Source organism: Burkholderia sp. 9777_1386 (genome assembly GCF_015712265.1).
Lineage (GTDB): Bacteria > Pseudomonadota > Gammaproteobacteria > Burkholderiales > Burkholderiaceae > Burkholderia > Burkholderia cenocepacia.
The window spans coordinates 109815-167485 of the sequence record NZ_JACCQB010000006.1; the positions used below are offsets into that span (position 1 = coordinate 109815).

The 57671-nt window shown below is 68.5% G+C and carries 48 protein-coding genes and 1 pseudogene (2 of these 49 cut by a window edge); 19 read left to right on the forward strand and 30 right to left on the reverse strand.

Annotated elements, in window-relative coordinates:
* Both H0X91_RS07515 and H0X91_RS07520 read left to right on the forward strand, forming a co-directional pair.
* Window positions 1-39: the final stretch of a hypothetical protein gene (locus H0X91_RS07515; protein ID WP_006484075.1), read on the forward strand. The gene continues 171 nt to the left of window position 1, outside the view; 39 of the gene's 210 nt are visible here — the last part of the coding sequence; its start codon lies off the left edge, out of view; it ends in the stop codon at window positions 37-39.
* Window positions 39-418, forward strand: a pseudogene (locus tag H0X91_RS07520) (type II toxin-antitoxin system VapC family toxin). Before H0X91_RS07515 ends, H0X91_RS07520 begins: the two are co-directional and overlap by 1 nt.
* Window positions 419-474: 56 nt before the next feature.
* Here the strand turns inward: H0X91_RS07520 and dapA are convergent.
* Entirely contained in the window at window positions 475-1368 is an 894-nt protein-coding gene (dapA, locus tag H0X91_RS07525) for a 4-hydroxy-tetrahydrodipicolinate synthase (RefSeq protein ID WP_034201295.1), read from the reverse strand.
* Window positions 1369-1819: 451 nt separating this feature from the next.
* Here dapA and H0X91_RS07530 point away from each other — a divergent pair, with 451 nt between their 5' ends.
* The gene (locus tag H0X91_RS07530; RefSeq protein ID WP_006484066.1) at window positions 1820-2839 is read left to right on the forward strand and encodes a sulfate ABC transporter substrate-binding protein; all 1020 of its coding nucleotides are present in this window, start codon (window positions 1820-1822) and stop codon (window positions 2837-2839) included.
* A gap of 165 nt (window positions 2840-3004) precedes the next feature.
* Window positions 3005-3973 (forward strand): ion channel, encoded by a 969-nt coding sequence (locus H0X91_RS07535; protein ID WP_006484077.1) that lies wholly within the window; start codon window positions 3005-3007, stop codon window positions 3971-3973.
* A gap of 32 nt (window positions 3974-4005) precedes the next feature.
* Here the strand turns inward: H0X91_RS07535 and H0X91_RS07540 are convergent, their stop codons facing one another.
* On the reverse strand, window positions 4006-4620 hold the full coding sequence (locus H0X91_RS07540) for a glutathione S-transferase family protein (protein ID WP_006484065.1): 615 nt from the start codon (window positions 4618-4620) through the stop codon (window positions 4006-4008).
* Window positions 4621-4980: 360 nt separating this feature from the next.
* Between H0X91_RS07540 and H0X91_RS07545 the strand changes: the two genes are divergently transcribed.
* A complete protein-coding gene (locus H0X91_RS07545; RefSeq protein ID WP_048984858.1) occupies window positions 4981-5538 on the forward strand; it encodes a DapH/DapD/GlmU-related protein in 558 nt (185 codons plus the stop codon).
* 1725 nt (window positions 5539-7263) lie between these two features.
* Window positions 7264-10836 (forward strand): indolepyruvate ferredoxin oxidoreductase family protein, encoded by a 3573-nt coding sequence (locus H0X91_RS07550; protein ID WP_060263669.1) that lies wholly within the window; start codon window positions 7264-7266, stop codon window positions 10834-10836.
* 92 nt (window positions 10837-10928) lie between these two features.
* Here the strand turns inward: H0X91_RS07550 and H0X91_RS07555 are convergent, their stop codons facing one another.
* A complete protein-coding gene (locus tag H0X91_RS07555) occupies window positions 10929-12596 on the reverse strand; it encodes a Na+/H+ antiporter (protein WP_043204969.1) in 1668 nt (555 codons plus the stop codon).
* 308 nt (window positions 12597-12904) lie between these two features.
* Between H0X91_RS07555 and H0X91_RS07560 the strand changes: the two genes are divergently transcribed.
* The 5 genes from H0X91_RS07560 to H0X91_RS07580 all read left to right on the forward strand — a co-directional run bounded on the left by H0X91_RS07560 (window position 12905) and on the right by H0X91_RS07580 (window position 17120).
* Window positions 12905-14191: a sensor domain-containing phosphodiesterase gene (locus tag H0X91_RS07560; RefSeq protein ID WP_006484063.1), complete on the forward strand. Its 1287-nt coding sequence runs from the start codon at window positions 12905-12907 to the stop codon at window positions 14189-14191.
* 156 nt (window positions 14192-14347) lie between these two features.
* Window positions 14348-14734, forward strand: a complete 387-nt coding sequence (locus H0X91_RS07565) for a hypothetical protein (protein ID WP_062911148.1) — start codon at window positions 14348-14350, stop codon at window positions 14732-14734.
* Complete coding sequence (locus H0X91_RS07570) at window positions 14731-15135, forward strand: hypothetical protein (RefSeq protein WP_062911149.1); 405 nt, start codon at window positions 14731-14733, stop codon at window positions 15133-15135. Before H0X91_RS07565 ends, H0X91_RS07570 begins: the two co-directional genes overlap by 4 nt.
* Window positions 15136-15244: 109 nt before the next feature.
* A complete protein-coding gene (locus H0X91_RS07575) occupies window positions 15245-15970 on the forward strand; it encodes a copper homeostasis protein CutC (RefSeq protein WP_006495447.1) in 726 nt (241 codons plus the stop codon).
* A gap of 61 nt (window positions 15971-16031) precedes the next feature.
* Window positions 16032-17120 (forward strand): suppressor of fused domain protein, encoded by a 1089-nt coding sequence (locus tag H0X91_RS07580; RefSeq protein WP_062911150.1) that lies wholly within the window; start codon window positions 16032-16034, stop codon window positions 17118-17120.
* A 24-nt stretch (window positions 17121-17144) separates the two neighbouring features.
* On the opposite strand, the gene H0X91_RS07585 is transcribed toward H0X91_RS07580, so the two are convergent.
* The 6 genes from H0X91_RS07585 to H0X91_RS07610 form a co-directional block, all read right to left on the reverse strand.
* Window positions 17145-18500: a purine-cytosine permease family protein gene (locus H0X91_RS07585; protein ID WP_062911151.1), complete on the reverse strand. Its 1356-nt coding sequence runs from the start codon at window positions 18498-18500 to the stop codon at window positions 17145-17147.
* Window positions 18501-18721: 221 nt separating this feature from the next.
* Entirely contained in the window at window positions 18722-19717 is a 996-nt protein-coding gene (locus tag H0X91_RS07590; protein ID WP_006483468.1) for a biotin-dependent carboxyltransferase family protein, read from the reverse strand.
* Window positions 19707-20582 carry a 5-oxoprolinase subunit B family protein gene (locus tag H0X91_RS07595; protein WP_006495445.1) on the reverse strand — a complete coding sequence of 292 codons (876 nt, stop codon included), beginning with the start codon at window positions 20580-20582 and terminating at the stop codon, window positions 19707-19709. The genes H0X91_RS07590 and H0X91_RS07595 overlap by 11 nt, the downstream gene beginning before the upstream one ends.
* Entirely contained in the window at window positions 20579-22036 is a 1458-nt protein-coding gene (locus H0X91_RS07600; RefSeq protein ID WP_012329328.1) for an acetyl-CoA carboxylase biotin carboxylase subunit, read from the reverse strand. The genes H0X91_RS07595 and H0X91_RS07600 overlap by 4 nt, the downstream gene beginning before the upstream one ends.
* A gap of 4 nt (window positions 22037-22040) precedes the next feature.
* Window positions 22041-22283, reverse strand: a complete 243-nt coding sequence (locus H0X91_RS07605; RefSeq protein WP_027812637.1) for an acetyl-CoA carboxylase — start codon at window positions 22281-22283, stop codon at window positions 22041-22043.
* Between the two features lie 22 nt (window positions 22284-22305).
* Window positions 22306-23088, reverse strand: coding sequence for a 5-oxoprolinase subunit PxpA (locus H0X91_RS07610; RefSeq protein ID WP_006483471.1), 783 nt, complete (start codon window positions 23086-23088; stop codon window positions 22306-22308).
* A gap of 259 nt (window positions 23089-23347) precedes the next feature.
* Between H0X91_RS07610 and H0X91_RS07615 the strand changes: the two genes are divergently transcribed.
* The gene (locus tag H0X91_RS07615) at window positions 23348-24265 is read left to right on the forward strand and encodes a LysR family transcriptional regulator (RefSeq protein ID WP_006483476.1); all 918 of its coding nucleotides are present in this window, start codon (window positions 23348-23350) and stop codon (window positions 24263-24265) included.
* A gap of 79 nt (window positions 24266-24344) precedes the next feature.
* On the opposite strand, the gene bioB is transcribed toward H0X91_RS07615, so the two are convergent.
* From bioB to aceK, 9 genes are all read right to left on the reverse strand, one after another.
* On the reverse strand, window positions 24345-25364 hold the full coding sequence (gene bioB / locus H0X91_RS07620; protein WP_006483467.1) for a biotin synthase BioB: 1020 nt from the start codon (window positions 25362-25364) through the stop codon (window positions 24345-24347).
* A gap of 41 nt (window positions 25365-25405) precedes the next feature.
* A complete protein-coding gene (bioD, locus tag H0X91_RS07625; protein WP_006483466.1) occupies window positions 25406-26125 on the reverse strand; it encodes a dethiobiotin synthase in 720 nt (239 codons plus the stop codon).
* Window positions 26122-27306 (reverse strand): 8-amino-7-oxononanoate synthase, encoded by a 1185-nt coding sequence (gene bioF, locus H0X91_RS07630; RefSeq protein ID WP_034201305.1) that lies wholly within the window; start codon window positions 27304-27306, stop codon window positions 26122-26124. Before bioF ends, bioD begins: the two co-directional genes overlap by 4 nt.
* Complete coding sequence (gene bioA / locus H0X91_RS07635; RefSeq protein ID WP_012492369.1) at window positions 27303-28649, reverse strand: adenosylmethionine--8-amino-7-oxononanoate transaminase; 1347 nt, start codon at window positions 28647-28649, stop codon at window positions 27303-27305. The genes bioF and bioA overlap by 4 nt, the downstream gene beginning before the upstream one ends.
* Window positions 28650-29124: 475 nt before the next feature.
* A complete protein-coding gene (locus tag H0X91_RS07640; RefSeq protein ID WP_196432933.1) occupies window positions 29125-30396 on the reverse strand; it encodes a dienelactone hydrolase family protein in 1272 nt (423 codons plus the stop codon).
* Between the two features lie 106 nt (window positions 30397-30502).
* Window positions 30503-30937 carry a YchJ family protein gene (locus tag H0X91_RS07645; protein ID WP_006495438.1) on the reverse strand — a complete coding sequence of 145 codons (435 nt, stop codon included), beginning with the start codon at window positions 30935-30937 and terminating at the stop codon, window positions 30503-30505.
* Window positions 30938-30972: 35 nt separating this feature from the next.
* A complete protein-coding gene (locus tag H0X91_RS07650; protein ID WP_006495437.1) occupies window positions 30973-31650 on the reverse strand; it encodes an SDR family oxidoreductase in 678 nt (225 codons plus the stop codon).
* Window positions 31651-31761: 111 nt separating this feature from the next.
* Window positions 31762-32529 (reverse strand): carbonate dehydratase, encoded by a 768-nt coding sequence (gene can / locus H0X91_RS07655; RefSeq protein ID WP_034201307.1) that lies wholly within the window; start codon window positions 32527-32529, stop codon window positions 31762-31764.
* Window positions 32530-32585: 56 nt separating this feature from the next.
* Entirely contained in the window at window positions 32586-34403 is a 1818-nt protein-coding gene (aceK, locus tag H0X91_RS07660) for a bifunctional isocitrate dehydrogenase kinase/phosphatase (RefSeq protein ID WP_034201308.1), read from the reverse strand.
* A gap of 304 nt (window positions 34404-34707) precedes the next feature.
* Between aceK and H0X91_RS07665 the strand changes: the two genes are divergently transcribed.
* On the forward strand, window positions 34708-35787 hold the full coding sequence (locus tag H0X91_RS07665) for an MBL fold metallo-hydrolase (RefSeq protein WP_062911154.1): 1080 nt from the start codon (window positions 34708-34710) through the stop codon (window positions 35785-35787).
* 16 nt (window positions 35788-35803) lie between these two features.
* Here the strand turns inward: H0X91_RS07665 and H0X91_RS07670 are convergent, their stop codons facing one another.
* The 6 genes from H0X91_RS07670 to argS form a co-directional block, all read right to left on the reverse strand.
* On the reverse strand, window positions 35804-37447 hold the full coding sequence (locus H0X91_RS07670; protein WP_062911155.1) for an ABC-F family ATP-binding cassette domain-containing protein: 1644 nt from the start codon (window positions 37445-37447) through the stop codon (window positions 35804-35806).
* Window positions 37448-37639: 192 nt separating this feature from the next.
* Complete coding sequence (locus H0X91_RS07675; protein WP_060214896.1) at window positions 37640-39235, reverse strand: ABC transporter substrate-binding protein; 1596 nt, start codon at window positions 39233-39235, stop codon at window positions 37640-37642.
* A 314-nt stretch (window positions 39236-39549) separates the two neighbouring features.
* Entirely contained in the window at window positions 39550-40323 is a 774-nt protein-coding gene (locus H0X91_RS07680) for an SDR family oxidoreductase (protein ID WP_006489097.1), read from the reverse strand.
* Window positions 40324-40342: 19 nt separating this feature from the next.
* Window positions 40343-40981 (reverse strand): thiol:disulfide interchange protein DsbA/DsbL, encoded by a 639-nt coding sequence (locus H0X91_RS07685; protein ID WP_034201310.1) that lies wholly within the window; start codon window positions 40979-40981, stop codon window positions 40343-40345.
* A gap of 70 nt (window positions 40982-41051) precedes the next feature.
* Window positions 41052-41942, reverse strand: a complete 891-nt coding sequence (locus H0X91_RS07690; protein WP_034201311.1) for an SPOR domain-containing protein — start codon at window positions 41940-41942, stop codon at window positions 41052-41054.
* 107 nt (window positions 41943-42049) lie between these two features.
* Complete coding sequence (argS, locus tag H0X91_RS07695) at window positions 42050-43831, reverse strand: arginine--tRNA ligase (protein ID WP_006495432.1); 1782 nt, start codon at window positions 43829-43831, stop codon at window positions 42050-42052.
* Window positions 43832-44031: 200 nt separating this feature from the next.
* Here argS and H0X91_RS07700 point away from each other — a divergent pair, with 200 nt between their 5' ends.
* Window positions 44032-44355 carry a DUF1840 domain-containing protein gene (locus tag H0X91_RS07700; protein ID WP_006489103.1) on the forward strand — a complete coding sequence of 108 codons (324 nt, stop codon included), beginning with the start codon at window positions 44032-44034 and terminating at the stop codon, window positions 44353-44355.
* 307 nt (window positions 44356-44662) lie between these two features.
* Here H0X91_RS07700 and H0X91_RS07705 read toward each other — a convergent pair whose 3' ends face one another.
* From H0X91_RS07705 to H0X91_RS07730, 6 genes are all read right to left on the reverse strand, one after another.
* Complete coding sequence (locus H0X91_RS07705; protein WP_080331734.1) at window positions 44663-45250, reverse strand: hypothetical protein; 588 nt, start codon at window positions 45248-45250, stop codon at window positions 44663-44665.
* A gap of 179 nt (window positions 45251-45429) precedes the next feature.
* On the reverse strand, window positions 45430-48147 hold the full coding sequence (metH, locus tag H0X91_RS07710) for a methionine synthase (protein ID WP_006495430.1): 2718 nt from the start codon (window positions 48145-48147) through the stop codon (window positions 45430-45432).
* A 42-nt stretch (window positions 48148-48189) separates the two neighbouring features.
* Window positions 48190-49257: a homocysteine S-methyltransferase family protein gene (locus H0X91_RS07715; RefSeq protein ID WP_059721698.1), complete on the reverse strand. Its 1068-nt coding sequence runs from the start codon at window positions 49255-49257 to the stop codon at window positions 48190-48192.
* 202 nt (window positions 49258-49459) lie between these two features.
* Window positions 49460-49717: a BTH_I0359 family protein gene (locus H0X91_RS07720; protein WP_006477667.1), complete on the reverse strand. Its 258-nt coding sequence runs from the start codon at window positions 49715-49717 to the stop codon at window positions 49460-49462.
* Between the two features lie 258 nt (window positions 49718-49975).
* Window positions 49976-51235: a DUF3108 domain-containing protein gene (locus H0X91_RS07725; RefSeq protein WP_196432934.1), complete on the reverse strand. Its 1260-nt coding sequence runs from the start codon at window positions 51233-51235 to the stop codon at window positions 49976-49978.
* A gap of 114 nt (window positions 51236-51349) precedes the next feature.
* Window positions 51350-52216 (reverse strand): IclR family transcriptional regulator, encoded by an 867-nt coding sequence (locus H0X91_RS07730; RefSeq protein WP_006490900.1) that lies wholly within the window; start codon window positions 52214-52216, stop codon window positions 51350-51352.
* Window positions 52217-52344: 128 nt separating this feature from the next.
* Between H0X91_RS07730 and H0X91_RS07735 the strand changes: the two genes are divergently transcribed.
* From H0X91_RS07735 to H0X91_RS07755, 5 genes are all read left to right on the forward strand, one after another.
* On the forward strand, window positions 52345-53337 hold the full coding sequence (locus tag H0X91_RS07735) for a fumarylacetoacetate hydrolase family protein (protein ID WP_006490901.1): 993 nt from the start codon (window positions 52345-52347) through the stop codon (window positions 53335-53337).
* A gap of 132 nt (window positions 53338-53469) precedes the next feature.
* Window positions 53470-54297 (forward strand): enoyl-CoA hydratase/isomerase family protein, encoded by an 828-nt coding sequence (locus H0X91_RS07740; protein ID WP_034201315.1) that lies wholly within the window; start codon window positions 53470-53472, stop codon window positions 54295-54297.
* Between the two features lie 81 nt (window positions 54298-54378).
* Window positions 54379-55131: a PhaM family polyhydroxyalkanoate granule multifunctional regulatory protein gene (locus tag H0X91_RS07745; RefSeq protein ID WP_196432935.1), complete on the forward strand. Its 753-nt coding sequence runs from the start codon at window positions 54379-54381 to the stop codon at window positions 55129-55131.
* A 24-nt stretch (window positions 55132-55155) separates the two neighbouring features.
* Window positions 55156-56382: a patatin-like phospholipase family protein gene (locus tag H0X91_RS07750; protein WP_006482098.1), complete on the forward strand. Its 1227-nt coding sequence runs from the start codon at window positions 55156-55158 to the stop codon at window positions 56380-56382.
* A 465-nt stretch (window positions 56383-56847) separates the two neighbouring features.
* Window positions 56848-57671, forward strand: partial view of a diiron oxygenase gene (locus tag H0X91_RS07755; RefSeq protein WP_058901843.1) — the 5' portion only. Its footprint extends 55 nt past the window's final position; only the first 824 of its 879 coding nucleotides appear in the window; it begins with the start codon at window positions 56848-56850; its stop codon lies beyond the right edge, outside the window.

The window sequence follows — 57671 nt, forward strand, 5'->3', positions numbered from 1 at the left end:
CTGCCCGATTATCTGCTGGATGCTTTCGAAGGACGGTGATGCGCCTGTTGCTCGATACGCACATCTTCCTGTGGATCGCGACCAACGATCCGAGGCTCAGCACGCGTGCGCGCAGACTGATCTCGGCTGCTGACGAACGCTTCGTCAGCAGCGCGAGCATCTGGGAGGCCGCCATCAAGGCCGGCCTTGGGAAGCTCGACATCGACGTTGGCGAGCTGATCCGCGCAATCAGCGCAAGCGGGATTCGCGAGTTACCGGTTCGCGCGTACATGGAGCCGCGGTGCGCGATTTGCCTCATCACCATCGCGATCCTTTCGATTGATTGCTGGTCGCGCAGGCGCGACATGAACCCCTTCGGCTTGTGACGGCCGACGCGCATCTGGCTCGGTATGACCGGTCCCTGGTTTTGACAGTTTGAAATAATCCGTCGGGGCGGGATTCATCTGCCGCCAGCGCCATGCGTGGTTTAGCGGCCTATGCCGTGGCGACGTCCGGCTCGATTGCTTCGAGCGCCGCGCAAAGCGCGTCCAACCGCGCTCGCAACCCTTCGCTCGCCGGCACGAACGGCAGCCGCAATCCGTCCTCGCACCACCCTTGCGCGGCGAGCACGGCCTTCACCGGCGCCGGGTTCGGTTCCGCGAACAGCGCCGCGACGAGCGGCTGCAGCGCGACCGACAGGCGCCGCGCATCGGCGAGCCGCCCGTCGCGCAGCCATGCGTGAATCCGCACATGCCAGTCGGGCAGCACGTGCGCGCTGCTCGCGATCGCGCCGTGCGCGCCCGCGCACATCGCCGCGAAGTTCTGGTTGTCGTCGCCGGACAGGATCGCGAGCGGCGTGTCGTGCACCAGCCGGCTCATCCGGTCGAGCGTGCCGCCGCATTCCTTGATGCCCGCGACGCGCGGATCGCGGGCGAGCGCCTGCAGCGTGTCCAGTTCGACGTTCACGCCGGTGCGGTACGGGATGTTGTAGACGAGCACCGGCAGGTCGGCCGCGTCGACGATCGCCTCGACATGGCGGCGGATGCCGTCCTGGGTCGGCCGCACGTAGACGGGCGGCGTGACGAGCAGCCCGTCCGGGCGCAGCGCCGCGAGTTCCCGTGCGCGGGCGGCCGCGAAATGCGTCGCGCTCGCGGTCAGCCCGACGACGATCGGCAGCCCGGGTGCCGCGTCGCGCAGCGTCGCGAACACCGCGTCCTGTTCGCGCGCGTCGAGCAGCACGCCTTCGCCGGTCGTCGCACCCGCGACGAAACCCGCGATGCCCGTGGCCGCATAGTGGCGCGCAAGCCGCGCGAGCGCCGCATGGTCGACCTCGCCGTGGTGGAACGGCGTGATGATCGGCAGCCAGATACCTTCGAAACGTGTGTTCATGCAAAACCTCAGGGTGGAAACGGAGTGGGAAGGAACCGTTCCGCCGGCGGTGTGCCGGAGCGAGGCGTGCGTGCAAGGAGAATGAAACGACCTGCGGGCATCCCGTCCGGCATTCGCCTGACGGGACGCGACGCCCCCGTCAGTCGAGGAGTCGTTTTTTCAGTTTCAGCCCGGCCGCGCGCGCACCTGCCGCGACGGCGGCGAGGATCGAGGGCGAGCGCAGGGTAGCGGACATGGATGAACCGTGAATGGGCTGAGCGGCGATCTTAACACCGGAGCGGCGGCGCGCGCGAGCCCCGGCCGCCGCTTAGCAGGATTCGAGATTTGCTTTCCACGACTGATTGGAAAGCGCGCCGCGCCCGGCCGCTAGAATGCCCGCTTACGTTTCGATGACAGCGCGTACGCGTGCGGTCACGCACATTCACCACCACTGGAAACGGGGCATATCACGATGGCAAGCATCAAGGGGATCGGCCGCTGGCTGCACACGGGCGCGGCGGCGGCGCTGGTCGTGGCGGCGACGGCCGCGCACGCGGACACGTCGATCCTGAACGTGTCGTACGACGTGACGCGCGAGCTGTACAAGGACATCAACGCGAGCTTTGCCGCCGCCTACAAGCAGAAGACCGGCGAGACGGTCACGATCAAGCAGTCGCACGGCGCATCGAGCGCACAGGCGCTGTCGGTGCTGCAGGGGCTGCAGGCCGACGTCGTGACGATGAACCAGCCGAACGACATCGACCTGCTCGCCGAGCGCGGCCAGTTGCTGCCGAAGGACTGGCGCGCACGCTTCCCGGACAACAGCTCGCCGTACTCGACGACGATGGTGTTCCTCGTGCGCAAGGGCAACCCGAAGGCGATCAAGGACTGGAGCGATCTCGCGAAGCCGGGCGTCCAGGTGATCATCGCGAACCCGAAGACGTCGGGCAACGGCCGCTATGCGTATCTCGCCGCATGGGGCTTCCAGAAGCAGAAGGGCGCGACCGACCAGCAGGCGCTCGACTTCGAGAAGGCGATCTTCCGCAACGTGCCGGTGCTCGATTCGGGCGGCCGCGGCGCGACGACGACGTTCACGCAGCGCGGCATCGGCGACGTGCTCGTCACGTTCGAGAACGAGGTCGCGCTGATGGACACGGGCGCATCGGGCGCGCAATTCGACGCGGTGTATCCGTCGGCGAGCATCCTCGCGGAGCCGCCCGTCGCCGTCGTCGACAAGGTGGTCGACAAGAAAGGCACGCGCAAGGTCGCGCAGGCGTATCTGGATTACCTGTACACGCCGGAAGCGCAGGAGATCATCGCGCAGCACCATCTGCGCCCGCGCGACGCGGCCGTGCTGAAGAAGCATGCGGCCGAGTTCAAGGCGCTGAAGACGTTCAGCGTCGAGCAGGTCTTCGGCAGCTGGGCGAACGCGCAGAAGACCCATTTCGCCGACGGCGGCACGTTCGACCAGGTGATCGTCGACCGGAAGTGAGCGCGGCGCGCACGACGCGCGCGCTCGCATGACGACGCAGCCGGCCGCTCCCGCGGCCGGCTTTTTTTGTGCCTGCGCGGCGGATTTCCGTTCCGAGCCGGCCCGCATTCCCGGCCGCCGCCGCGCGTGCTACGCTCATCGCCTCCCTGCAACCGGCGCCGCGCGATGAACGTCGATTCGTCCTCCCCAGCCTCCCGCGGCCGTGGCCGCAAGATCTGGTCGGGCACCCGCCCGGTGATCGCGTACGGGATGCCGCCGCTCGGCTGGCGCGACTTCTACCATCGCGCGCTGACGGTGAGCTGGCCGGTGTTCTTCCTGTCGCTTGCGGTGCTGTTCCTGCTGCTCAACGGCGGCTTCGCGACGCTCTATCTGCTCGGCCATGCGCCGATCGCGAACCAGTCGCCGGCGGGCTTCGGCGGCGCGTTCTTCTTCAGCGTCGAGACGCTCGCGACCGTCGGCTACGGCGACATGCATCCGCAGACGGTCTATGCGCACCTCGTCGCGACGTTCGAGATCTTCGTCGGGATGTCGGGCATCGCGCTGGCCACCGGGCTCGTGTTCGCGCGGTTTTCGCGGCCGCAGGCGAAGATCCTGTTCGCGCGCTACGCGATCGTGCGGCCGCTGAACGGCCGGATGACGCTGATGGTGCGCGCCGCGAATGCCCGCCAGAACGTGATTGCCGAGGCGCAGGCGAAACTGCGGCTGATGCGCGTCGAAGGCACGCACGAGGGCTACTCGCTGCGCAAGATTCACGACCTGCCGCTCGTGCGCAGCGAGCATCCGATCTTCCTGCTCGGCTGGAACCTGATGCACGTGATCGACGAGTCGAGCGCGCTGTTCGGCGAGACGCCCGAATCGCTCGCCGCGCGCGACGCGCAATTGCTGATCACGATCGAGGGCTCGGACGAGACTACCGCGCAGGTCATGCAGGCGCGTCATGCGTGGGCGCATGGCGAGATCCGCTGGCGCCACCGCTATGTCGACCTGATGCACGACGAGGACGGCATCACGCACATCGATTACACGCATTTTCACGAAGTCGTGCCGATCGACGTCGACACGGACGAGCGTGGTTCGCCGGGCGTGGTGATCGACGCGGACGCGTCGTCGCCGGGGCCCGCGGCGCAGGCGTGATCGAGGGCGGCGGGGCGCCGCCCGTTCGGGCGTCACGCGTGCAGCAGACGCGCCGCTTCGCGCTGTTCGATCGCGACCGCGCGGCGGAACGCGTCGCGGTCCTCGGCGCGCGCGACGTAGTCGCCGAGCACGCCTTCGTGCGGCAGCAGATGTGCGTCGAACGCGATCTTCAGCGTGCTGGCCAGCAGCAGGTCGGCCGCGGTGAAGCGGTCGCCGACGAGCCAGCGGCTGTGGGCGAGCGCTTGCGCGAGCGCGCGCTGCACGCGCGCGATGTTGCCCCAGCCGAACGCGACCGGATTGCCGGACGCGCCGGTGAATTTCTCGGCCATCGCCGGTTCGAGACAGGTCGGTGTGAAGAACATCCACTGAAGGAAACGGCCGCGCAGCGGATCGTCGGGCGCGACGCCGAGCCCGGCGCCCGGGCAACGGTCGGCGAGATAGAGCAGCACGGCGCCCGATTCGGCGAACGGCGCGCTGCCGTCGTCGAGCGCGGGCAGCTTGGCCATCGGGTTGACTTGCACGAACGCATCGCTGCCCTGCTCGTGCGAGCGCAGGTCGATCGGCACGAGTTCGTACACCACACCGAGTTCCTCGAGCATCCACAGCGCCCGGAATGCCCGGGTCTTCGGCCAGTAGTAGAGCTTCATCGCGCCTCCGCGTTTGGGTGCTGCTGTCGATCCGGTGGATGCTCAAGCGTACCCGAGCGCGGGAGGTTCGGACAGAGGAACCCGGCCAGGGCGCCGGTCGGTTGCGTGTGCCTGATTCGGTGCGCGGGAGCACGGTTGAACCGGGCGAAATGCCTCGTGAAGCCTTAGGCGCCGGGAGTTCAATGAATGACTAGTTATTCATAAACTAGTTATAAAAATAGAGAGGTCTCAACGCAAATCCGCATCGTTACGATGCGCCCGGCCGCATTCCGCCGTACCCGCGCATACTGCAACGCGATCGTCCGGCTGCGACCGGAAATGCGCCACGTACCGCCGCAACAACGAGGAGACACATCACGCATGACAAACGACGATCGCACCACGTTCGTTCCGCGCAGAACGCCCGAATCGGCGGCCATGGTGGCCGAGGTCAGACGGGCGATGGCGATCACCGCGCGGCTCAACCGCCTGACGTTCGACGATGCGGCCGACGTGCGCGCATTGTTCGGTGAACTGATCGGCACGCAGGTCGACGACGGCTTCGTGCTGATCCCGCCGTTCCATGCGACCGGCGGCACCGGCATGAAGCTCGGGCGCAACGTGTTCGTCAACCAGAACTGCACGTTCTACGATCTGGGCGGACTCGAGATCGGCGACGACGTGATGATCGGCCCGAACGTCAGCCTGATCACGTCCGGTCATCCGGTCGAACCTTCGCGGCGGCGCGATGGCGTGGTCGCGAAGCCGATCGTGATCGAACGCAACGTGTGGATCGGCGCGGGCGCGACGATCATCGGCGGCGTGACGATCGGCGAGAACGCGGTCGTCGCGGCCGCGGCCGTCGTCACCCGGGACGTGCCGCCGAATACGCTGGTCGGCGGCAATCCGGCGAAGGTCATCCGGTCGATTGCCGAATAACGTCGTCCGGGCGCGCGTGCCGGTGCGGTGAGGCGTCGTCGAACGAATGTGGACAACCCGTCGCCCCAGCCACTCGAAACGCTGTGCATCTGAATGGTGAGCGTGCCGCCGAGGCCGCCCGGACAAGCCCTCCGGGCTTTCCGCTGCTTTCGTCCAACCACGCCTCCGCCGAACGGCGGATGAAAATCCGGTCGCGTACGGGTTGTGGATATCCGCGCCGCGAAACGACTCGGCGCGCTGTGGTTTTCACAGGTGAGGGTGACCGGATGCGGCGCGATAGATGACGCAGGTTGTGGACAACTCGCGGCAAGACGAAGCGAAATGCTGTGAAATTCGATGGTGAGTGTCGCGCCCGATCACGCGGGGCGCCTGCACCGGCGCGGGTTTCGCGCCGTTTGCCGCGGTTCGGCGCGCCGCGCATTCTAGCCGACTGTCGCGAGCGCGTGACTGCCGCATACGTGCCCGGGGACGTATGCATCCGGCTCCGGCCCCAATCGAAGGGCTGTGCATTCTAACGGTGAGCGCCGGCGCGTGGTTCGCAACATGCGGGTTTCGGTGCGCGTCTTCGCCTGTTCGCGGGACTCGACGCATCGTGTAACCCAACGGTGAATCTGGACCCTTGATCTGCGCGCAGCGCGCGAAGAAGCGGCAGCTCGACCGATGAAGCCACGCGAAGCACCGTCCGTGTCACCCTTGGACGCGAGGTTGCGAGCGAGGCGTCTACGCATTCCCGTGTGGATATCCGGCCGCCGAAACGACTCTCGCCACTGTGACTTTCGACGGTGAGCATCGGCGCTTCGTCGGGCGCGGTGCTGCTTCCGGTACGGATTGCCGGTCGCCGATGGGTTTCGACGCGTGCATCCTCCGTCGATCCAGGCACATTCGTCCATGTGGATATCCGGTTCCCGGGACCACTCGAAGCGCTGTGTTTTTCGACGGTGAGGGTGCGCGCCAGGCCGGCGCGCAACGCTGGTCCGGGCGTGGAAAACTGTCGCGGCAACCACTCGAAGTCCTGTGTATTTCAACGGTGAGGGTGAAGCGATAGTCCCTCGACCGGCGTATTCCGGCGCGACCGTCCGCCGGACGGACGTACTCGCGCGCCTGTGTATCCGACCGGTGAGGGCGAGCAGCCGAGCGACGAAATGCGCGGGCTCCAATGTGGATATCCGCCCACAAACCGACTCGCCGCGCTGTGAATTTCAACGGTGAGCGTCGGCCTCCGAGCGCCCTGCATGCCGATTCCGGAGGTGGACATCCCGCCCCCGACGCCACTCGAAACGCTGTGCAATCGAACGGTGAGCGCGCTTGCCCGACCGGCCGAAGGACGCGTCGTTGTGGACATCCGCCGCCACCGACCAATCGGAACGCTGTGCATTTCGACGGTGAGCGTGACGTCCCGATGCCGCCGAAACCCTTGCCGCTCGGGGTTCGAGCGCCCTCCACCCGGCTGGCGGCGAGCGTTGCGGCACGCACCGGCTTTTCTGCCGAACCACTCGACCGCCCTGACGCGCCGCCCGTCACGCTCCCGCCACCCGCGCGAAAACTCTCTCAAATCACGGCAAAAAGCTGCGCAGTTTTTCTCGCCACGGGCCGGTCCGCGCAAGATGAGAAAAAACATTCTCGCCGGCGCGCGAAAAAATAGAGCCATTCGCTGCCGGCACCCGCGCGTCATCCGACGCTCCGCCGCGCACGGCCCAGAACAGCACAATCCGGAGACATCCCCTCATGACCGCCCGCCTGCCCGTCGACGGCACGCCTGCCCTGTCCGACTACCGCCTGACCGACAACCTGACCGCGACGCGCGGCCGGATCTTCCTGACCGGCACGCAGGCGCTGATTCGCCTGCTGCTGATGCAGCGCACGGTCGACACCGAACAGGGGCTCAACACGGCCGGTTTCGTCAGCGGCTATCGCGGCTCGCCGCTCGGCATGGTCGACCAGCAGCTGTGGAAGGCGAAGAAACTGCTCGACACCAGCGGCGTGCGCTTCCTGCCGGCGATCAACGAGGAACTCGGCGGCACGGCCGTGCTCGGCACGCAGCGGGTCGAGGCCGACCCCGAGCGCACGGTCGAGGGCGTGTATGCGATGTGGTACGGCAAGGGCCCGGGCGTCGATCGCGCGGGCGACGCGCTGAAGCACGGCAACGCGTACGGTTCGTCGCCGCACGGCGGCGTGCTGGTCGTCGCGGGCGACGACCATGGCTGCGTGTCGTCGTCGATGCCGCACCAGAGCGACTTCGCGATGATGGCGTGGCACATGCCGGTCGTGAACCCGTCGAACATCGCCGACATGCTCGAATTCGGCCTGTACGGCTGGGCGCTGTCGCGCTACTCGGGCGCGTGGGTCGGCTTCAAGGCGATCTCGGAAACGGTCGAGTCGGGCTCCACCGTCGACCTCGATGCGTTGCAGACGCGCTGGCCGGCGCCGGCCGGCTTCACGCCGCCGGCGGGCGGCCTGCACAACCGCTGGCCCGACCTGCCGAGCCTCACGATCGAGGCGCGCCTCGCCGCGAAGCTCGACGCGGTCCGCCATTTCGCGCGCGCCAACAGCATCGACAAATGGATCGCGCCGAGCACCCACGCGAACGTCGGCATCGTCACCTGCGGCAAGGCGCACCTCGACCTGATGGAGGCGCTGCGCCGCCTCGACCTGACGGTCGCCGATCTCGACGCGGCCGGCGTGCGGATCTACAAGGTCGGCCTGTCGTATCCGCTCGAAATGACGCGGCTCGAGACCTTCGTCGACGGGCTGGCCGAAGTGCTGGTGATCGAGGAGAAGGGTCCGGTCATCGAGCAGCAGATCAAGGACTACCTGTACAACCGCACCGAAGGCGCGCGCCCGCGCGTGCTCGGCAAGCACGACGCGGCCGGCGGGTGCCTGCTGTCGGAGCTGGGCGAGCTGCGCCCGTCGCGCATCCTGCCGGTGTTCGCCGACTGGCTCGCGCGGCACAAGCCGGCGCTCGACCGCCGCGAGCGCGTCGTCGATCTCGTCGCGCCGCAGATCCTGTCGAACGAGGCCGACGCGGTGAAGCGCACGCCGTACTTCTGCTCGGGTTGCCCGCACAACACGTCGACGAAGGTGCCCGAAGGCTCGATCGCGCAGGCCGGCATCGGCTGCCACTTCATGGCGTCGTGGATGGAGCGCGACACGACGGGCCTGATCCAGATGGGCGGCGAGGGCGTCGACTGGGCCGCACACGCGATGTTCACGAACACGAAGCACGTGTTCCAGAACCTCGGCGACGGCACCTACTTCCACTCGGGCATCCTCGCGATCCGCCAGGCGGTCGCCGCGAAAGCGAACATCACGTACAAGATCCTCTACAACGACGCGGTCGCGATGACGGGCGGCCAGCCGGTCGACGGCAGCATCTCGGTGCCGCAGATCGCGCGGCAGGTCGAGGCGGAAGGCGTGTCGCGCTTCGTCGTGGTGTCCGACGAACCGGAGAAGTACGACGGCCATCACGGGCAGTTCCCGACGGGCACGACGTTCCATCACCGCAGCGAACTCGATGCGGTGCAGCGCGAATTGCGCGAGACGCCGGGCGTCACCGTGCTGATCTACGACCAGACCTGCGCGGCGGAGAAGCGCCGCCGCCGCAAGAAAGGCGAATTCCCCGACCCGGACAAGCGCCTGTTCATCAACGACGCGGTCTGCGAAGGCTGCGGCGACTGCGGCGTGCAGTCGAACTGCCTGTCGGTCGAGCCGCTCGAGACGCCGCTCGGCCGCAAGCGCCGCATCGACCAGTCGTCGTGCAACAAGGACTATTCGTGCGTGAACGGCTTCTGCCCGAGCTTCGTGACGGTCGAAGGCGCGGCGTTGAAGAAGGCCGCCGGCGCCGCGTTCGACGAAGCGGCGCTCGCCGCGCGCGTCGACGCGCTGCCGGTGCCGGCGACGCATCTGGATGCCGCGCCGTTCGACATGCTCGTGACGGGCGTGGGCGGCACCGGCGTCGTGACGGTCGGCGCGCTGATCAGCATGGCCGCGCATCTCGAAGGCAAGAGCGCGTCGGTGCTCGACTTCATGGGCTTCGCGCAGAAGGGCGGCTCGGTGCTGTCGTTCGTGCGGATCGCGTCGAGCGACCGCTGGCTGAACCAGGTGCGCATCGACACGCAGCAGGCCGACGTGCTGCTCGCATGCGACATGGTGGTCGGCGCGAGCGCCGAGGCGCTGCAGACGGTGCGTCACGAGCGTTCGCGGATCGTCGTCAACACGCACCGGATCCCGAACGCGTCGTTCGTGCAGAACCCCGACGCGAACCTGCATGCGGACGCACTGCTCGAGAAGATGCGCCACGCGGCCGGCGACGGCTACCTGTCGAGCTGCGACGCGCAGGCGCTCGCGGCGAAGTTCCTCGGCGATTCGATCGGCGCGAACATCCTGATGCTCGGCTACGCATGGCAGCTCGGCCTCGTGCCGGTGTCGCTCGCCGCGATGATGCGCGCGATCGAGCTGAACAACGTCGCGGTGCCGATGAACAAGCTCGCGTTCTCGATCGGCCGGATGGCGGCCGGCGACGCGGCGGGCCTCGATGCGTTGTGGAACGCGCGCCATACGGTGGCCGTCCATGCCGCGCCGGAGACGCTCGCCGAACTGATCGCCGATCGCGAGGCGCGCCTCGACGCCTACGGCGGCGCGCGCTACGTCGAGCGCTACCGGGCGCTGGTGAGTGCGGCGCGCGCGAAGGGCGACGACACGCTGACGCGCGCGGTCGCGACGACGTTCTACCGGCTGCTCGCGGTGAAGGACGAATACGAAGTCGCGCGGCTGTACACGGACGACGCGTTCCGCACCGCGCTCGAAGCGCAGTTCGAAGGCGTGCCGGGCCAGGCGTACCGCGTGAAGTTCAACCTCGCGCCGCCGACGGTCGCGAAGGCCGGCAGCGACGGCAGCACGCCGAAGAAGCGCGTGTTCGGCCAGTGGATGTGGCCGGTGCTCGGCCTACTGGCGCGCGTGCGCAGCCTGCGCGGCACGTGGCTCGATCCGTTCGGCCGCACCGTCGAGCGCAAGATGGAGCGCGCGCTGGCCGACGACTACGAGACCACGCTCACGCGCGCGTTCGCCGCGATGACCCCCGGCAATGCGACGCAGGTCGCGCAACTGGCCGACCTGCACGCCCGCGTGCGCGGCTTCGGTCACGTGAAGGTGCGCAACCTGGCCGGCGTGAAGCGCGCGGAACGCGAGCTCGCGTTGCAGCTCGGCATCGACGCGGCGACGAGCGCGGCCGTGCAGCACGCGCTCGACGAGATGAAGGGCGCGGGGATGCTGAAGGGGATTCCGGTCGTCGTCGCAAAGTAACGCGAACGCGAGTGGATGCGAAAACGGCGACGCGGGTGCGTCGCCGTTTTTTCATGCACGCCGGTTGCCGCGCGCAGGCCGTTGCAGGCCCGTCAAAGAATGCCTTTCTTGCGCGTCGACAGCGCGGTTTCCGACAGGTCGATCTCGCGAATCAGCTTCGTCAGCGTCTCGTCGGAAATCTTGCTGTCGCTGCGCAGCCGGTACAGCGCCGAGCGCTCCGCGCGCACGGCCGCGATCCGCATCTGCAGCTCCATCGTTTCGGCCTGCTTCGCTTCCGCGCGCGGCGTGGGGCCGTCCTCGGCCAGCGCGGCGAGCCGGCGGCGATACTGGTCCATCACGCGTGCGGAGATGTCCGCGCAGCGCGCCGCGCCCGATTCGTCGAGATCGGCCGAAATCGCGTCGTGCGACGAATCGATCGCGCGGATCGCGGCCTGCGCGGCGGCCGAGCGCGCGGTGCGCTCCTCGTCGCCGAGCGGGTTGCGCGACGAGCGCACGCCGCGCAGCAGCAGCGGCAGGCCGATCACCGCGACGATCAGCGAGCCGAGGATCACGGCCGACGCGATGAAGATCGCGGTGTCGCGGCCGGGCAGCGGCGCGCCGTCGGACAGCGCGACCGGGATCGACAGCACGCCGGCGAGCGTGACCGCGCCGCGCACGCCGCCGACCGTCATCACTGCGATCGTGCGCACGCCGGCCATCGTGCCGGCGAGGCCCTGGCGCGCGGCGCGGCGGCTCGCGAACCAGCGCAGCAGCCATACCCACAGGAAGCGGATCGCATACAGCGCGAGCATCATCGCGCACACGTTGAAGATCATGCGGCCGACCAGCGCGTCGCTCGTATGGTGCGCGTCGACGAGCGCGCGGCCGATGATGTGCGGCAACTGCAGCCCGAGCATGATGAACACCATGCCGTTGAACACGAACTCGATCATCGCCCACGTGCTTTCGGCGCGCACGCGCGACGCGACGGTGCTTTTGCGCGAGAAGCTCGTGTAATTCATCATCATCCCGGCCGACACGGCCGCGAGCACGCCCGACAGGTCGAGGTGCTCGGCGAACAGGTAGGCCGCGAACGGCACCAGCAGCGTCATCACGATGCCGGGCGCCGGGTCGCCTTCCTGTTCGGCGTTCAGGAAGCGTGTCGACAGCGCGCTGAACAGCCAGGACACGATCGCGCCCGTCGCGAGCCCGCCGGCCGCGACGATCACGAACGTGACCGACGCGGCGCGCAGCGAGAACACGCCGGTCAGCGCGGCCGCGATCGCGAACTTCAGCGCGACGAGGCCCGACGCGTCGTTCATCAGCGCCTCGCCTTCGAGGATGTGCATCAGTTGCGGCGGGATGCGACCCTTGCCGGCGATGCCCGACAGCGCGACCGCATCGGTCGGCGACAGCACGGCCGCGAGCGCGAACGCGATCGGCAGCGGTAACTCGGGAATCAGCCAGTGGGCGAAGTAGCCCACTGCGAGTACCGTCATGAACACGAGCCCGAACGCGAGCATCAGGATCGCGCGGCGCTGCAGGTATAGCTCGCGTTTCGGAATCCGCCAGCCGTCCGCGAACAGCAGCGGCGGAATGAACAGCAGCATGAAGATCTCGGGATCGAACGTGACGTGCAGGTTCAGCTTCGGCCACGCGAGCATCGCGCCGAACGCGATCTGCATCAGCGGCAGCGGCAGTTGCAACGGCAGGAGGCGCGTGACGGCGCCGGACAGCGCGACGGTCAGCAGCAGAATGAGGACGGTGAAGACGATTTCCATCGATACGGCGGATAGGCAGAATGAAACGATCGTACGGAGTGTAGCGTGCCGACGTGACGGATGCGCTCGAACGGGCGGTGCGTGCGCACGGAAATGGTGCATCGACGGCGCGCCACGGTGGTGCGGCAGCCCGGCGCGACCCTGCGGCGCACGGGTCATGCGCACCGTGCACGGAGCTTGCTTGAGGGAGAGCAGCCGCCCGGCCCGCGCCGGGCAACCGAGGGTCCAACCATGACATTGCGCGCGCCGTCCCGGTCGTCGTCCGTGACGCCGGACGGCGCGTTCGAGTGCATCACCAGGAGAAGGGCATGACGATCGTGCAACAGGAGCGTCCGGCCGCCGCGTCGCCGTACCGGTTCGAGCGGGAGATGAGCTCCGGCTTCGAACGGCTGGCGACGCAGCACCGCGACCTGACGCTCACGACCGTGTTCCAGCCGATATTCAGCCTGTCGCACCAGCGTGCGGTCGGCTACGAGGCGCTGCTGCGCGCGCACGATGCGCTCGACCGCGCCGTGTCGCCGCTCGACGTGTTCGGCGAAGCCGCGCGCCAGGGCGAACTGCTGCAGCTCGACCGGCTCGCGCAGGCGCTGCATCTGGAGAACTTCGCGCTGCTCGGCGCCGAGCGCGAGTGGCTGTTTCTCAACGTCCATCCGGGCGTGCTCACCGACCCGTTCCAGGCGGCCGCGCTGCTCGCGAACCTGAAGCGGCTCGGCATGCCGCCGCGGCGCATCGTGCTCGAAGTGCTCGAACAGCGCGCGGAGGACGTCGAGCGGCTCGCGGAGGCCGTGCGCGCGTTCCGCACGCAGGGTTTCCTGATCGCGCTCGACGATTTCGGCGCGGGCCATTCGAACCTCGAGCGGATCTGGCAGCTGAACCCGGACATCGTGAAGCTCGACCGGATCATGCTGTCGCATGCGGCACATCGCACGGGACTGACCGCGATCCTGCACGGGCTCGTGACGCTGTTGCACGAGGCCGGCAAGCTGGTGCTCGTCGAAGGGATCGAGACCGAGCACGAAGCGCAGATCGCGCTGTCGTGCGAGGCCGATTTCGTGCAGGGCTACTACTTCGGCCGGCCGGCGCCGGGGCTGCCCGACAGCGCGGCCGCGACCGGCTGCATCGGCGAGCTGACCGAGCGCTTTCGTCAGCAGACCGAAGCGCGCGAGCGGCGCGACACGCAGCGGCTCGCGCCGTACCTGCGCGCGTTCGAACGGGCGGCCGAGCGCCTCGAGGCCGGCGAGCCGCTCGACGAGGTGTGCTGGAACTTCCTCGCGCTCGACGCGGCCGCGCGCTGTTTCCTGCTCGATGCGCAGGGCCGGCAGTCGGGCCGCAACGTCGTGCTGCGCGCGGATCGCGCGCTGGCCGAGGCGCGCTTTTCGCCGCTGGCGGACGCGCAGGGCGCGAACTGGCTGCGCCGGCCGTATTTCCGCTCGGCGATCGCCGAACCGGGGCGCGTGCAGGTCACGCGGCCGTACCTGTCGATCAACGAGGCGCAGCCGTGCGTGACGCTGTCGGTGGCCGTGCGCGTCGGCGATGCGCAGCGCGTGCTGTGCGGCGACATCGACTGGGTCGACGACGACGCGCCAGTCGCGTAGCGACGCACGGCGCGCATGCGGTGAGCAGCGAGCGGGGCGCGGGGCGGCCGTTGCGTTCACCGCGGGCTTCCCCGACAATGGCGCGACCGCGGCCATCGTGACCGCGCGCGCCGTCCCGGGGGCCACCATGGCGGCGAATAAAAAAGGAAAAAAACCATGAAACGACCGATTTCGCTGACCATCCTCGCGTGGGTCATCATCGTGACCAACGCGATCACCTGCGTGTATACGCCGTTCTCGATCGGCATGCCGACCACCCAGGCGCTGCTGTCGCACTACCTGCTGCCCGTCTGGGCGACGCTCGGCATCAGCGTGATCATCGAAGCCGCGAACGTCGTGATCGGCATCGCGATCCTCAAGGGGCGCGAGTGGTCGCGCAAGGCCTACGTCGCGACGTCGGTGTTCGGCTTCGCGTTTTCGTTCATCAACATGCCGAAGTCGATGTTCGCGGTGCTGATCCCCGGCTTCATGCTGTTCGCGCTGTTCATCTACCTGCTGTTCCGGCGTCCCGCGACCGCGTATTTCCGGCACGCCCTCGCGTGAACGTCGTGCGCAACGCGCTGGCGATCGTGCTGTTCACGATCGCCGGCTTCGGCGTGATGGCCGCGCAGATGGCCGCGTTCCTGAAAGTCGGGCAGGCGGGTGTGACGGTCGTATTCGTCGCCGTGTTGTTCACGGCGTCGGCCGTGCTGCTAGCTGCGGGCGCGTTTGCCGGCGCATTCCGGCCGCGTGCGCGCGGCGCGGGCATCACGCTGCTGGCCGCGGCCGCGACCACCGCGCTCGGGATGATCGGCTGGGGAATGCTCCTGCTCACGCCCGCGATCGTCGACATGATGCAGCAGCAGGGCGCGTACTTCGACGCGCGCATGTTCCGGTTCGTGTCCGGCACCGCGGTGACGGGGTTGTCCGCGCTGGTCGGCGTCTGGCTCGTGCGGCGCGGCTGAAGGACATGGCTGAAATGCGCGACTGAAATACGCGGCCGCCGGCACGCTGGCGTCCGTCACGCGGCTCGGCTAGGATGCGCGAATTATCCAGACGATTCGCGGGCCGCCCATGAACCGACATGCCGCTTCTTCCGTCCTCCTCGAAGTGATCGCCACGACCGTCGGCGATGCCCAGGCCGCCGCCCGCGCGGGCGCCGACCGCCTCGAACTCGTGACTGCGATCACCGAAGGCGGGCTGACGCCGAGCGTCGGCCTGATCGAGGCCGTCGTGGCCGCCGTGCCGATTCCCGTCAACGTGATCGTGCGTCCGCACAGCCGCTCGTTCGTCTATGACGCCGACGACCTGCGCGTGATCGAGCGCGACGTGCGCGCGGCCGTCGCGGCCGGCGCGAACGGCGTCGTGTTCGGCGCGCTCGACTCGCGCGGCGACGTCGATCTCGGCGCGCTGGCCCGGATCGCGGCCGCCGCGGACGGGCGCGCGCTCACGTTTCACCGCGCGTTCGACGTCGCGCGCGATCTGAACGCCGCGTTCGACGCGCTGCTGCGCGTGCCGGCCGTCACGTCCGTGCTGACGTCGGGCGGTCATCCGTCGGTGCTCGACGCGGTTGCGACGATCACGCGGCTCGTGCGGCAGGCGGCGGGCACGACTTGCACGGTGCTGGCCGGCTCGGGGCTCACGATCGACGCGGTCGGCGATTTCGTCCGCGCCACCGGCGTGCGTGCGGTGCATTTCGGCTCGGGCGTGCGGCCGCGCGGCGAGGTGCTGGCGCCCGTCGACGGGCAACGCGTCGAGCGCGTGCGCGCGGCGCTCGACGGCGCGGCGTCGCACGTGTGACGCACGTCCCGACACCGCACGACACAAACACGACACGACATCATCGGGGAGAGCGGGCCACATGACGGACGCCACGCACGACACGCACGACGGCGCGGACGACGATGCCGCGCCCGGCTGGGACGCGATCGACGCCGCGCTCGCGCGCCTTTATCCGGGCCAGGAGCCGAAGCACTACGGCACGCTGGTCAAGTGGCGGCTCGGCGGCCCCGATCCGCTCGACGGGATCAGCGTGTGGCGGCGCGCGGCCCCCGTGCCGCACTGGCATTTCGTCACGTACGGGCTGAGCGAGCTGTATGCGAAGGAGTCGGACGATCCGGCCGCCAGCGGTTTCGGCTTCGAGCTGACGATGCGCGTCGCGTGCGTGGCTGGCGACGACGAGCCGCCGCGCTGGGTGTTCAGCTTCCTGCAGAATCTCGCGCGCTACGTGTTCCAGAGCGGCAACGCGTTCGACGATGGCCACTGGATGACGGCCAACGGCCCGATCACGCTCGATACCGATACGGCGCTCTGCTCGATGGGCTTCGCGTTCGATCCGGAGCTGCCGGCGATCGACACGCCGCACGGCCGTCTCGCGTTCCTGCAGGTCGTCGGGCTGACGCTCGACGAGGAACGCGCCGCGAAGCGCTGGCGCACGCGTGCGCTGCTCGACACGCTGCTGCCGCACATGCCGCTGTGGGTGACCGATCTCGGCCGCGCGTCGCTGCTCGAACGCGCGGACGTGCGCGAGCAGGTCGACGCGGGCACGCAGCGCGACGGCTCGGCGAGCGGTTACCTGTTCACCGACGTGCTCGGCTGGGGCACCCGCAAGCGGCTGCTGCGCGCGCCGGTGATCGAGATCACCGTCGGCGCGCGGCAGGTCGACGAACTCGTCACGCTACTGCCGCTGCGGCTGCCGTTCGACCGGCCGTTTCGCCTCGTCGGTCACGACGGCGCGGTGCGGTTCGTGCGCGGCGACGCGAACGGCGTGAGCGACGAAGACGGCACGCTGACGCTGCAGCTCACCGACGCGACGGTGCAGGCGCTGGCGCGCACGCTGAAGCCGCGCGCCGGCGAGTATGCGATCGACGGGCTCGACGGCGTGCGCTGGCGGGTCGAGCCGACGGTGATCCGCGACGCGCAGGGCCATCCGGTGCAGACGATCGGCTAGGGCCGGCGCCCGAGCCGCGGCGCGTCACGTGTTGCGCACGAACCAGGTCCGCTTCGCGGTGCCGAGCAGCGCGCGATAGACGAGCCACGACACGACGAAGGTGGCCGGCGCCGACAGCGACGCGGCGAACCCGGTCGCCTGGTTCAGCGCCAGCCCCGCGAACGCGCCCGCGAACCACGCGGTCAGGCCGCCCGGATTGAACACCGGCACGTGCGCGTCGCGGCATTCGACGTCGTCGCCGACGAGCTGCCCGTAGCGCGCCGACAGGATGTGCGCGAGCGCGACGCCGACCCACGCGACGACGAAGATGCCCTGGTACGCGAGCGCTTGCAGGATCCGCGAGAAGATGTCGGCCATCATCAGCGCATAGACGACCGCGCCGACCACGACCGCCCACACGAATTTCGGCGCGCGCAGCCCCGCGACCTTCTGGAAGAACGCCTGCATGTTGACGGTCGCGAGGTAGTAGTTCGCGGTATTGATGCGCGACTGCGTGACCCACACGAACAGCAGCCCCCACACGCCCATCAGCTTCAGCAGCGCGAGCACGACCGACACTTCCGACAGCGTGCCGAGCCCGGGAATCGTGCTGACGAGATAGATGCCGGCCGCGCCGTTGACGAGGAACGTGACGAGGTAGAACGGCATCCCGAAGTTGAAGCGGCCGTGATAGCGGGCGTCGGCCTTGCGGCCGAAGCGCGCGTAGTCGAACGTGAACATCATCAGCACCCATACGCCCATGTAGTAGACGAAGCACTGCCACCAGCCGCCGGCCGGGGCGCCGCCCGTCGGCCCGAAATCGAGCCACGCGGCGTGATAGCCGTACTCGGCCGTCGCGAGCCCGACCGCCGCGAGCAACCCGAACAGGTAGAACGGCAGCAGCACGCCGTTGAACTTGTCGAGCCAGTGCTGCACGCTGCCGAACACGAGCGGCACGCTGTAGCAGACGACGATCAGCGCGGCCCACTTGTAGTCGAGCGCCGGAAACTGGTGATGCGCGGCGACCGCGATCACCGAGCCCTCGAACACCGCGTAGTAGATCGCCGTCGCGAAGAAGATCAGCGTCGCGAGCGCCGCGCCCGCGCTGCCGAACAGCACGCGCGAGAACAGCGCGACCGACAGGCCGGTACGGATCGCGTAGCGGCTGATGATCGAATTGACGATGCCGTACGAAACGACCGACAGCGCCATCCCGATCAGCGCGTTGCGCGCGCCGTAGGTGAGCGCGAGCGTCGCGCCGACGACGATGTAGAACACCGCGCTGCAGACGGCCCACCACGCCATCGTCAGCGCAAAGGGCGGCATGCGTGCGTGATCGGGAATGGCGAGCGTCGACAGGTCGAGATCCTCGTCGGTGCGGGCCTGAGCCAGGTTGGCCATGAGCGTGCTCCTCGATGAGCGAAACAGCGGACGACGTCTGGGCCGCGGCCCATGCGAGCCGCGGGGTTGCCCCGACGTCGGGGCGGGCAACCGGTCCGGCGAAAACGGCGCGCAGGCGTCCCCGCCGCGCCGCGCGCGGCCGCACGGACGGGAAACGGAAGCGAAGGATGAAAACGGAGGGCGGCGCACGGCGCCCGGCGCGACGGCCGGGCGCGTGGCGCTCAGTCCTTCAGTACGGCGCGCAGCAGCGCGAGGCGCCGCTGATACTCGCGGCGCGCGGCGAGCGCGTCGGCCATCGTCACGCGCACGAAGCGCGCGCGATGGTTCGGCTGCATCTGGCCGATCAGGTCCATGTCGGCGCTGATGACCGTGCCGATCGTCGCGTAGCCGCCGCCCGACACCGCATCGCGATGCAGGATGATCGGCTCGACCCCGGCCGGCACCTGGATCGATCCGATCGGATAGCACGCGTCGACGATGTTCGACGGATCGGCCCCGGCGCCGAACGGCTGCTCGCGCGGCCGGAACTGCAGCGGCCGGCCGTTCTTGTAGCGGTAGCCGATGCGGTCCGCCTCGGGCGCGACCGTCCATTCGTCATCGAAGAACGTGTGCGCCGACGCGTCGGTGAGCCGGTAGTGGTACAGCCCCGGCAGCACGCGCAGTTCGACCTGGCTGTCCAGCGGCCGGCTGACCGACGCCGGCAGCTCGCGCCCTTCGCGAAGCGTGCCGCGCGCCGCGCCGATCGGCAAACGGTCGCCTTTCTGCAGGCGCCGGCCCGCGTGGCCGCCGATCGCGCCGAGCGTGTAGGTCGAGCGGCTGCCGAGCACGACCGGCACGTCGATGCCACCCGCGACGGCCAGGTACGCGCGGGCGCCGCCCTTCACGTAGGCGAACGACAGCACGCTGCCCGCGCGGATCCACAGCGCGACGTTGCAGCGCTGCCCGACGCCGTCGATCTTCGGGGTCATCTCGGCGCCCGTGACGGCGACCAGCGCGTCCGCATGGAACAGCAGCTCCGGGCCGAGCAGCGTGCATTCGAGCACGGCCGCCTGTTCCGGATTGCCGACCAGCAGGTTCGCCGCGCGCGACGCGTACTGGTCGAGCGAGCCCGACGGCGGGATGCCGACGTGGTAGTAGCCTTGCCGGCCCGTATCCTGGACCGACGTCGCGAGGCCGGGTTTCACGACCTCGATCAGGTTGTGCGCGTCAGCGGGCATGCAGCACCTCGACGAGAGAACGGTTGACCGCATCGGGATCGCGCCGGAACGCGTCGAGCGAGAATTTCACGGGGCGCACGCGCAGCGAGAAGGTACCCGCTTCGACGGCCGCCACCGCGGCGTCATAGGCGTCGCGATCGATCGGCTGGAACTTCACGATGTCGCCGGGCCGGAAGAACACCATGAAATCGCGCAGGTAGTCGAGCCGCTGCGCGGGATCGAAGATCGGCGCCGGCGTCACGCCGAACATCTGGTAGCCGCCCGCGCCGCGCACCGAGTAGATGCAACCGAAGCAGCCGCCGTGGCCGACCGTCAGCTTCGGCGTGTCGGTGCGCGGCCGCAGGTATTTCGGTACTTCGAGCTGCCGTGCGCGCTCGACCATCTGGTACATGAACGGCAGGCCCGCGACGAAGCCGACCATCGACACGAACCACGGCGAGCCCGAGTGCGCGGCGATGAAGTCGTCGACGTCGCGCTTGCCGTTGATCCGCGCCGCATATTCGAGGTCGGTCGACGACGGGTCCTGGTGACGCTCGCGAAACCGCATCAGCGTCTCGTGCGTCCACGGGTCGTTGTACAGCACCGGCACCTCGACGATGCGGGTATCGAGTTCGAGCGGCGCGTCGCCGACCTCGGCCTCGATCGCCTTGAGCAGCGCGACGAGCGTGTCGGGCTCGATCACGTCCGGGTCGTAGCGCACCTGGTAGGACGCGTTCGCCGGACAGATCTCGGTGATGCCCGGCACCGCGCGCCGCTGCAGTTCGCGCGTGATCGCCGTGCCCTTGAAGAAGGCGTCGAGCGACATCGCCTCGCTGATCTCGACGAACACGAATTCGTCGCCGCCGAACGTATAACGGGTCGTCACAGGGCCTCCCCGACGCGCGCGGCGTCCGCGGTTTCGTGCTGCCGGGCGGCGGCCGTCGCGGCCTCGCGCCATGACGGCATCCACGCTTCGAGAAAATTCGTGTGATAGCGGCCCGCGCGCACGTCGTCGTCCGCGAGCAGCGCGACGTGCAGCGGCGCGGTGGTCTTCAGGCCGCCGACCTGCAGCTCGCCGAGCGCGCGAGACAGACGCCGCAATGCGGCCGCGCGGCTCTCGTCGTGCACGATCAGCTTCGCGAGCAGCGAATCGTAGAACGGTGGCACGACGTAGCCCGGGTAGAGCAGCGAATCGACGCGCACGCCGGGGCCGGTCGGCCACACCAGTGCGTCGATCCGGCCCGGATTCGGGCGGAAATCCTGCAGCGGATCTTCCGCGTTGATCCGGCATTCGAGCGCGGCGCCGCGCATCGCGATGTCGGCTTGCGCGAACCGCAGCGGCTCGCCGTCGGCGATGCGCAGCGTTTCGCGCACGAGATCGATGCCGGTGATCGCCTCGGTCACCGGATGCTCGACCTGGATGCGCGTGTTCATCTCGATGAAGTAGAACTCGCCGCGCGCATCGTCGAACAGGTATTCGAGCGTGCCCGCGCTGCGGTAGCCGACCTCGCGCGCGAGCCGCGTGGCCGACGCGCACAGCGCGTCGCGCTGCGCCGGCGTGAGCGACGGCGACGGCGCTTCCTCGAGAATCTTCTGGCGGCGCCGCTGCAGCGAGCATTCGCGCTCGAACAGGTGGACGACGTCGCGGCCGTCGCCGAGCACCTGCACCTCGATGTGCCGCGCTCGCGCGATGAAGCGTTCGAGATAGACGCCGCCGTCGCCGAACGCGGCCTGCGCCTCGCGCTGCGCGAGCGGCAGTTCGGCGTCGAGCTGCGCGGCGTCGTGCGCGACGCGGATGCCGCGCCCGCCGCCACCCGCGGCCGCCTTGATCATGATCGGATAGCCGATGCGCGCGGCGACCGCGCGGGCCGCGTCGAGCGACTGGACGACGCCGTCGCTGCCCGGCACGGTCGGCACGTTCGCGCGCCGCGCGGTGTCGCGGGCGCGCGCCTTGTCGCCCATCGTCGCGATCACCTGCGCGCCCGGGCCGACGAAGATCAGCCCGGCCGCCTCGACCTGCGCGGCGAACGCCGCGTTCTCGGACAGGAAGCCGTAGCCCGGATGGATCGCGTCCGCGCCGCATTGCCGCGCGGCGTCGAGGATCGCGGCCGGATTCAGATAGCTCTTCGCCGCATGCGACGACCCGATGTGGATCGCTTCGTCGGCCATGCGCGCGGCGAGGCTGTCGCGGTCCGCGTCGCTGACCACGGCGACCGCGCGCATGCCGAGCTCGCGTGCCGCGCGGATCACGCGCACCGCGATTTCGCCGCGGTTCGCGACCAGCACGGTCTTGATCCGCGACGGTCGATAGAAGGTGTCGGGGGCGTTTGCCGGCTTCATCGCATCACCCCTCGATCCGCATCAGCACCTGGCCGGCGTCGACCGGCTCGCCATCGTCGACGAGCAGCTCGACGACGCGGCCGGCCGCATCGGCTTCGATCTCGGTGAACTGCTTCATCACTTCGACGAGGCCGACCACCGCGCCGGCCGCGACCGTCGCATCCACCGCGACGTAGTAGTCCGCCTCGGGCGACGGGCGTCGGTAGAACGTGCCCGGCAGCGGGCTGACGATGTCGTGCAATGCCATCTTGCGTCTCCTTGAATCGGGTTCAGTGATGAGCGGCGAGCGGTTGCGGGCCGGCGGTCCGGATGCCTTCGCGGACCAGCGCGTCGCGCGTTTCGCGCACGAGTTCGAGCGCGCCGGGCGTGTCGCTGTGGATGCAGACCGAATCGAAATCGATGTCGATGTCGTCGCCGTCGATCGTGCGCACCTTGCCGTCGATGCACGCACGCAGCACCTTGTCGGCCACCTGCTGCGGGTCGAGGCGCCCGACGCGGCGCGTGAACACGATGGAGCCGCTGCGGTCGTAGTCGCGATCGGCGTAGAACTCGCGGATCACCGGCTGTTCGTACTCCCTCGCCACGCGATACGTGACCGACGCTTCCATGCAGTACAGCCACAGGCCGGGATCGACGCGCTGCAGCGTCTCGATCAGCAGCCGCGAGAACGCCTCGTTGGCCGCCGCGTGCATGTAGAGCGCGCCGTGCGGCTTGACGTGCTGCAGGCTCACGCCGTTGAGCCGCGCGAACTCGCGCAGCGCGCCGAGCTGATACAGGATGTCGTGGACGAGCGCCTGCGGCGTTTCGGTGATCGTGCGGCGACCGAAGCCCGCCAGATCGCGAAAGCCCGGATGCGCGCCGATCCCGACGCCGGCGTCGCGCGCGAGCTGCACCGTGCGCGCCATGATGTTCGGGTCGCCGGCATGAAAACCGGTGGCGATGTTCGCCGAGCTGATGAGCGGCATGATCTGCTCGTCGACGCCGTCGCCGATCGTCCACGGGCCGAAACCTTCGCCCATGTCCGAATTCAGGTCGACACTGTGCTTCCTCATACGGTTCGTTCCTCCAGGTTCTCCGGTCTCGCGTGCGCCGCAGCGCGTGTCGACACCGTGTTGAACGCAGGTTAGCCGTGCGGGGTGCGTCAAAATAGTTCTATTTTTATATGCGACCGTATCGATTTTTCAGATATCGCCGGAAACGGCCGCCCGGCGCCGCGGCAGGCGGATGCGCACGGGTCGGGCGGGCCCGGATTGCCGCTAAACGGACGGTTGATATGATGGTTGCCATGCCCCCATCAGTTTTCCACCGCGCATGGCCCTGACGCTCAGACAGCTCAAGTACTTCGTCGCGACCGCCGAGCTCGGACAGATCTCGCAGGCCGCGATCCAGCTCACCATCTCGCAGTCGGCCGTGACGAGCGCGATCAAGGAACTGGAGGACAGTCTCGGCACGCAGCTGTTCGTGCGCACGTCGGCGGGCGTGACGCTGACCGATACCGGGCGGCGTTTTCTCAATCACGCGTACACGATCCTGTCGTCGGTCGACGAGGCGATGCGGATCCCGAATCTCGAAAGCACGCTGACCGGCACGCTCGCGATCGCCGCGAGCTACACGGTGCTCGGCTACTTCCTGCCGCATCACGTGCTGCGGCTCAATACGCTCTATCCGCGCCTGACGATCCACCTGCACGAGCTGAACCGCGAGTCGATCGAGGAAGGGCTGATCGCGGGCCGCTACGACATGGCCGTGCTGCTCACGTCGAACGTGTCGAATCCGGAGCTCGTGCTGGAGCCGGTGATCCATTCGGTGCGCAGGCTGTGGGTCGGCGCGCATCATCCGCTGCTGCGGCGCGAGAGCGTCACGTTCGCGGAGGTCGCGCACGAGCCGTTCGTGATGCTGACGGTGGACGAGGCCGGGCAGACCGCGCTGCGTTACTGGAACGAGACGCCGTACCGGCCGAACGTGATCCTGCGCACCTCGTCGGTCGAGGCGGTGCGCAGCATGGTCGCGAACGGCAGCGGTGTGGCGATCCTGTCCGACATGGTGTATCGCCCGTGGTCGCTCGAAGGGCGGCGCATCGAGACGATCGTGCTGCGCGACCCGGTGCCGCCGATGAGCGTCGGCCTCGCGTGGCGCAAGAACATCGAGCTGAGTCCCGCGATGCACGCGGTGCGCGACTATTTCCGGCACACGTTCATGGAGCCGCGCGCACTGGGCGGCGCGACCTGAGTGGTGCGCGCGGGCGTGAAAAAGCCGGGGCGCGCCCCGGCTTTTTCGTTGGCGGGCGCGGCGCGCCGGCCGTTGCCGCTTACGCGTTGTCCGACAGCGCGTCGGCCTGGCTCGCGCGGATGCCGAGGCGCTCGAACAGCGCGCGGTCGCGCTGCGTCTGCGGGTTGCTCGTCGTCAGCAGCTGGTCGCCGTAGAACATCGAGTTCGCACCGGCGAGGAAGCACATCGCCTGCATCGCGTCGTCGAGCTGCTCGCGCCCGGCCGACAGGCGCACGACGGCCTTCGGCATCGTGATGCGCGCGACCGCGATGGTGCGCACGAATTCGAACGGATCGAGCGGCGCGGTGCCTTCGAGCGGCGTGCCTTCGATCGCGACGAGGTTGTTGATCGGCACCGATTCCGGATACGGGTTCAGGTTCGCGAGCTGCGAGATCAGGCCCGCGCGTTCGCGACGCGATTCGCCCATCCCGATGATGCCGCCGCAGCACACATTGATGCCCGCGTCGCGCACGCGGTCGAGCGTGTCGAGGCGATCCTGGTAGGTGCGCGTCGAGATCACCTGGCCGTAGAACTCCGGCGACGTGTCGAGGTTGTGGTTGTAGTAGTCGAGGCCCGCGTCGGCGAGCTGCCGAGCCTGTTCGTCTTCGAGCATGCCGAGCGTCATGCAGGTCTCGAGGCCGAGCTCCTTCACGCCGCGCACCATCTCGGTCAGCGCCGGCATGTGGCGCTCCTTCGGGTTGCGCCACGCGGCGCCCATGCAGAAGCGGCTCGCGCCGTTCGCCTTCGCCGCGCGCGCGGCGTCGAGCACCGTGTCGACGTCCATCAGCTTCTCGGCCTTCAGGCCCGTGTCGTGATGCGACGACTGCGAGCAGTACCCGCAATCTTCCTCGCAGCCGCCCGTCTTGATCGACAGCAGCGTCGACAGCTGCACCGCGTTCGCGTCGAAGTGCTCGCGATGCACCTGCTGCGCGCGGAACATCAGGTCGTTGAACGGCAGTTCGAACAGCGCGACGACGTCGGCGACGCGCCAGCGCTGCGGCGCCGGTGCAGCCATGGGAATCGCGTCGGATTGCACGGCGACGGTCTGGGCTTGGGTCATTTCGTTTTCCTGTCCTGGGCGGGATTGGGGGATCGGTTGGGTCAAGGCCGCGCGGCGCGCAGCGACTCGACGAGCGCGGCGATGTCGAGCATCGCCGCGGCGGATTCGGGGGCGGCCGGCGTCATGTGCGCGATGCGGCCGACGAGCGGCGCGCGGTGCTCGCGCGCGAGCCAGTCGCGAATCGTCGCGACGTTCTCGTCGGCGAACGACATGGCCGGGTCGACGTGGTTCGCGACCCAGCCCGCGAGCGCGAGCCCGCGCTGGCGAATCGCATCGGCCGTCAGCAGCGCGTGGCTGATGCAGCCGAGCCGGATGCCGACGACGAGCACGACGGGCAGGCCGAGCGCGACCGCGAGATCGGCGGTGTCCTGCGTGTCGTTCAGCGGCACGCGAAAGCCGCCGACGCCTTCGACGACGACGACGTCCGCGCGCGTCAGCGCTTCGCGATGGCACGCGACGATCGTGTCGAGATCGAGCGTCACGCCTTCCTGCGCGGCGACGATGTGCGGCGCGGCCGGCGCTTTCAGCAGGAACGGCGTGCGCAGCTCGGGCGGCAGCACGACGTTCGCGGCGGCGTCGAGCTGATCGGCATCCTCGTTGCGCCAGACGCCGTCGCGTTGATACGCGCCGGCCGCGACCGGCTTCAGCGCGGCCGCGCGCAGCCCGTGCCGCGCGAAGCCGTGCAGCATCGCGGCCGACACGAAGGTCTTGCCGATTTCGGTATCGGTGCCGGTGACGAACAGCGAGAGCGGGGCGGTCATGCGGCTGCCTCGCTAGCTTCGATCAACGCGGCTTCGAGCCTGGCGAGATCGTCGAACGAATGCGCGGCCGACAGCGACACGCGCAGCCGCGACGTGCCGGCCGGCACCGTCGGCGGCCGGATCGCGGGCACCCACAGGCCGTGTGCGTCGAGCGCGCGCATCGCCGCGAGCGTCGCATCGTTGCTGCCGATCACGAGCGGCTGCACGGCCGTGTGCGAATCGACCGGCTGCCAGCGCGTGTTGCGCAGCAGCGCACGCGTGCGTTCGATCAGCGCGGCGAGGTGCGCGCGGCGCGCGTCGCCTTCGTCGCCCGCGATCACCTTCAGGCTCGCGGAGACCGCATGCGCGACGGCCGGCGGCGCGGCGGTCGTGAAGATGTAGCTGCGCGCGCGCTGGATCAGCCATTCGATCACGGTTTCGTGCGCGATCACGAACGCGCCGGCGACGCCGGCCGCCTTGCCGAGCGTGCCGACGTACACCAGATGCGGCGAACGCAGCGCGGCGGCCGCGAGCGCGCCGCGCCCCTGCGGGCCGAGCACGCCGAAGCCGTGCGCATCGTCGACGACGAGCCACGCGCCGTGGCGCTCGGCCAGCGCGACGAGTTCGGCGAGCGGCGCGACGTCGCCGTCCATGCTGAACACGGTGTCGCTGACGATCAGCTTCGTTTCGGCCTCCGATGCGTCGAGCAGCGCGGCGAGCGCGGCCGTATCGGCGTGCGGATAGACCTGCACGTTCGCGCGCGACAGCCGCATCCCGTCGATCAGCGACGCGTGGTTCAGCGCGTCGGAGAAGATCGTCGCGCCCTTGCCCGCGAGCGCCGTCATCGCGGCGAGGTTCGCCATGTAGCCGGTGCTGAAGTACAGCGCGCGCGGCGCGTCGGAGAAGCCGCCCGCGAAGCCCGCGAGCTCGTCCTCGAGCCGCGCGTGCGCGCGCGAATGGCCGCCGAGCAGGTGCGAGCCGCCGCTGCCGGAGCCGTAGCGCTGCGCGCCTTCCGCGAATGCGGCGACGAGTGCCGGATGCGCGGCGAGGCCGAGGTAGTCGTTGCTCGCGAAGCCGACGATCTCGCGGCCGTTTACGGTCATGCGTGCGTCGCACGCGGTGTCGGCGATACGGCGCACGCGGCGCAGCCCTTGCGCGTCGAGATCGGCGAGGCCGCGTTGCAGGGTGTCGAGCAGGCTCATCGGCCGAGGTCCTCCAGCGTCGCGTCGAGCGTGTCGCGCGTGCGCTGCGCGAGCCACGCGATGTCGTCGTCGCTCATCACGTACGGCGGCATCAGGTACACGGTCGTGCCGATCGGGCGCAGCAGCAGTTCGCGCGCCAGCGCATGTTCGAAGAAGCGCCGCGAGAAACCGCGCGCCGCGTCGCCGTCGAGCGCGACGTCGAACGCGAACAGCGTGCCGCGCTCGCGCAGATGGCGCACCTGAGGATGAGCGTCGAGCGGCGCGAGCGCCGCGCGCAGCGTCGCCGATTTGCCGGCGTTGCGCGCGAGCACGTCGTCGCGCGCGAACAGGTCGAGTGTCGCGACCGCCGCGCGGCACGCGAGCGGGTTGCCGGTGTACGAATGCGAGTGCAGGAAGCCGCGCGTCGTGTCGTCGTCGTAGAACGCCGCGAACACGTCGTCGCGCGTGAGCACCAGCGACAGCGGCAGGTAGCCGCCACTGATCCCTTTCGACAGGCACATGAAATCGGGCCAGACACCGGCCTGCTCGCACGCGAAGAAGGTGCCGGTGCGTCCGCACCCGACCGCGATCTCGTCGGCGATCAGGTGCACGCCGAATTCGTCGCACAGCGCGCGCAGCCCGCGCACGTACGACGGATCGTGCATCGCCATGCCGGCCGCGCACTGCACGAGCGGCTCGACGATCAGCGCGGCGATCCGGTCGCCGCGTTCGACGAACAGGCGCCGCACGTCCGCGAGCGCGCGGCCCGCGACGTCGGCGGCCGTCTCGCCCGGCAGCGCGCCGCGCGCATCGGGCGACGCGACCACGTGCGCGTGGCGGATCAGCGGATCGTACGCATCCTTGAACAGCGCAACGTCGGTCACGCCGAGCGCGCCGATCGTCTCGCCGTGATAGCTGTTCGCGACGCAGACGAATTCCTGCTTGTTCGCGCGGCCGCGGTTGCGCCACGCGTGGAAGCTCATCTTCAGCGCGATCTCGACGGCCGACGCGCCGTCCGACGCGAAGAACGCATGGCCGAGCGTGCGCCCGGTGAGCGCGTGCAGCCGTTCGGCGAGCTCGATCGCGGGCGCGTGCGTGCAGCCGGCGAGCATCGCGTGCTCGAGCGTGTCGAGCTGGTCCTTCAGCGCCGCGTTGATGTCCGGGTTCGCATGGCCGAACAGGTTGACCCACCACGAGCTGATCGCGTCGAAGTAGCGGCGGCCGTCACGGTCGTACAGCCACACGCCCGCGCCGCGCGCGACGGGGACGAGCGGCAGGCGCTCGTGATGCTTCATCTGGGTGCAGGGGTGCCAGACCGCGCGCAGGCTGCGCGCGACCCAGTCGTCGGTGGCTGGCGTACTCAAGGCGACTCCGGGGGTAAAACGACCGCGCGGCATCGACGGGATGCCGCGCGGCGGGATACGAAACGCGCTGAGATTAGCGTGTTCCGCCGGACGTTGCACTAGCGGTTACAAGTGCCGCAAAGCCTTGTCGGGCGGGAGTTCGGCGCAGTTCGCGGGGGCTCGGAACGGAACGCGACGGATCGGGCGAAATGCGCGCAGAAGACGACGTTCGAGTGACACCCCCCGACAGAAAAAAATCGCGGGGCGGCGCGCGGTGCGCGGGCGAAAAATCGGGGATCGAAGCGCAATACGGGCGTGCGGGGCGATGTCGCGACCGACAGGCGGCGGCACAGCGGTGGGGGCGTACCGGAACGCAATCGGGCAGCCGGAACGGCAGGCGGCGCCGCGCGACGGACACGCGCTCAGGAGAAAAGAAAAGGAAGCGGGGGAAAAGACGAAAAACGCGTGCGGCGTACGATCCGCCGCGCGTCGGACGTCAGCGCGAAGCCAGTGCGCGCGTATCGGTGTCGCGGGTGGGGGCGTCGCCGTTGTCGGCCGTCTGCGTCGCGTTGTCGTTCCACACGACACGGTCGTTGACCGCATACAGCCGGCATGCGCCCGCGCCTTGCTTCGCGCAGTTGTCGAGCGCGAGCGCCATCGGATCGTCGCCGCCTTCGGCCCACGACCACGCGCCTTCCGACGACACCGCGAACGCGCGGCTCGGATGCTGGTTCAGGAAGCGGCGATAGCCTTCGCGGCCGGCTTCGTCGACGTACGGCACCGCGTTGACCGCATCGATCGACGCATAGCCGGTGGCCTTCGGCTCGTGCGGGTTCGCGACCGCATAGCGCACCGCGGTCGGCAGGTTCAGTTCGGCGAGGAATGCGTGCACGGCCGGCCACCACACGGGCACGCCGTCGCGATCGACGATCAGCCGGTGCGCGTCGTCCTTGTAGCGGCCGAAATCGATGAACTGCGCCTGCGTGCCATGCGACACGTACGCATCGTGCATCTGCGCGACGAGCGCGGGCGTCCACACCGAATCGTTGTCGCCGTACAGCCACAGCGACCGCACGGCCGTATGCGCGCCGTACTGGTCGAACGCGTCGACGAGGTTGCGCTGCCAGCCGTCGCACAGGTCCTGGCGCAGCCCGCCGGAGAAGTTGATGATGCCGCGCACGCCCGCCGCGGCTTCGGTGCCGTAGGCGACCGACACGAGGCCGCCGTGCGACGTGCCGGCGACGACGATGCGCGACGCATCGACGTACTGCTGGCGCGACATGTAGCGCACCGTCGCGTCGACGTCGGCGGCCTGCGCGAGGCCGTTCTTGCCGACGTTGCAGCCTTCCTGCTGGTACGTGCCGCCCGAACCGGCGAAGCCCTGGCGATTCGGCGCGATCACCGCATAGCCGCGGCGCACGAATTCGCGCGCGAACGCGAGCGGCCGGCTGCGCGGCTGCAGATGGAGATCGCCGGTGTTTTTGCCGTGGTTGAAGACGACGAGCGGGAACGGGCCGGGGCCGTTCGGCTTGAACAGCGTGGCCTCGAGCGTGACGGCGCCCGACGCGTCGGCCGGAATGCGGAGGATCTGTTCGTTGAGGTCGGCGGCAACCTGCGGCAGGTTCGCGTCGGCGTAGTCGAAGTGCTCGGCATGGGCGAGCGAGCCGCTGGTGCCCGCACCCGTATTGGCGCTCGGCAGCGTACCGGCCTGAGCGGCCGACAGCGCACAGGCCGCCATCCATCCCACCAATACCTTGCTGAACGCCATCCGTAAGCCCTGCCATGCAACATGACCAATTCGAGGTCATCGTAGCCCGACAAAATCGGGTTGTGCAATGCGGGAATAACCCGGCGTCTGACACAGCAACTATTTGTCAGCGTTCACTTACTTCGCCGTCGACATAGCGCCAGAAACCGTGCTCGTCGCGCTCGAAACGGCTCGTCTCGTGCAGCCGGTAGGCGCGTCCGCCGACCTTGTAGCGGGCCACGAATTCGACCTCCGCGTGCCGGTCGTCGAGCGGCGCGTGGCGTTTGACCGCGAGGCCCAGCCAGCGCGGCGCGTCCGGCGCGCTGGGGTCGGTGTCGAGATCGGGCGGGCAGGTGCGCGCGGCCCACGTCGCGCGCAGGTAATCGGTCGCGCCGAGCACGTACGCGCTGTACCGCGAACGCATCAATTCGAGTGCGGTCGGCGCGGCCTCGCCGCCGTCGATGAAGCGGCCGCAGCAGGCCGCATAGCGCGGCGCGGACGTCCTGGCGGGCGCGGGGGACGCGCCGCCGCACGGGCACGCGTCAGGTCGGTTCAAAATCATGCGAAATGTGAATTAACAACGCTGGGTTGTCGGCCTCACCAACTGAGCTCGATGCCGTCGTACTGGAAGAACCGGCCGTTCGCCTGAGACACGTCCGAACCGGATTCGGCGATGACGCGACGCATGCCGGTCACACTCGTTTCCGGATCGATCGCGGCCTGCGCGCCGCCCATGTCGGTGCGTACCCAGCCGGGATGCAGCGAAATGCACGCGGCATGGCGCGTCTGCAGCGACGCGATGCGCAGCGCGTCGTTCAGCGCGGCCTTGCTCGCGCGGTACAGCCAGCCGGTCGTGCCGGTCGCCTCGGCGATGCTGCCCATCCGGCTCGATACGACCGCCAGCACGCCGCGCGCATCCTCGACGAGCGGCAGCAGGATCGGCAGCAACTGCATCGGCCCGCGCACGTTCGTATGCATCACCGCGTCGAAATCCTCAGCGGTGATCGTCTCGACGCCTTCGGTGCGCGGCCCGTACACGCCCGACACGAGCACGGCCGCGTCGAGCCGCTCGCCGTCGAGCTTCCAGCCGAGCGCCGCGATCTGCTCGGGCTGCGCGATGTCGAGCGCATGCGCCTGGGCGCCGAGCGCGCGCAGCGCGTCGAGCGACGCGGCGTCGCGCGCGGTGGCGATCACGTTCCAGCCGTCGCGCCGGTATTGCCGGACGAATTCGCGGCCGAGGCCGCGCGATGCACCGACGATCAATACGGTTTTCATGCTCGTCGCTCCTTGGGTTGGCGCCGCCGCGGCAGTGCCGGTGTCAGATCCGTTCGATGCGTGCCGCGCCCGCGCGGCAGTCGCCGCCGGGCGGCCGGCGCGCACCTCACGTTACTGCGCGTCGTCGCACGGCTTCAGCGTGGCGGCGACCGCCTGCGCGACGCCGTCGAGCCGTGCGGCGTCCGCCGCGACCATGTCGTTGTCCGGCGCGTGCTGGCCGCGCGCGGTCAGCGCCGCCACGCAGCGCTTGTAGGTTGCGTCGAGCGCATCGAAGCTCGACACGGACATCCCGAGATTGCGCATCCGGCCGTCGTGCACGCCGTACACGAGCCCGTGCACGGTCAGCGACTGGCCGCGCGCCCACGCGTCGTTGACGATCGTCGTGCGGCACACGTTGACGACCTGTTCGATCGAATTCAGCTCGATCAGGCGGCGATAGCGCGCTTCGCCGACCGGCCATTCGTCGAGCAGCGCCGCGTGGCGCTCGCGCACGTCCTGCACGTGATGCAGCCAGTTGTCCGCGAGGCCGACGCGGCGGTTGTGCAGCGCCGCGTTCACGCCCGAGCAGCCGTAGTGGCCGACGACCATGATGTGCTTCACGCGCAGGATGTCGACCGCGAACTGGATCACCGACAGGCAGTTCAGGTCGCTGTGCACGACGACGTTCGCGATGTTGCGGTGCACGAACACTTCGCCCGGCGGGAGGCCGATGATCTGGTTTGCCGGCACGCGCGAATCCGAGCAGCCGATCCACAGATATTCCGGCGCCTGCTGGTCGGCGAGCCGGGCGAAGAAATCGGGATCGTCGGCGAGCTGGCGCTTGACCCACGCGTCGTTGTTGTCGAACAGATGTGAAAGCGGATTGTCTTGGTTAGTCATCGGGGTGGCTTCCGTTGGCGGAAATCGGGTCGATATCGGATTCGGTGTTGCCGGCGTCAGGCGGCGCGCTGCGCATCGCCTTCGCCGTCGTTGCGGCCCGTCGCGCCGAAGCGCGCGGGGTAGCGCACGCAAAAGCGCAGGGTCGCGTCGTACGGATAAAAATCGGGCAATTCGCCCTGCATCAGCTTGTCCTTGCTCGCCTGCCACAGCGCGGGATCGAAAAAGTCCGCGTGATGCTTCATGAAGACGCTGCGCACGCGCGGGTCGCCGAGCAGGAACGGCCCGTAGGTCTCCGGAAAGATGTCGTGCGGGCCGACGGTATACCACGGTTCGCCGGACAGCTCGTCTTCCTCGTTGCGCGGCGGCGGCACGCGCCGCACGTTGCAGTCGGTCAGGTATTCGATCTCGTCGTAGTCGTAGAACACGACGCGGCCGTGGCGCGTGACGCCGAAGTTCTTGTACAGCATGTCGCCGGGGAAGATGTTGGCCTTCATCAGCTCCTTCACCGCGTTGCCGTATTCCTTCACGCCGTGCTCGACGTCCGCGTCGCTGCCGTTCTGCAGGTACAGGTTGAGCGGCGTCATCCGGCGCTCGATGTACAGGTGCTTGATGACCAGCTTGTCGTCCTCGTATTCGAGCAACGACGGCACTTCCTTCTCGAGTTCGCGCACGAGCGCGTGATCGAGCCGCGCGAGCGGCAGCGCGACGCTCGAATACTCGAGCGTGTCGGCCATCCGCCCGAGGCGGTCGTGGCGTTTCACGAGCTGGTACTTCTCCATGATCTGCGCGCGCGTCGTTTCCTTCGGCGGCGGGAAGTGATCCTTGATGATCTTGAACACGTACGGGAACGACGGCAGCGTGAACACGAGCATCACGAGACCCTTGATCCCGGGCGCGATGATGAAGCGGTCGCTCGAATGCGACAGGTGGTGCAGCAGGTCGCGGTAGAACAGGTTCTTGCCCTGCTTCTGCAGCCCGACCGACGTGTAGATCTCGGCCTTCGGCTTGCCCGGCATGATCGTGCAGAGGAACTCGACGTACGCGGACGGCACGCCCATGTCGACGAGGAAGTACGAATGCGAGAAGCTGAAGATGATCTGCAGCAGGTCGCGGCGCAGCAGCACGGTGTCGAGCGCGAGCAGGCCCGGGCGCACGTGCCGGATCGGCACCGCGAACGGCAGCACGCGGTCGGCGTTGATGATGCGGCCGATGATGTACGCGCTCTTGTTGCGGAAGAACAGCGACGACAGCACGTGGATCTGGAAATTCGGCGCCGCGTCGAAGTGGCCGAATTCGTCGTCGATCGCCTGCATCACGCAGCCGATGTCGCGCGTGAGATCCTCGAACGCCGGCTCGAGCTGGAAGTTCGTGACGATGCGCTCGAGCGTGACCGCGAGCCCGTCGGTGCCCGGATAGTACGCGCGGTAGGTCGGTTTCGCGGCCGGCTCGTCGTTCTCCAGGTACTCGGTCGAGATCGCCGGGCGCACGAAGATGAAATCGTTGCTGAAATACGAGCGGTGCAGGATCTTGCAGCACACCGAATTGAAGAAGGTCTCCGCGCACTCGGGCTGGCGGTGCGACGTGAGCAGGCCGATGTAGTGCAGCTTGATCTGCTGCCACACTTCGTCGTCGATGTTCTCCGCGTCGTATTCGTCTTCCAGCACCTCCACGCATTCCTTCACGCGCTCGTCGTACGACGTGATCCGCTCGCGTGCGAGCCGCTGCAGCCCGTGCCAGTCGCCGCGCTCGAACAGCGTCTTCGCTTCGACGGCCGCTTCGCGGAAGATCCGGTAATGGCGATCGAAGTATTCGAGCATCGTCTGCGCGACGTCGAAACCGATCTGCGACGACAGCAGTTTGGGGAAGTGATTCATTGCGTGCAGGCTCGTTCGGGAGGGGCTGTAAGCACTCGCCATTTTAGCGCCCAAGTCGGCGTTTCAATGACTTTCGGCGGGGCGCGCGAGCGGTCGTCAATCGGCGTGTTGCTCGCCGTTAGGGGCCGTTCGGTGCATCTTCGCGTAAAGATACGGGTACGGAACCGATTCTGACACGAACTTTTTTTGACGGGCCGGCACCCGCCGGGCACGCGTTTTTCGCGACGGCGATAGAATCGACGCACCGCCCGCCGCGCCCGCCGCCGGCGCGCATTCGCACCGATAACGACGAGACACCCCACCGATGAACGCCCTGGAACACCAACTCGACTACCCCTTCGCCGATACGCTGCCCGCCGCGGGCGACACGTTCGAGGTTGCGCCCGGCGTGCGCTGGCTGCGCATGCCGTTGCCGTTCTCGCTCGATCACATCAATCTCTGGCTGCTGCGCGACGAGATCGACGGGCAGGCCGGCTGGACGGTCGTCGATTGCGGGATCGCGTCGGACGCGATCCGCACGCACTGGGAACAGATCTTCGACACGCAGCTCGACGGCCTGCCCGTGCTGCGCGTGCTCGTCACGCACTGCCACCCCGATCACTTCGGCCTCGCGAACTGGCTGTGCGAAGGCGGCGACCAAGGCCGCTGGAACGTGCGGCTGTGGATGACGCTCGGCGAATATATGTTCGGCTGCCTGATGGCGGCCGGCAACGGTTCGAACGCGGGCGGCGCGGCCGCCGCCGATCACTTCGCGCGCCACGGCCTGACCGATCCGGCCGCGCTCGACAAGCTGCGCAACCGCCGCAGCTACTACTCGGACCTCGTGCCGGCCGTGCCGGCGCGCTACCGGCGCCTGCGCGAAGGCGACGCGGTGACGATCGGCGCGCGGACGTGGCGCGTCGTCACCGGTTTCGGCCATTCGCCTGAACATTGCGCGCTCCACAGCGAAGCGGACGGCGTGCTGATTTCCGGTGACATGGTGCTGCCGCGCATCTCGACGAACGTGTCGGTGTTCGACCTCGAGCCGGAAGCGAACCCGCTCGCGCTGTACCTCGAATCGCTCGGCCGTTACGAGACGATGGCGCCCGACACGCTCGTGCTGCCGTCGCACGGCAAGCCGTTCCGCGGCGTGCGCACGCGCATCGCGCAACTGCGCGAACACCACGATGCGCGCCTGGCCGAAGTGCGCGTCGCGTGCGCGGAGCAGCCGATGAGCGCGGCCGACATCGTGCCGATCATGTTCCGCCGCCGCGAGCTCGACATCCACCAGATGACGTTCGCGCTCGGCGAGGCGCTCGCGCACCTGAACCTGCTGTGGCTCGCGGGCGAACTCGTGCGCGAGCAGGGCGACGACGGCGTGCTGCGGTTCCGCACCGCCGGCTGAGCACGCTGCGTCGCCGTCACGCGACGGGTTCGTAGCGCCACCCGTCGCGCTGCCACTGCATCGTGTGCGTCGGTTCGAGCGCCGCGAGAAACGCGGCGTCGTGCGACGCGACCACGATTGCGCCCCGGAAGGCGGCCAGCGCCGCTTCGATCGCGCGCACCGATTCGAGATCGAGGTGATTGGTCGGCTCGTCGAGCAGCAGCAGTTGCGCCGGCGTGCCGCGCCACAACGCGCACGCGAGCGCCGCCTTCAGCCGTTCGCCGCCGCTCAGTTGCCGCGCCGGCTGCGTCGCACGCGTCGCGTCGAGCTGCAGCAGCGCGAGACGGCTGCGCAGGTCGCCTTCGGCGAGCGGCGTATCGAGCAGGCCCAACTGCTCGACGATCGAGCGCTCGGCGTCGAGCAGCGCGAGCCGCTGGTCGAGATACGCGGCGCTCACGTGCGTCGTGCAGGTGCCCGAACGCGGCGCCAGCTCGCCCGCGAGCATTCTCAGCAACGTCGACTTGCCGCAGCCGTTCGGGCCCGTCAGCGCGATGCGCACGGGGCCGCTTGCCGACCACGTGATCGCGTCGGCGTCGCCCGCGACGCGCCACGGCAGTTGCGCGCGTTCGAGCGTGAACAGCTGGCGGCGCGCGCTGACCTCGGTGCCCGGCAGCGATACCAGCACCGGCGCGTCGGCTTCGACGCGCGCGGCCGCTTCCTGCACGCGCGCGTCGAGCATCGCCTTGAAGTCGCTCTGATGACGCCGGACGGTCCCCATGATCGCGCGCGCGGCGCCCTTGCGGCTTTGACGCGCCATCGACGACAGGTTGGCCGTCTTCGCGTCGCGCAGCGACGCGGCCGCGTGACGCTGGATCGTGTCGTGTTCCTGTTCGAGCCGGCGCCGTGCGCGCCCGCGCTCGGTGCGCGCATGGTCGAGCGCCGCGTGCGCGGCGTCCTGTTCCGCGTCGCGCTGCGCGCGGTAGCGCGCATAGTTGCCGCCATATGAACGCGCGCCGTGCGGCGTCAGCTCGACGATGCGTTGCACGCCGGCGAGCAGCGCACGGTCGTGGCTGACGATGACGACGCCGCCGCGCCAGCCGTCGAGCGCCGCGCGCAGCCACGCGCGGCCCGGTGCGTCGAGATGGTTGGTCGGTTCGTCGAGCACGAGCAGGCCGGCGCCGGACAGCAGCGCGCCGATCAGCGCGACGCGCGCGAGCTGGCCGCCGCTCAACGCGTGCGCGGGCATGTCGGCGTGGACGTCGTGCAGGCCAGCCGCGTCGAGCGTCGTGCGCAGCCGCTCCGCGAGATCCCAGCGATCGCCGATCAGCTCGAAGTCGTGCGGCGTTGCGCGCCCGTCCGCGAGACGCGCGAGGGCGCCGAGCGGGGCATCGAGCGCGGTGATCTGCGCGACGGTCCGCGGGGTGGCCATTGCGTCGTCGTCGTGCTGCTGCGCGACGTAGACCACCTGCGCATGCCGCTCGATCGTGCCTGCGCTGGGCGCGCGGCGGCCCGCGATCAGTTGCGCGAGCAGGCTCTTGCCGATGCCGTTGCGGCCGACGATGCCGGTCGGCGTGCGATCGATGGACAGGTCGAGCGAATCGAACAGCGTGACGCCGTCGTCGAAGCGGAAGGAAACGTGATGAAGCGCGACGAGCGCGCCGGTGGGCGTGGCTGCAGCCATAAGCACCTCCAAAAATGCGTGAAGACCTTCGCGCGCGGCGTGCGTGGCACGGGCGGCGAAAACATTTTGGGAAGGCTTAGTTGTTCACTTTGGCTGGCGTCCGGTATGAGGAACAGGCGCGCAGTGTAGCAAGCACGCCGTGCGGGCCGCAAGCGGGCGGCGCGTGCGCCGTCGCTTGCGCGCCACGCACGGTTACTGCACGGCGACCGTCGTGAAGTTCTGTCGTCCGAACGGACTGACGTGATAGCCGCTCACGTTGGTGCGCGTGAGCGCGGCCGCGGTCGGGTAGCCGAGCGGAATCCACAGCGCCTGATCGTGGATGATCTTCTGCGCGCTTTCGTACAGCTTCGCGCGCTTGGCCTGGTCGGCGGTCGCCTTGCCGTCGGCGATCAGCTTGTCGAGCGGCGCATCGCAGAAGCGCGCGAAGTTGATGCCCGACTTCACCGCGTTGCAGCTGAACAGCGGCGACAGGTAGTTGTCCGGATCGCCGTTGTCGCCGGCCCAGCCCATGAACAGCATGTCATGCTGGCCGAGCTTCGCCTGCTTGATCAGCTCGCCCCATTCGATCACCTTGACCTCGGCCTTCACGCCGATCTTCGCGAGGTCGGCCTGCAGCAGTTCGGCGCCGACCTTCGGATTCGGATTCAGCACGCTGCCGGTCGGGCGCGTCCAGATCGTCGTCGAGAAGCCGTTCGGGAAGCCGGCCTGCGCGAGCAGTTGCTTCGCCTTCGCGGGATCGTGCGGGTACGGCGCGATGTCCTTCGCGTAGCTCCACGTGTTCGGCGGATACGGGTTGTTCGCGGCCGTCGCGGTGTTGTCGAACACGACCTTCAGGTAGGTCGCGCGGTCGAACGCGAGGTTCAGCGCCTCGCGTACCTTGTCGTTGTCGAGCGGCTTCTTCTGCGTGTTCAGCGCGACGAACGCGGTCATGAACGCGGGCGTCTGCACGACCTTCAGCGCGCTTTCGCCCTTCGCGGCGAGCACGTCCTGCGGCTTCGGCGACAGCGCGATCTGGCATTCGCCGGCCTTCACCTTCTGCAGGCGCACCGACGGGTCGGGCGTGATCGCATAGATCAGCCGGTCGACCTTCGGCTTCGGGCCCCAGTACGTCGGGTTCGCGTCGTAGCGGATCAGCGCGTCCTTCGTATAGCTCTTCAGCACGAACGGGCCGGTGCCGACCGGCTTCGCGTTCAGGTCGGCCTGCTTGCCGGCCTTCAGCAACTGGTCCGCATATTCGGCCGAGTAGATCGACGCGAAGCCCATCGTCAGGATCGGCACGAAGGTCGCGTTCGGCTCGTTCAGCACGAATTTCACCGTGCTGTCGTCGACCTTCGTGACCGACTTCACGAGCTTCACGAGGCCCATCGACTGCGCGTGCGGGAAGCCGCTCGCGCCGGCGACCTTGTGCCACGGGTTCGCATCGTCGAGCATCCGCGTGAACGTGAACACGACGTCGTCCGCATCGAGCGCGCGGCCCGGCTTGAAATAGTCGGTGGTCTGGAACGCGACGTTCGGGCGCAGGTGGAACGTGTACGTGAGGCCGTCGGCGCTGGCCTCCCATTTGTCCGCGAGCGCGGGCACGACCTTTTTCGCGGCCTCGTCGTAGGACACGAGCGTGTTGAAGATCACGTCGGCCGATGCATTGGTGGTGACGAGCGAGTTGTACTGCACGACGTCGAAGCCGTCCGGGCTCGATTCGGTGCAAACGGTGAGCGGCTTGGCGGCGGCGAGGCCGGGGGCGGCAAGGGCGGCGGCGATGGCGGCCGCGGCGAACAGCTTGACGTGCATAGGATCTCCCACGTGGCTTGTGTTTTTCGCTGGATGATGGAGGCAGGCGCGGCCTGGAAGCGGCAGGGCCGGCGCGGCTGGCGAATAGCATACCGTCAAAGCGCGCGACGCGTGAAAAAAGGCGCCGGAACGCGGCGAATTGGCCGAAAAACGGCTGCGTTCGCGACGGAACGGGTGTTGATGCGGCGAAAGGTGCGGTGGAGGCGGCGGGGTGCGGCGAAGGTGCCGCGGCAGGTGTCGCAAAACCGGCGCGTCGACGCTCCGGCGCAGCGATACGGCCCGGCGCGCGTCGCGCGGGCCGCGTCGGCGGAGCGTCAGTGCGCGCCGGCCTTCGGCTTGCGCGGCGCCTTTTCGAACAGGCGGTCGTACAGCCAGCGCGGCAGCACGTGCAGCACCTTCGCGACGACGCCCATCTGCCACGGAATCACGCGGAACGCGTGCTGCCGGGCGATCGCCTGCGCCGCCCGTGCGGCGAAGCGGTCGGCGTCCATCAGGAACGGCATCCGGTACGGGTTGTGCGCAGTCATCGGCGTGCGAATGTAGCCGGGCGCGATCGTCACGACGCCGACGCCGGCCGGACGCAGCTCGACGCGCAGCGCTTCGAGATACTTGATCGCGGCCGACTTCGACGCGCTGTACGCGCCGGAGCCGGGCAGCCCGCGCACGCCGGCGACGCTCGCGACGCCGACCAGTGTGCCGTGGCGCGCGGCCGTCATCGGGCCGACGAACGGCTCGAACGTCGCGACCATCCCGTAGTAGTTGATGTCCATCACGTCGCGGAACGCCGCGAGATCGCCCTGGCCCGTGACGGCGCCCTGGCTTATGCCTGCGTTCGCGATCACGACGTCCGGGCAGCCGTGCGTCGCGATGAACGACGCGGCGGCCGTCGCGAGCGCATCGGCGTCGCGCACGTCGGCGGAATAGACGGAGATGGACAGCTTCGGGAAACGCCGCGCGAACGCATCGAGTGCATCGGTGCGCCGCGCGACGAGCGCGAGCGTGGCGCCCTGGCGGGCGTATTCCTCGGCCATCGCGAGGCCGAGGCCGCTCGACGCGCCGGTGATGAAGACCTTCAGCGGAGTAGTCATGCCGGCGCGCGGGCGGGGATCAGAGCTTCTTGTCCTGGACCTGCTTCACGAGGAAGTCGAGCACCTGGGCGGTACCCGGGATGCTGTTCGTGTAAGCGGGGCCCGTCTTGTACTTGCCCTGGACGACGACCGTCGGCACGCCGTCGATCGCGTAGTCCTTCAGCAGCTTGGCCGACTGGTTCACCTCGCCCTGCACGCTGAACGAGTTGTACGCGTCCATGAACTTCTTCTTGTCGACGCCCTGCGTGGCCAGGAAGTCGGCCTGCGCCTGCGGCGTCAGCAGGTAGTTCTTCTGCTTGTGGATCGCGTTGAAGATCGCCGGCGTGACCTTCTCGGAGATGCCGAGCGCGGACACCGCGTAGTACAGCTTCGAGTGCGGGACGAAATCGTCACGGAATGCGACCGGCACGCGCTTGAAGTCGATGTTGTTGCCCTGCTTCTTCACCCAGGCCTCGATCGTCGGCTCGAATTCGTAGCAGTGCGGGCAGCCGTACCAGAAGAACTCGATCACCTCGACCTTGCCGGCCGGCGCGGATACCGGCTGCGGCGACTTCATCACCTCGAAGTCCTTGCCGGCGGCCGGCGCGGCCGGCGAAGCCTGCGCGAGGCCGGCGGCCAGGCCCAGGGACAGAAGGAGCGTGCTAAGCAGTTTTTTCATGTTGTGAACGTCGAATCAGTTGCTCGGGTTACGGAACGTAACGGGTTCTGCGTGGGCTCGGCCGGTTGGCTTACTGCTTCGTGAAGCGGATCACCGCCGTGTCGACACCTGCATCGGACAGGCGCTGACGGGCCGAGTTCATATCCTCGAACTTCGAGAACGGGCCGACGCGCACACGGAAATAGGTCACGCCGCTGACGTCGCGCTTCGACACCTTCGATTCGAAGCCCTGGAAGCCGAGGCGCGCGCGCTGCTGCTCGGCATCGCCTTCCGTCTTGTATGCGCCGACCTGCAGGAAGTAGCCGGTGTTCGCGTCGTTCGCGGTCGGCGGCTTCGCTGCCGCTGCGGCCGTGGCCGACGACGTCGGCTTCGGCGTGTTCGCGGCCTGCTGCTGTTGCTGCTGCTTTTGCGCGGCGGCTTGCTGCGCCTGCTTCTGCGCGGCGAAGCGGGCGAGGTCGTCCTCGCCGCCTTGCTGCTGTTGCTGCGCCTGTTGCGTCTTCTTCGGCGGCGGCGTGGTGTCGGCCGGCTTCGGCGCGACGGCGACGCCGTTGCCCGACGACGGAGTGTTCGACGCGGTGGTGTTGCTCGAGCCGGTCGCGCCGTTCGTGTTACCCGACGGCGGCACTTCGACGATCTGCGGCTCGGGCAGCAGGCCGCCCTGGGTCTGGTTCGCGGCCTGGCCCGGCGCCGTGTTCGGCGGGGCGGGCTGCGCGGCTTGCGGCACCGGCTGGCCAGGCGTCTTGCCCTGCAGCGCGCGGTTCGGATCGAACTGCTGCGGCTGGCTTGCGCCGTTGTCGGCCGGCGGCGGCGCGACCTTCGACACGAACGGCGACGGCGAACGCGTGATATAGAGCGCCACCACCACGGCGATCGCGAGGCCGACGATCAGGCCCAGCACGATTCCAAGAAATGTCCCTCCGGCTTGTTTCGATTGCTTCGAAGTTCGGCGTGGTTGTGCCATTGCTTGAGTCACCTGCAAAAAGAATCGTGAAAAGGCCGAGGCAGGCTCTCCTGCGGCGGGCGCTGCCGCGGCCATTCGCTGCCCGGTTCGGGGCCGCGCTTACATCCTTACATCTTGGCGGGTGCGGACACGCCGAGCACCGCCAGGCCGTTCTCGAGCACCTGCCGGGTCGCGGCGAGCAGCGCGGCGCGCGCATTGCGCGGCGCTGCGTCGTCGACCAGCACGCGCTCCGCATTGTAGAACGAGTGGAATTCGCCAGCGAGATCGCGCAGGTAGAACGCGACTGCGTGCGGCGCCAGCTCGTTCGCCGCGTGCGTGAGCATGTCCGGATACTCGGCCAGCTTCTGCATCAGCGATGTCGCCTGCGCGCTCGTCAGTTGCGACAGGTCGGCGCCCGGCAGTTGCGCGACGTCGACGTTGTAGCGCGACTTCAGTTCGTTGAGCACCGAGCAGATCCGCGCATGCGCGTACTGGACGTAATAGACCGGGTTTTCGTCGTTCTGTTTCAGCGCGAGGTCGATGTCGAACACGAACTCGGTATCGGCCTTGCGCGAGATCAGGAAGAAACGCACCGCGTCGCGGCCGCGCGTGATGGTCGCCTCGTCGATCAGGTCGGGGGCCGCTTCCTGGCCCGCCGCCGCGCCGCCCGACCATTCGATCAGGTCGCGCACCGTCACGTAGCTGCCCGCGCGCTTCGAGATCTTCACTTCCTGGCCGTCGCGCATCACCGTGACCATCTTGTGCAGCACGTAGTCGGGATAGCCCTTCGGGATCCCGATGTGCAGCCCCTGCAGGCCGGCGCGCACGCGCGCGATCGTGCCGTGGTGGTCCGAACCCTGGATGTTGATCACCTTCGTGAAGCCGCGCTCCCACTTCGTCACGTGGTACGCGACGTCCGGCACGAAGTACGTGTACGTGCCGTCCGACTTGCGCATCACGCGATCCTTGTCGTCTCCTTCGTCGGTCGTGCGCAGCCACAGCGCGCCGTCCTGCTCGTAGGTCATGCCGGCCTTGACCAGCGCGTCGACCGTCTTCTCGACGCGCCCTTCGCTGTACAGCGACGATTCGAGGTAGTACTGGTCGAATTTCACGCCGAACGCCTGCAGGTCCATGTCCTGCTCGCGACGCAGGTAGGTGACCGCGAACTTGCGGATCGCGTCGAGATCCTCGACGTCGCCCGTGCCCTTGACCGGCTCGCCGTCCGAGGCGGCGACCGTTTCGCCGTTCAGGTAGTCGCGCGCGATGTCGGCGATGTACTCGCCGTTGTACGCGGCTTCCGGCCAGCCCGCGTCGCCCGGCTTCAGGCCGCGCGCGCGCGCCTGCGTCGAGATCGCCAGGTTGCCGATCTGCACGCCCGCGTCGTTGTAGTAGAACTCGCGGTGCACCGCGTAGCCCTGGCTCGCGATCACGTTCGCGAGCACGTCGCCGAGCGCGGCCTGACGGCCGTGGCCGACGTGCAGCGGGCCGGTCGGGTTGGCCGACACGAATTCGAGCAGCACCTGCTTGCCCTTCTCGCGATCCGACGTGCCGAACGCGCGGCCCTGGTCGAACACGGCGGCGATCACGGCCTGCTTCGCGGCGGCCGACAGGCGCAGGTTGATGAAGCCGGGGCCGGCGATCTCGGCGGCTTCGACGAGGCCTTGCGCGGCCGGCTGCGCGGTGAGGGCGGCGACGATCTGCTCGGCGAGCTGGCGCGGGTTCGTGCCGAGCGGCTTCGCGAGCTGCATCGCGACGTTGCACGCGACGTCGCCGTGCGCGGCGACCTTCGGGCGCTCCAGCGTGATGGCCGGGGCGACGAATGCTGCGTCGGCGCCTTTCAGCGCGTGTGCGACCTGCTTGACGCTATCCGCGAGCAGGGCTTCGAGGGTCTGTTTGTGTGCTGGCAGCATGCTGGTAGAAGGCTTCGTTGGTGGCGGCCGGAAACGCCGGCCCGCCGGCACGCTTTTTAAGCGCGCGTTTCAGGGATCGCAGAATTTTAACAGGTGCTAATATGCCGCTCAGGCGGCCCGCGTCCGCGAGGCCGGACGCCGGTCTGCCGGCGTTCCCCAACCGCGCCGCGCAGGCACAACAAGATGAAAAGGGAATTGTCATGATTACGTTCAAGAGCAAGGCGGCACAGGATCTCGACGTGCTGAAGGATTTCGCCGTGTATGTGCTGGGTCTCGTCGGCAAGCAGCTGGGCGAGCGCGGTGTGATTACGCACGACGAACTGGACCACGCGATCGCCAAGCTGGAAGGCGCGGTCGCGCAGGCGAAGCAGGAACGCGCCGAGCACGCCGGCCATTTCCATGAGGACGAAGCCGACCACGCGCACCACGAAGTGCCGCCGAGCCTGGCCCAGCGCGTCGCGCCGTTCCTGACGATGCTGCGCGAAGCGAAGGCCGGCCAGGCCGACGTCCACTGGGGCTTCTGAGCTTCCCTTGCTTGGCGGATCGAAAGGTTCGCCAGACAGGAAAAAGCCCGCTTTCGAGCGGGCTTTTTCTTTTGTCTGATGAAAGTTGCGCTCAGCGGAAGGCGGGCGCGAAATCGGGGCGGCAGCGTGGCACTTGCCTTGACCGAAAGATGAAATTCCTTATAATTCAACGCAAGACTATGTGAAAGCGGGTGCGAAAACATAGCGCCGCCCGGACAACCGGGTCCCACCTGGAGTGGGTATTTCGTCGAAAGACGGAAAGAGAATCCCGCATGCGACGGCTGCCGAAAGGCGGCCGTTGGTTTTTCTACGCCCGGATCTTGCGGCCTTCCAGGCTCGCGCGCAGCAACGTGCGCAACGCGACTTTCCGGGCTTCCCGCTGGCGCCGGTTCAGGCCGCCGTCCAGCATGTAGGCCGACTGTACGCGCAGGATGAGCCGGCGTTTCCTGATCCGGTCCTTCGACACCTCGAAGAACACGGCATACACGCGTTGCGTGCCGTCCGATGCGACCGCCTCCACCGTGACGAAATTGGGTTGCCGTTCATCCGCGACGACGATCCGGCGCGTCGCCAGCCCCACGATCACGCCGCGCAACAGCTCCCGTGACGCGCGATACCGGTCCGCGCAAAGCACGCGTGTCTCGCGGCCGTCGTCGTAGATCTCGCCGTCCGGAATGGTGTCGCGGCTGCGTCCGTCCCATTTGAAGCTGCGTGTGAAGCAGTGACACGAGAACAGGACAAGAACCGTCACATCGAAGCCGGTTTCCAGATCGAAGGCGAAGGTCAATGGACGCAGATGGTCCAGATCCCCGCGCTCGCCGCGGTAAATCGTCGGCGGGAACGGGCTTGCGCTGTCCGCTGGCGTTTCGGTGATCCGGATCTCGAAGGTCGACATGGCGGGAATGATTTAGAGAGAAGGGCGCGTCATGTCGCCCACGCGCGTTGGCCCGAAAGCTCGGCGTTACAGCGGCTTCGATCTTGATTATTGAGATTAGGTATCCTGATGAATTGAGCTGTTGTGCGACGCGCCCCTGGATCGGGGCGCGTGGCGATGGAAACGGTAGGTCGACGCGGTTACAGTTGCGGCGCGAGCGCGCGACGTGCGTCGTCGAGCGACAGCGCCATGCGCCGCGCATAGTCCTCGAGCTGATCCTGCCCGATTTTGCCGACCGAGAAGTAGCGGCTGTCCGGATGCGCGAGGTAGAAGCCCGACACGCTCGCGGCCGGCAGCATCGCCAGCGAGTCGGTCACGCTCATGCCGATCTCGTCCGCGTGCAGCACGTCGAACATGTCGCGCTTGACGAGGTGGTCCGGGCAGGCCGGGTAGCCGGGCGCCGGGCGGATGCCCGCGTACTTCTCGGCGATCAGCGCGTCGTTGTCGAGCGTCTCGCCGCTCGCATAGCCCCACAGCTCGCGCCGCACGCGCGCGTGCATCGCTTCGGCGAACGCTTCGGCGAAACGGTCGGCGAGCGCCTTCAGCATGATCGCGCTGTAGTCGTCGTGGTCGGCTTCGAACTGCTTTTCCTTCGCGTCGACGCCGAGGCCGGCCGTCACCGCGAACATCCCGATGTAGTCGGCCACACCCGATTCCTTCGGCGCGATGAAATCGGCGAGCGAGCGGTTCGGCCGCATCACGCCGTCGACCACCGGGCGCACGCTCTGCTGGCGCAGGTTGCGCCACGTGAGCAGCACCTCGGAGCGCGACTCGTCGCTGTAGATCTCGATGTCGTCGTCGTTGACGGTGTTCGCCGGCAGCAGCGCGATCACGCCGTTCGCGGTCAGCCAGCGGCCCTGGATCAGGCGCGCGAGCATCGACTTGGCGTCGGAGAACACGCGCCGCGCCGATTCGCCGACGATCTCGTCGTTCAGGATCGCCGGGTACGGGCCCGCGAGATCCCAGGTCTGGAAGAACGGACCCCAGTCGATGTAGTTCGCGAGCTCGTTCAGGTCGTAGTTCCTGAACACGCGGCGGCCGATGAACTTCGGCTTGACCGGCTGGTAGCCGGCCCAGTCGATCTTGGTCTTGTTCGCGCGCGCGTCGGCGAGCGTGACCATCGGCTGCTGCTTGCGGTTCGCATGCTGGTCGCGGATGCGTTCGTAGTCGGACTTCAGCTCGTCGAGATACTTTGCCGCGCCTTCGTCGGACAGCAGGTTCGACGCGACCGACACCGAGCGCGACGCATCCGGCACGTAGACGACCGGGCCTTCGTAGTGCGGCGCGATCTTCACCGCCGTGTGCACGCGCGACGTCGTGGCGCCGCCGATCAGCAGCGGAATCTTCTTCACGCGGAAGTAGTCGTCGCGCTGCATTTCGGACGCGACGTACGCCATTTCCTCGAGGCTCGGCGTGATGAGGCCCGACAGCCCGATGATGTCCGCGCCTTCGACCTTCGCCTTCGCGAGGATCTCGTTGCACGGGACCATCACGCCCATGTTGACCACTTCGAAGTTGTTGCACTGGAGCACGACCGACACGATGTTCTTGCCGATGTCGTGCACGTCGCCCTTCACGGTCGCGATGACGATCTTGCCCTTCGCGCGCACGTCGCCGCCCGCTTCCGCGAGCAGCCGCTTTTCTTCCTCGATGAACGGGATCAGGTGCGCGACCGCCTGCTTCATCACGCGCGCCGACTTCACGACCTGCGGCAGGAACATCTTGCCCTGGCCGAACAGGTCGCCGACGATGTTCATCCCGTCCATCAGCGGGCCTTCGATCACGTTGATCGGACGGCCGCCGGCCGCGGCGATCTTCGCGCGCACTTCTTCGGTATCCTCGACGATGAAGGTCGTGATGCCGTGCACCAGCGCGTGCGAGAGCCGCTTCTCGACCGGCTGGTTGCGCCACTCGAGGTTCTCTTCCTTCTTCGCGCCGCCCACCTTGAACTTGTCGGCGATCTCGAGCAGGCGATCGGTCGAATCCGCGCGGCGGTTCAGGATCACGTCCTCGACGCGCTCGCGCAGCTCCGCGTCGAGATCGGCGTACACGCCGAGCTGGCCCGCGTTCACGATGCCCATGTCCATCCCGGCCTGGATCGCGTGATACAGGAACACGGTGTGGATCGCCTCGCGCACCGGGTCGTTGCCGCGGAACGAGAACGACACGTTCGACACGCCGCCGCTCACCTTCGCATGCGGCAGGTTCTGCTTGATCCAGCGGGTCGCCTCGATGAAGTCGACCGCGTAGTTGTTGTGCTCCTCGATGCCCGTCGCGACCGCGAAGATGTTCGGGTCGAAGATGATGTCTTCCGGCGGGAAGCCGACTTCGTTCACGAGGAAGTCGTACGAGCGCTTGCAGATCTCGGTCTTGCGCGCGTAGGTATCGGCCTGGCCGGTCTCGTCGAACGCCATCACGACCGCGGCCGCGCCGTAGCGGCGGATCAGGTTCGCGTGGTGGCGGAACGCGTCCTCGCCTTCCTTCAGCGAGATCGAGTTCACGATCGCCTTGCCCTGCACGCACTTGAGGCCGGCTTCGATCACGTCCCACTTCGACGAGTCGATCATGATCGGCACGCGCGCGATGTCCGGCTCCGACGCGATCAGGTTCAGGAAGCGCACCATCGCCGCCTTCGAATCGAGCATCGCCTCGTCCATGTTGACGTCGATCACCTGCGCGCCGTTCTCGACCTGCTGGCGCGCGACGGCGAGCGCCTCGTCGAACTGGCCGTTGAGGATCATCCGTGCGAACGCCTTCGAGCCGGTGACGTTGGTGCGTTCACCGACGTTGATGAAGAGCGTCCCGGGCGTGACGTTGAACGGCTCGAGGCCGGCAAGGCGCATCATGTGATCGGTCATGGCGGTGCGAATTCTTTTAAGGAAGGACGTGAGGCGGTCGGGTCAGGCGTTGTCGCTGTACTGGTTCGGCCAGCGGCGCGGCTTCACGCCGGCGAGCGCCTTCGCGATCTCGGCGATGTGCTCGGGCGTCGTGCCGCAGCAGCCGCCCGCGAGGTTCACGAGCCCGGCCTGCGCGAACTCCTTCAGCAGGCCCGACGTGACATCGGGGGTTTCGTCGAAACCGGTGTCGCTCATCGGGTTCGGCAGGCCCGCGTTCGGGTAGCACGACACGTAGGTGTCGCACAGCTTCGCGAGCTCGGCGATGTACGGGCGCATCAGCGCCGCGCCGAGCGCGCAGTTCAGGCCGAACGTGAGCGGCTTCGCGTGGCGCAGCGAATTCCAGAACGCCTCGACGGTCTGGCCCGACAGGATCCGGCCCGACGCATCGGTGACGGTGCCCGAGATCATGATCGGCAGGCGCTCGCCGGTGTCCTCGAACAGCTCGTCGAGCGCGAACAGCGCGGCCTTGGCGTTCAGCGTGTCGAAGATCGTCTCGACGAGGAACAGGTCGACGCCGCCGTCGAGCAGCGCCTTCGCCTGCTGGTAGTACGCCGTGCGCAGCTCGTCGAACGTGACGTTGCGGGCGCCCGGATCGTTGACGTCCGGCGAGATGCTGGCCGTCTTCGGCGTCGGTCCGATCGCGCCGGCGACGAAGCGCGGCTTGTCCGGCGTCGCGTATTTCGCGGCCGATTCGCGCGCGAGCTTCGCCGATGCGACGTTCATCTCGACGACGAGATCTTCCATCCCGTAGTCGGCCTGCGCGACGGTCGTCGCGCCGAACGTGTTGGTTTCGACGATGTCGGCGCCGGCCGCGAAGTACTGATCGTGGATCTCGCGGATGATCTGCGGCTGCGTGAGCGACAGCAGCTCGTTGTTGCCCTTGATGTCGCGCGGGAAATCCTTGAAGCGCTCGCCGCGATACGCGGCTTCGTCGAGCTTGTAGCGCTGGATCATCGTGCCCATCGCGCCGTCGAGGATCAGGATGCGCGATTTCAGCAGCGCGGGCAGGGCGGCGCCGCGCGTGTAGCGCGCGTCGAGCGGGGCGGAAGCGGCGAGGGGAGTCGCAGACATGGGCGGAAGACCGGCGAAGACGGAAAACCGTCATTGTAGCCGGTGCGTCAAGCGGTCGCCGACCCTCGCCGCGCCGGCCGGACGGCCCGTCAAATGAAAGCCCCCGCAGGCGAACCGGACGGGGGCAGGATCGGAGTGCACGCGGCGCCGCGTCGATGCGCGGCGAATGGCCCGGCCGCGTGACGCGCCGGGCCGCGAGTCGTCAGTGCAGCACGACGGGCATCATCATCAGGCTGTCGAATTGTCCGAGGAATTCGTCGACTTCGTCGAGCGACGGTTCATCCTCGATCAGCTGCTTCACGTGCGCGCGGAATCGTTCGGCAAGTTCGCCGTCGATGAAGATTTCGCGCTGCGCGTTCTTGTCGACGATTTCGTATCCGCCGGCATTCATCAGGTGATGGCCGGCCTGCGGCGCAAATTCGACGACGCAGTAGTTGGGGCTGTTGTAGATCATTTGCATGGCGGCACTCCTCTTCGCAGTGGCATCTGGCCTTGTTGTCCCCTAGGTGGGGCGAGCCTTGCCGGTTTCAAGGGGCTTGCGCTGCACACCCCGTTCTCCCGTTTGCGTGGGGTGTATCGGTTAGAAGCCGATGTCTATCAAACGTTTCTTATTGTGAGCCGGTGGACTGAAATAGTTGTTAAAGAGTGTCATCGGCCATTTTCGGGAAATCTGTAATCGGTCGAAATTGCCGATTCGTGCGCGTTCATGTGCGCGCGTTCACTGTGTGACAGTCGATGACGCCGGTGGTTGCACGGCGGCGGGCGGCGTGGAGGGCGCGGGTTCCGCGGCCGGCACGGCCGATGCATCCAGTGCCGGAGCGCCGGCGGGCGCGTTCGTTGCGCCGCTGGGCGCGGCGTCGGCAGGCACGTTCGGTGCGGCGAGCCGGCCGTGCCACAGCAGTTCGATCTGCGCCCCGTTCGGCTCGCTCTGCACGAGCCGCGCGGGCAGCCAGCCGAGCGACGGCGCGAGCCACATGTCGATGCGGCGCGTGTCGCCGTCGCGGCGCGGCAGGCGCATGAAGTGCCGCGCCGCGACGATGCCGGCCTGCGTCTGCACCTGTTCGTCGCCGATCACGGTGATCGGCCAGGTCTCGCCGCTGTTGTTGTCGATCACGAAGAACTGCTGCGTGACGCCCGGCTTGTAGGCGGCGGGATTGCCGCGCACGAGCCCCGACAACTGCATCAGCATGCTGAAGCGGTCCTGCACGCCGTCCGGCAGCGGCGCGTTGTTCGGCGTGCGCGTGAATACGACCTGCCGGATCTCGCGGTTGAAGATCGCGATGTCTTCCGGCCGCTTGCCGCGCTTCTCGACGTAACGATCGGGTGCGACGCCGAACGCGTCGATGCGGCCTTCGCTGCGATAGGTGAACGGGCCGACGAACGGCACCGGCATCGACACCGACAAGTCGTAGGTATGCCCGTCGGTGCGCCAGTGGATCGTGCCGATCATGTTCTGCATGCCGTTGTAGAACGTGTCGTACTGCAGGTCGCCGGACGGCGGCGCCGCGAACTTCACGCCGCTCGTCGCGGGGCCCGGTGTCGCGGCGCTGGCGCCCGCGGCCGATGCGGCGTGCGCACCCGAAGCCCCCGGTGTGCCGCTCGCCGCGGACGCGGCGGCAGCCGGCGGTTCGCCGTGCTCGGCGGTCTGCGTCGACGTGAGGACCGGCTCGTGCGACGGCGCGGGTTTCGGCGGGGCCACCTTCGGTGCGGCGGCCTTGGGCGCCGCCGATTCGGCCGGACGTTCGACCGGTTTCGGCGCCGGCGGGGCCGGCTGACGCTCGATCGGTTGCGGTTTCAGCAGCTCGATCTGCACCGGGATCTCCGTGGCCGGCGGCGGCGTGAACGATTCGCGGTTGCGCATCAGCCAGAACCCGGCGAGCGCATGCAGCACCAGCACGGCGACGAGCGCGACGCCCACGCGCAGCCAGCGGCGGGGCAGGGCGTGACGCGGGCGAAGATCGGCAGGCTGCATGGGCATCGGAACAGGGTCGGGGCGCTGGCGTGACGTCGGGCGCGCGGCGCGCGCCACAGGAATCGGACCGTCGGATGGGCCGCGCGTTCGCGATGCGTGACGTGGCGTGAACCGGATGCGTCAGGCGTCGCGTGCGTCGGGACTATAGCCGAGTTCGTAAGACAGTTTCTGCGCGCAGGCGCGCAGCGCGGTGTCGATCTCGCCGCCCCATGCGATGTCGAACGAGCCTTCCTGGCCGAGCGCGACGATCGCGAGCGCGAGTTCGCCGACCGCGTCGAACACCGGCATGCAGAACGCATGGATCGTCGGCAGCAGCATCCCTTCGACGCGCGCGGCCTGGTGCTGGCGCACGTCGGCGAGCACCGTCTCGACTTCGTCGAGGGTGCGCGGGCCGCCGTGGTGCGGCGAGCGGCGCGTATCGGCGAGTTCGCGCTCCAGCATCGCGGCGGTCTTGCTGCGCGGCAGGTATGCGGCGAACAGCAAGCCCGTCGCGGAGCCGAGCAGCGGCATCACGTCGCCGAGCTTCAGCGACGCCTTCGCCGGATGGCTCGATTCCATCCAGTGCACGATCGTCGGCCCCTGGTTGCCCCACACCGCGATGCCGACCGTCTGGTCGAGGCGGTCGCGGAATTCGGTGAGCGCGATCCGCGCGAGCTTCACGCCGTCGACGCGCGCGAGCCGCGCGAGCCCCATTTGCAGCGCGAAGCCGCCCAGCTCGTAGCGGCCCGAGACCGGGTCCTGCGACACGACGCCGAGCCGCGAGAAGCTGACCAGATAGCGATGCGCCTTCGCCGGGCTCATGCCCGCGCGCTGCGCGAGATCGCGCAGCATCATCGCGCGCGGCTCGCTCGTCAGCACGTCGAGCAGGCGGAAGCCGACCTCGATCGACTGGATGCCGGAGCGGACCTTCTCGCCGGGTTCGCCGGAGGCGGCGTCGTCGGTATCGGAGTCGGCGAGATCGTCGTCGGGAAGCAGGCTGGCGGGCATGGGCAGCGGGTGCGCGAAAATGCGACAGGAAACGGGGCGAAAACGGCGTGCGCGATCGTGGCGCGCCGCAGGGATTCACCATCGTAAAATAGATTCCCTCCATCGTCACTACAACGGCAGATCCCCCTATGAAACTTGCTTCGCTGAAGGACGGCACGCGCGACGGCCAGCTGATCGTCGTGTCGCGCGACCTGCACACCGCGGCGATTGCCGATGCGATCGCGCCGACGCTGCAGCGCGTCCTCGACGACTGGGCGTTCTACGCGCCGCAACTGCGCGACCTGTACGACGCGCTGAACCACGGCCGCGCGCGCAACGCGTTCGCGTTCGACCCGGCCAACTGCATGGCGCCGCTGCCGCGCGCGTTCCAGTGGGCCGACGGCTCCGCGTACGTGAATCACGTCGAGCTCGTGCGCCGTGCGCGCGGCGCGGAGATGCCGCCCGAGTTCTGGACCGATCCGCTGATGTACCAGGGCGGCAGCGACGATTTCCTGGGCGCGCGCGACGACGTCGTGTGCCCGTCCGAGGAATGGGGCATCGATTTCGAGGCGGAAGTCGCGGTGATCACCGGCGACGTGCCGATGAGCGCGTCGCCCGACGACGCGCTGAAGGCCGTGCGGCTCGTCACGCTCGTGAACGACGTGTCGCTGCGCAACCTGATTCCGGCCGAACTCGCGAAGGGTTTCGGCTTCTTCCAGAGCAAGCCGGCCACCGCGTTCGCGCCGGTCGCCGTCACGCCCGACGAGCTCGGCGATGCGTGGCGCGAAGGCCGCGTGCACCGCCCGATGATCGTCCACTGGAACGGCAAGAAGGTCGGCCAGCCCGACGCGGGCACCGACATGGTGTTCCACTTCGGCCAGTTGATCGCGCACGCGGCGAAGACGCGCAACCTGCGTGCCGGCTCGATCGTCGGCTCCGGTACGGTCTCGAACAAGGACGCGAAGCGCGGCTACTGCTGCATCGCCGAGAAGCGCTGCCTCGAGACGATCGAGCACGGCGCGCCGCAGACCGAATTCATGCGCTACGGCGACACCGTGCGCATCGAGATGTTCGACGCGGCCGGCAAGTCGATCTTCGGCGCGATCGAGCAGTCGGTCGCGCCGCCCGACGGCGCGGCGTAAGCGGCGCGGGGCAAGCAACGCAGCGGCGAAACCCGGCTTCGGCCCGCGCGCCGGGTTTCGCCCGATGTTTGACCGCGCGGGCTTGGCTACACTCGATTCAGGCGTTCGAGCGCCTCGCACAAGGAGCAGCAGATGGCCGATCTTGCCGCGTACGGCGGTTACGAAGCACTGAAGGTGACGCGCCGCGACCATGGCGTGCTCGACATCGTGATGAGCGGCGAGGGCGCGAACCGCAGCGGCCTCGCGACCGCGAACGCGCGCATGCATCGCGAGCTCGCCGACATCTGGCGCGACGTCGATCGCGATCCCGACACGCGCGTCGCGGTGATCCGCGGCGAAGGCAAGGGCTTTTCGGCGGGCGGCGATCTCGCGCTCGTCGAGGACATGGCGAACGATTTCGACGTGCGCGCCCGCGTGTGGCGCGAGGCGCGCGACCTCGTCTACAACGTGATCAATTGCAGCAAGCCGATCGTGTCGGCGATGCATGGCCCGGCCGTCGGCGCGGGGCTCGTCGCCGGGCTGCTCGCCGACATCTCGATCGCCGCGAAGGATGCGCGCATCATCGACGGCCACACGCGGCTCGGCGTCGCGGCCGGCGATCACGCGGCGATCGTGTGGCCGCTCTTGTGCGGGATGGCGAAGGCGAAGTACTACCTGATGCTGTGCGAGCCCGTGAGCGGCGAGGAGGCCGAGCGGATCGGCCTGGTGTCGCTCGCGGTCGAGCCGGCCGACCTGCTGCCGAAGGCATACGAAGTGGCCGAGCGGCTCGCGCACGGTTCGCAGTCGGCGATCCGCTGGACCAAGTACGCGCTGAACAACTGGCTGCGCACGGCCGGCCCGACCTTCGATACGTCGCTCGCGCTCGAATTCATGGGTTTTTCGGGGCCCGACGTGCGGGAGGGCATCCGTTCGCTGCGCGAGCGGCGCCCGCCCGCGTTCCCCGGCGAGGCGCCGTTCTGACGTGCGCGCTATGATCGAATCACGCGCGGCTGCGCGACGCACGGCGGCCGCCTCGCTCCCCCAGTCAACCAGGATGCCCGTATGACGACCGATGCCTCCGGCGCCAACCCTTTCGCCGGCTTTGCCGGGTTCCAGCCCGCCGACATGATGGACCGGATGTGGGACATGATCCGGATGTCGCCGTTCGGCGGGATGGCGCCGTTTCCGGGCGCCACGCACGGGCTGCCGCCGTCGCTGTCGAGCATGTCCGACATGATGTCGCCGCTCACGAACGTCGAGGAGCTCGACAAGCGGATCACCGATCTGCGCGCGGTCGAGCAATGGCTGAAGCTCAATCTCGGGATGCTGCAGTCCGCGATCCAGGCGCTCGAGGTGCAGCGCGCGACGCTCGCGACGCTGCGTGCGTTCGGCGCGTTCGCGCAAAGCTCGATGTCGGCGGCCGAGGAAGCGGCCGTGGCCGCCGCCCAGGCCGCGAAGCCCGCGTCGGCGGGCGAGCCCGCGCCCGATGCCGCGGCGTCCGCGCCGGATGCGCCGGATGCGCCGGCGGGCGACCCCGCGCAGCAGCCGTTCGATCCGGCCGGCTGGTGGAACCTGCTGCAGACGCAATTCAATCAGCTCGCGAGCCTCGCGATGGCGCAGCCGGGCATGCAGCCTGCCGCGCCGGGCGCCGCGCCGCCGGACGCCGCCGCGGCGGAACCGGCCGCGAAGCCGGCCGGGGCCGCTGCCGCGCCGCGCAAGCCCGCCGCGAAGCGCGCGAAGCCGTCCGGTTCGGCCGCGGCGCGCGCGGCAGCCGCTTCGTCGCCCGAAACGCGTCCGCCGAAGCGCTCGACGTGATGCGGCGCAGGTAGCAGGTCGATCATGCGACTCGCGCTCGTTCTGATGGGAGGCGGCGCGCGCGCCGCATACCAGGTCGGCGTGCTGAAGGCGCTGGCCGAGATCGCGCGCGAGGCCGATCCGCAGCGGCACACGCTGCCGTTCGCGATCGTGTGCGGCTCGTCGGCCGGCGCGATCAACGCGACGTCGATCGCGAGCCACGCGGACGACTTTTCCCATGGCGTGCGCCGCCTGCTCGAATTCTGGGAGCCGCTGCGCGCCGATTACGTGTATCGCACCGACTGGCTCGGCATCGCGGCCGCCGGCGCGCGCTGGCTCGCGACGATGACGTTCGGCTGGGCGGCGCGCCGCTCGCCGCGCGGGCTGCTCGACAACACGCCGCTCGCGCACCTGCTGCAGCGCGAGCTGAGCTTCCACCGGATCGAGCAGATGCTCGAGGCGCGCCTGCTGCACGCGCTCGCGATCACCGCGCTCAGCTATTCGAGCGGCCGGCACCTCACCTTCTACCAGGCCGCCCAGCCGATCCAGGCGTGGCGGCGCGCGCAGCGCACCGCGCGGCTCGTCGACCTGTCGGCGTCGCACCTGCTCGCGTCGTCGGCCATTCCGTTCGTGTTCCCTGCGGTGCCGCTCGTGCTCGACGGGCAGATCGAGTACTTCGGCGACGGCTCGATCCGGCAGATCGCGCCGCTGTCGCCGGCGATCCACTTCGGCGCGGACCGGATCGTCGTCATCGGCGCGGCCGATCCGCGGCCCGAGATTCCGGCCGCGAACGGCGCGGGACGGGCCCGTGGTTATCCGACGCTCGCGCAGATCGGTCAGCAGGTGCTCGCGAGCGTGTTCCTCGACTCGATCGGCTCGGACATCGAACGGATCGAGCACATCAACCGGATGATCGAGCATCTGCCGCACCAGGTCGAGGTCGACAGCGGCTGGCGGCACGTCGACGTGCTCGCGATCGCGCCGTCCGAGCGCATCGAGCTGATCGCCGCGAAACACCTGAAGCAGATGCCGGCGACGATGCGCGGGCTGCTCGGTGCGATCGGCGGCAGCCAGCCGGCCGGCGCGTCGTTCGCGAGCTATCTGCTGTTCGAGGAAGCCTTCACGCGCGAGCTGATCGAACTCGGCTACCGCGACGGCCGGGCGCAGCGCGAGACGCTCGCCGGCTGGATCGCGCAGGCCGACGGCAGCAGTGCGCCGGCGGCCGGCACGCCGCCGGAAGACGGTCTCGCGACCGGCGAAATACGGGTCTGACACGCGCAGGCGCAATGTAAGGTTGCGTTTTCGCGACGGTCGGCCGCGACCGATCGCCGCACCGTGGCTGGCGGCACGCGACGGGGCGAGCGTCTCGGAACCGTCATGCACGCGTGCTATCATGGCCGCCGCCGTATACACCATATCGAGCAGCCCGCCGATCCGGCATCCGCACGGGACCTTTCGGGGACCCGCCTGGGGCAGGGGACGGGCGCGCCACTGAGCCGGCCAGCGCCGGCCCCCACTCAGGCAAGCGCGGCCGGCTCCGTCCGAACGGAGCGGGGTTGCGGCATGCCCAACGGCGGCAACGCGGCCGCCAGGCAGCCGGACGAGGAATCAGCGTCCGGCGGGCCGGTTTCCCGCGTAAAATTAGAGTCTTGGCTGCAAAAAGCGCGCGTGGCGTGCTTGCGCGGCAACAGTCACGTTTAGAGAAGTCGCATTGCGCAGAACAGGGGTGGGACCATCATGAACACCATGCTTTATCCGGAACTTTACAGGTCGCTCGAAGCTGTCCGTTGGGACATGGAGAAGGACATTCCGTGGGACAAGTTCGACGCTTCGCTGCTCACCGACGAGCAGGCGAAGACGATCAAGATGAACGCGATCACCGAATGGTCGGCGCTGCCCGCGACGGAAATGTTCCTGCGCGACAACCAGCACGACAGCGACTTTTCCGCGTTCATGAGCGTGTGGTTCTTCGAGGAGCAGAAGCATTCGCTGGTGCTGATGGAATACCTGCGCCGCTTCAAGCCGGAGATGGTGCCGACCGAAGAGGAACTGCACGCGGTGCGCTTCCAGTTCGATCCGGCGCCGCCGCTCGAGACGCTGATGCTGCACTTCTGCGGCGAGATCCGCCTGAACCACTGGTACCGCTGCGCGGCCGACTGGCACACCGAGCCCGTCATCAAGCAGATCTACGAAACGATTTCGCGCGACGAAGCGCGTCATGGCGGCGCGTACCTGCGCTACATGAAGAAGGCGTTGAACAACTGCGGCGACGTCGCCCGTGCCGCATTCGCGAAGATCGGCGTGCTGATGGCGTCGGCGCGCCGCACCGAGAAGCCGCTGCACCCGACCAACCTGCACGTGAACCAGGCGCTGTTCCCGCGCGACACCGTGCAGTCGCGTCTGCCGGATCCGGAATGGCTCGAGCGCTGGCTCGACGAGCAGATCCGGTTCGACGGCGAGTGGGAGAAGAAGGTCGTCGAGCGGATCCTGCACAACCTGTCGATCCTGTTCGAGCGCACGTTCGCGACCGCGCAGGAATTGAACCGCTACCGCAAGGAAGT

What these genes read in the sequence shown, in the direction of transcription:
- dapA (WP_034201295.1), bottom strand. Translation starts at nt 1,368, where the DNA reads ATGAACACACGTTTCGAAGGTATCTGGCTGCCGATCATCACGCCGTTC.
- H0X91_RS07530 (WP_006484066.1), top strand. Translation starts at nt 1,820, where the DNA reads ATGGCAAGCATCAAGGGGATCGGCCGCTGGCTGCACACGGGCGCGGCG.
- H0X91_RS07535 (WP_006484077.1), top strand. Translation starts at nt 3,005, where the DNA reads ATGAACGTCGATTCGTCCTCCCCAGCCTCCCGCGGCCGTGGCCGCAAG.
- H0X91_RS07540 (WP_006484065.1), bottom strand. Translation starts at nt 4,620, where the DNA reads ATGAAGCTCTACTACTGGCCGAAGACCCGGGCATTCCGGGCGCTGTGG.
- H0X91_RS07545 (WP_048984858.1), top strand. Translation starts at nt 4,981, where the DNA reads ATGACAAACGACGATCGCACCACGTTCGTTCCGCGCAGAACGCCCGAA.
- H0X91_RS07550 (WP_060263669.1), top strand. Translation starts at nt 7,264, where the DNA reads ATGACCGCCCGCCTGCCCGTCGACGGCACGCCTGCCCTGTCCGACTAC.
- H0X91_RS07555 (WP_043204969.1), bottom strand. Translation starts at nt 12,596, where the DNA reads ATGGAAATCGTCTTCACCGTCCTCATTCTGCTGCTGACCGTCGCGCTG.
- H0X91_RS07560 (WP_006484063.1), top strand. Translation starts at nt 12,905, where the DNA reads ATGACGATCGTGCAACAGGAGCGTCCGGCCGCCGCGTCGCCGTACCGG.
- H0X91_RS07565 (WP_062911148.1), top strand. Translation starts at nt 14,348, where the DNA reads ATGAAACGACCGATTTCGCTGACCATCCTCGCGTGGGTCATCATCGTG.
- H0X91_RS07575 (WP_006495447.1), top strand. Translation starts at nt 15,245, where the DNA reads ATGAACCGACATGCCGCTTCTTCCGTCCTCCTCGAAGTGATCGCCACG.
- H0X91_RS07580 (WP_062911150.1), top strand. Translation starts at nt 16,032, where the DNA reads ATGACGGACGCCACGCACGACACGCACGACGGCGCGGACGACGATGCC.
- H0X91_RS07585 (WP_062911151.1), bottom strand. Translation starts at nt 18,500, where the DNA reads ATGGCCAACCTGGCTCAGGCCCGCACCGACGAGGATCTCGACCTGTCG.
- H0X91_RS07590 (WP_006483468.1), bottom strand. Translation starts at nt 19,717, where the DNA reads ATGCCCGCTGACGCGCACAACCTGATCGAGGTCGTGAAACCCGGCCTC.
- H0X91_RS07600 (WP_012329328.1), bottom strand. Translation starts at nt 22,036, where the DNA reads ATGAAGCCGGCAAACGCCCCCGACACCTTCTATCGACCGTCGCGGATC.
- H0X91_RS07605 (WP_027812637.1), bottom strand. Translation starts at nt 22,283, where the DNA reads ATGGCATTGCACGACATCGTCAGCCCGCTGCCGGGCACGTTCTACCGA.
- H0X91_RS07610 (WP_006483471.1), bottom strand. Translation starts at nt 23,088, where the DNA reads ATGAGGAAGCACAGTGTCGACCTGAATTCGGACATGGGCGAAGGTTTC.
- H0X91_RS07615 (WP_006483476.1), top strand. Translation starts at nt 23,348, where the DNA reads ATGGCCCTGACGCTCAGACAGCTCAAGTACTTCGTCGCGACCGCCGAG.
- bioB (WP_006483467.1), bottom strand. Translation starts at nt 25,364, where the DNA reads ATGACCCAAGCCCAGACCGTCGCCGTGCAATCCGACGCGATTCCCATG.
- bioD (WP_006483466.1), bottom strand. Translation starts at nt 26,125, where the DNA reads ATGACCGCCCCGCTCTCGCTGTTCGTCACCGGCACCGATACCGAAATC.
- bioF (WP_034201305.1), bottom strand. Translation starts at nt 27,306, where the DNA reads ATGAGCCTGCTCGACACCCTGCAACGCGGCCTCGCCGATCTCGACGCG.
- H0X91_RS07640 (WP_196432933.1), bottom strand. Translation starts at nt 30,396, where the DNA reads ATGGCGTTCAGCAAGGTATTGGTGGGATGGATGGCGGCCTGTGCGCTG.
- H0X91_RS07645 (WP_006495438.1), bottom strand. Translation starts at nt 30,937, where the DNA reads ATGATTTTGAACCGACCTGACGCGTGCCCGTGCGGCGGCGCGTCCCCC.
- H0X91_RS07650 (WP_006495437.1), bottom strand. Translation starts at nt 31,650, where the DNA reads ATGAAAACCGTATTGATCGTCGGTGCATCGCGCGGCCTCGGCCGCGAA.
- can (WP_034201307.1), bottom strand. Translation starts at nt 32,529, where the DNA reads ATGACTAACCAAGACAATCCGCTTTCACATCTGTTCGACAACAACGAC.
- aceK (WP_034201308.1), bottom strand. Translation starts at nt 34,403, where the DNA reads ATGAATCACTTCCCCAAACTGCTGTCGTCGCAGATCGGTTTCGACGTC.
- H0X91_RS07665 (WP_062911154.1), top strand. Translation starts at nt 34,708, where the DNA reads ATGAACGCCCTGGAACACCAACTCGACTACCCCTTCGCCGATACGCTG.
- H0X91_RS07670 (WP_062911155.1), bottom strand. Translation starts at nt 37,447, where the DNA reads ATGGCTGCAGCCACGCCCACCGGCGCGCTCGTCGCGCTTCATCACGTT.
- H0X91_RS07675 (WP_060214896.1), bottom strand. Translation starts at nt 39,235, where the DNA reads ATGCACGTCAAGCTGTTCGCCGCGGCCGCCATCGCCGCCGCCCTTGCC.
- H0X91_RS07680 (WP_006489097.1), bottom strand. Translation starts at nt 40,323, where the DNA reads ATGACTACTCCGCTGAAGGTCTTCATCACCGGCGCGTCGAGCGGCCTC.
- H0X91_RS07685 (WP_034201310.1), bottom strand. Translation starts at nt 40,981, where the DNA reads ATGAAAAAACTGCTTAGCACGCTCCTTCTGTCCCTGGGCCTGGCCGCC.
- H0X91_RS07690 (WP_034201311.1), bottom strand. Translation starts at nt 41,942, where the DNA reads ATGGCACAACCACGCCGAACTTCGAAGCAATCGAAACAAGCCGGAGGG.
- argS (WP_006495432.1), bottom strand. Translation starts at nt 43,831, where the DNA reads ATGCTGCCAGCACACAAACAGACCCTCGAAGCCCTGCTCGCGGATAGC.
- H0X91_RS07700 (WP_006489103.1), top strand. Translation starts at nt 44,032, where the DNA reads ATGATTACGTTCAAGAGCAAGGCGGCACAGGATCTCGACGTGCTGAAG.
- H0X91_RS07705 (WP_080331734.1), bottom strand. Translation starts at nt 45,250, where the DNA reads ATGTCGACCTTCGAGATCCGGATCACCGAAACGCCAGCGGACAGCGCA.
- metH (WP_006495430.1), bottom strand. Translation starts at nt 48,147, where the DNA reads ATGACCGATCACATGATGCGCCTTGCCGGCCTCGAGCCGTTCAACGTC.
- H0X91_RS07715 (WP_059721698.1), bottom strand. Translation starts at nt 49,257, where the DNA reads ATGTCTGCGACTCCCCTCGCCGCTTCCGCCCCGCTCGACGCGCGCTAC.
- H0X91_RS07720 (WP_006477667.1), bottom strand. Translation starts at nt 49,717, where the DNA reads ATGCAAATGATCTACAACAGCCCCAACTACTGCGTCGTCGAATTTGCG.
- H0X91_RS07725 (WP_196432934.1), bottom strand. Translation starts at nt 51,235, where the DNA reads ATGCCCATGCAGCCTGCCGATCTTCGCCCGCGTCACGCCCTGCCCCGC.
- H0X91_RS07730 (WP_006490900.1), bottom strand. Translation starts at nt 52,216, where the DNA reads ATGCCCGCCAGCCTGCTTCCCGACGACGATCTCGCCGACTCCGATACC.
- H0X91_RS07735 (WP_006490901.1), top strand. Translation starts at nt 52,345, where the DNA reads ATGAAACTTGCTTCGCTGAAGGACGGCACGCGCGACGGCCAGCTGATC.
- H0X91_RS07740 (WP_034201315.1), top strand. Translation starts at nt 53,470, where the DNA reads ATGGCCGATCTTGCCGCGTACGGCGGTTACGAAGCACTGAAGGTGACG.
- H0X91_RS07745 (WP_196432935.1), top strand. Translation starts at nt 54,379, where the DNA reads ATGACGACCGATGCCTCCGGCGCCAACCCTTTCGCCGGCTTTGCCGGG.
- H0X91_RS07750 (WP_006482098.1), top strand. Translation starts at nt 55,156, where the DNA reads ATGCGACTCGCGCTCGTTCTGATGGGAGGCGGCGCGCGCGCCGCATAC.